Origin of the sequence: Desulfovibrio sp. TomC (assembly GCF_000801335.2) — a bacterium.
In the GTDB taxonomy this organism is placed as follows: Bacteria; Desulfobacterota; Desulfovibrionia; order Desulfovibrionales; family Desulfovibrionaceae; genus Solidesulfovibrio.
Genome location: NZ_JSEH01000017.1, coordinates 1 through 57,671, shown reverse-complemented (window position 1 = coordinate 57,671; position 57,671 = coordinate 1). Strand labels below are relative to the sequence as shown.

The 57,671-nt window shown below is 65.2% G+C and carries 50 protein-coding genes and 1 tRNA gene (1 of these 51 running past the window's edge); 28 read left to right on the top strand and 23 right to left on the bottom strand.

The window, feature by feature from the left end; translation table 11 throughout:
• Positions 1–1,453: the 5' end (the start) of an efflux RND transporter permease subunit gene (locus tag NY78_RS15760; protein WP_043637932.1), read on the bottom strand. It extends 1,688 nt beyond the left edge of the window; only the first 1,453 of its 3,141 coding nucleotides appear in the window; its start codon is at positions 1,451–1,453; its stop codon lies off the left edge, out of view.
• A gap of 10 nt (positions 1,454–1,463) precedes the next feature.
• Positions 1,464–2,687, bottom strand: a complete 1,224-nt coding sequence (locus tag NY78_RS15755; RefSeq protein WP_043637929.1) for an efflux RND transporter periplasmic adaptor subunit — start codon at positions 2,685–2,687, stop codon at positions 1,464–1,466.
• Between the two features lie 611 nt (positions 2,688–3,298).
• On the opposite strand from NY78_RS15755, the gene NY78_RS15750 reads away from it, so the two are divergent.
• The 3 genes from NY78_RS15750 to NY78_RS15740 all read left to right on the top strand — a co-directional run bounded on the left by NY78_RS15750 (position 3,299) and on the right by NY78_RS15740 (position 6,253).
• Positions 3,299–3,973, top strand: a complete 675-nt coding sequence (locus NY78_RS15750) for a DUF47 domain-containing protein (protein WP_043637927.1) — start codon at positions 3,299–3,301, stop codon at positions 3,971–3,973.
• Positions 3,974–4,078: 105 nt separating this feature from the next.
• Positions 4,079–4,585 carry a Fur family transcriptional regulator gene (locus NY78_RS15745; protein ID WP_082140064.1) on the top strand — a complete coding sequence of 169 codons (507 nt, stop codon included), beginning with the start codon at positions 4,079–4,081 and terminating at the stop codon, positions 4,583–4,585.
• 159 nt (positions 4,586–4,744) lie between these two features.
• Positions 4,745–6,253: a catalase gene (locus tag NY78_RS15740; protein WP_043637926.1), complete on the top strand. Its 1,509-nt coding sequence runs from the start codon at positions 4,745–4,747 to the stop codon at positions 6,251–6,253.
• A gap of 351 nt (positions 6,254–6,604) precedes the next feature.
• Here the strand turns inward: NY78_RS15740 and NY78_RS15735 are convergent, their stop codons facing one another.
• The 4 genes from NY78_RS15735 to NY78_RS15720 form a co-directional block, all read right to left on the bottom strand.
• Positions 6,605–7,615, bottom strand: coding sequence for an inorganic phosphate transporter (locus tag NY78_RS15735; RefSeq protein ID WP_043637923.1), 1,011 nt, complete (start codon positions 7,613–7,615; stop codon positions 6,605–6,607).
• A complete protein-coding gene (locus tag NY78_RS15730) occupies positions 7,608–8,243 on the bottom strand; it encodes a DUF47 domain-containing protein (protein WP_043637920.1) in 636 nt (211 codons plus the stop codon). The genes NY78_RS15735 and NY78_RS15730 overlap by 8 nt, the downstream gene beginning before the upstream one ends.
• Positions 8,244–8,423: 180 nt before the next feature.
• Positions 8,424–10,094, bottom strand: a complete 1,671-nt coding sequence (locus NY78_RS15725) for a HAMP domain-containing protein (protein WP_043637917.1) — start codon at positions 10,092–10,094, stop codon at positions 8,424–8,426.
• A gap of 135 nt (positions 10,095–10,229) precedes the next feature.
• A complete protein-coding gene (locus NY78_RS15720) occupies positions 10,230–12,116 on the bottom strand; it encodes an esterase/lipase family protein (RefSeq protein ID WP_043637916.1) in 1,887 nt (628 codons plus the stop codon).
• A gap of 243 nt (positions 12,117–12,359) precedes the next feature.
• Between NY78_RS15720 and NY78_RS15715 the strand changes: the two genes are divergently transcribed.
• The 5 genes from NY78_RS15715 to NY78_RS15695 all read left to right on the top strand — a co-directional run bounded on the left by NY78_RS15715 (position 12,360) and on the right by NY78_RS15695 (position 15,724).
• Positions 12,360–12,779 carry a hypothetical protein gene (locus NY78_RS15715; protein ID WP_053062243.1) on the top strand — a complete coding sequence of 140 codons (420 nt, stop codon included), beginning with the start codon at positions 12,360–12,362 and terminating at the stop codon, positions 12,777–12,779.
• A gap of 90 nt (positions 12,780–12,869) precedes the next feature.
• The gene (locus tag NY78_RS15710; protein WP_043637915.1) at positions 12,870–14,411 is read left to right on the top strand and encodes a methyl-accepting chemotaxis protein; all 1,542 of its coding nucleotides are present in this window, start codon (positions 12,870–12,872) and stop codon (positions 14,409–14,411) included.
• A 40-nt stretch (positions 14,412–14,451) separates the two neighbouring features.
• Positions 14,452–14,637: a hypothetical protein gene (locus tag NY78_RS15705; RefSeq protein WP_231584015.1), complete on the top strand. Its 186-nt coding sequence runs from the start codon at positions 14,452–14,454 to the stop codon at positions 14,635–14,637.
• A 63-nt stretch (positions 14,638–14,700) separates the two neighbouring features.
• Positions 14,701–15,312: a hypothetical protein gene (locus tag NY78_RS15700; protein ID WP_043637911.1), complete on the top strand. Its 612-nt coding sequence runs from the start codon at positions 14,701–14,703 to the stop codon at positions 15,310–15,312.
• A 13-nt stretch (positions 15,313–15,325) separates the two neighbouring features.
• Positions 15,326–15,724 (top strand): bacteriohemerythrin, encoded by a 399-nt coding sequence (locus NY78_RS15695; protein WP_043637910.1) that lies wholly within the window; start codon positions 15,326–15,328, stop codon positions 15,722–15,724.
• A gap of 117 nt (positions 15,725–15,841) precedes the next feature.
• On the opposite strand, the gene NY78_RS15690 is transcribed toward NY78_RS15695, so the two are convergent.
• The 7 genes from NY78_RS15690 to NY78_RS15660 form a co-directional block, all read right to left on the bottom strand.
• Positions 15,842–16,162, bottom strand: coding sequence for a hypothetical protein (locus tag NY78_RS15690; RefSeq protein WP_043637908.1), 321 nt, complete (start codon positions 16,160–16,162; stop codon positions 15,842–15,844).
• A 532-nt stretch (positions 16,163–16,694) separates the two neighbouring features.
• Complete coding sequence (locus NY78_RS15685) at positions 16,695–17,831, bottom strand: alginate O-acetyltransferase AlgX-related protein (protein WP_043637906.1); 1,137 nt, start codon at positions 17,829–17,831, stop codon at positions 16,695–16,697.
• Between the two features lie 4 nt (positions 17,832–17,835).
• Entirely contained in the window at positions 17,836–19,188 is a 1,353-nt protein-coding gene (locus tag NY78_RS15680; protein ID WP_043637903.1) for an MBOAT family O-acyltransferase, read from the bottom strand.
• 47 nt (positions 19,189–19,235) lie between these two features.
• Positions 19,236–20,543, bottom strand: coding sequence for a membrane protein (locus NY78_RS15675; protein ID WP_043637901.1), 1,308 nt, complete (start codon positions 20,541–20,543; stop codon positions 19,236–19,238).
• Between the two features lie 3 nt (positions 20,544–20,546).
• Positions 20,547–21,479 carry a hydroxymethylbilane synthase gene (gene hemC / locus NY78_RS15670; protein WP_043637900.1) on the bottom strand — a complete coding sequence of 311 codons (933 nt, stop codon included), beginning with the start codon at positions 21,477–21,479 and terminating at the stop codon, positions 20,547–20,549.
• A 104-nt stretch (positions 21,480–21,583) separates the two neighbouring features.
• Positions 21,584–21,817, bottom strand: a complete 234-nt coding sequence (locus tag NY78_RS15665) for an FmdB family zinc ribbon protein (protein ID WP_043637898.1) — start codon at positions 21,815–21,817, stop codon at positions 21,584–21,586.
• A 46-nt stretch (positions 21,818–21,863) separates the two neighbouring features.
• Complete coding sequence (locus NY78_RS15660) at positions 21,864–22,478, bottom strand: D-sedoheptulose 7-phosphate isomerase (protein WP_043637894.1); 615 nt, start codon at positions 22,476–22,478, stop codon at positions 21,864–21,866.
• A gap of 150 nt (positions 22,479–22,628) precedes the next feature.
• On the opposite strand from NY78_RS15660, the gene thrB reads away from it, so the two are divergent.
• From thrB to NY78_RS15630, 6 genes are all read left to right on the top strand, one after another.
• Entirely contained in the window at positions 22,629–23,159 is a 531-nt protein-coding gene (gene thrB / locus NY78_RS15655) for a homoserine kinase (protein ID WP_043637893.1), read from the top strand.
• The gene (locus NY78_RS15650) at positions 23,156–23,752 is read left to right on the top strand and encodes a hypothetical protein (RefSeq protein WP_043637891.1); all 597 of its coding nucleotides are present in this window, start codon (positions 23,156–23,158) and stop codon (positions 23,750–23,752) included. The genes thrB and NY78_RS15650 overlap by 4 nt, the downstream gene beginning before the upstream one ends.
• A gap of 121 nt (positions 23,753–23,873) precedes the next feature.
• The gene (locus NY78_RS15645) at positions 23,874–24,407 is read left to right on the top strand and encodes a hypothetical protein (protein ID WP_043637890.1); all 534 of its coding nucleotides are present in this window, start codon (positions 23,874–23,876) and stop codon (positions 24,405–24,407) included.
• A 376-nt stretch (positions 24,408–24,783) separates the two neighbouring features.
• On the top strand, positions 24,784–25,914 hold the full coding sequence (locus NY78_RS15640; protein WP_043637888.1) for an FtsX-like permease family protein: 1,131 nt from the start codon (positions 24,784–24,786) through the stop codon (positions 25,912–25,914).
• A gap of 3 nt (positions 25,915–25,917) precedes the next feature.
• A complete protein-coding gene (locus NY78_RS15635; RefSeq protein WP_043637887.1) occupies positions 25,918–26,619 on the top strand; it encodes an ABC transporter ATP-binding protein in 702 nt (233 codons plus the stop codon).
• Entirely contained in the window at positions 26,616–27,710 is a 1,095-nt protein-coding gene (locus tag NY78_RS15630) for an HlyD family secretion protein (RefSeq protein WP_043637886.1), read from the top strand. Before NY78_RS15635 ends, NY78_RS15630 begins: the two co-directional genes overlap by 4 nt.
• Before the next feature lie 260 nt (positions 27,711–27,970).
• On the opposite strand, the gene NY78_RS15625 is transcribed toward NY78_RS15630, so the two are convergent.
• The 3 genes from NY78_RS15625 to ricT all read right to left on the bottom strand — a co-directional run bounded on the left by NY78_RS15625 (position 27,971) and on the right by ricT (position 33,286).
• Entirely contained in the window at positions 27,971–29,785 is a 1,815-nt protein-coding gene (locus NY78_RS15625) for a methyl-accepting chemotaxis protein (protein ID WP_043637885.1), read from the bottom strand.
• Positions 29,786–29,963: 178 nt separating this feature from the next.
• The gene (gene metG / locus NY78_RS15620) at positions 29,964–31,916 is read right to left on the bottom strand and encodes a methionine--tRNA ligase (protein ID WP_043637883.1); all 1,953 of its coding nucleotides are present in this window, start codon (positions 31,914–31,916) and stop codon (positions 29,964–29,966) included.
• Positions 31,913–33,286 (bottom strand): PSP1 domain-containing protein, encoded by a 1,374-nt coding sequence (gene ricT, locus NY78_RS15615; protein WP_043637882.1) that lies wholly within the window; start codon positions 33,284–33,286, stop codon positions 31,913–31,915. Before ricT ends, metG begins: the two co-directional genes overlap by 4 nt.
• Positions 33,287–33,462: 176 nt before the next feature.
• Between ricT and NY78_RS15610 the strand changes: the two genes are divergently transcribed.
• The 4 genes from NY78_RS15610 to NY78_RS15600 all read left to right on the top strand — a co-directional run bounded on the left by NY78_RS15610 (position 33,463) and on the right by NY78_RS15600 (position 36,671).
• Positions 33,463–33,538 (top strand) — tRNA-Lys (locus tag NY78_RS15610).
• A gap of 217 nt (positions 33,539–33,755) precedes the next feature.
• Positions 33,756–35,216, top strand: coding sequence for a methyltransferase domain-containing protein (locus NY78_RS23195; protein WP_053062242.1), 1,461 nt, complete (start codon positions 33,756–33,758; stop codon positions 35,214–35,216).
• Between the two features lie 791 nt (positions 35,217–36,007).
• Complete coding sequence (locus NY78_RS25275; protein WP_197084264.1) at positions 36,008–36,178, top strand: hypothetical protein; 171 nt, start codon at positions 36,008–36,010, stop codon at positions 36,176–36,178.
• 250 nt (positions 36,179–36,428) lie between these two features.
• A complete protein-coding gene (locus NY78_RS15600) occupies positions 36,429–36,671 on the top strand; it encodes a hypothetical protein (protein WP_043637881.1) in 243 nt (80 codons plus the stop codon).
• A gap of 93 nt (positions 36,672–36,764) precedes the next feature.
• On the opposite strand, the gene NY78_RS15595 is transcribed toward NY78_RS15600, so the two are convergent.
• Positions 36,765–37,355 carry a tRNA (mnm(5)s(2)U34)-methyltransferase gene (locus NY78_RS15595; protein ID WP_043637879.1) on the bottom strand — a complete coding sequence of 197 codons (591 nt, stop codon included), beginning with the start codon at positions 37,353–37,355 and terminating at the stop codon, positions 36,765–36,767.
• Position 37,356: 1 nt separating this feature from the next.
• Complete coding sequence (locus NY78_RS15590; protein ID WP_043637877.1) at positions 37,357–37,863, bottom strand: YchJ family protein; 507 nt, start codon at positions 37,861–37,863, stop codon at positions 37,357–37,359.
• 270 nt (positions 37,864–38,133) lie between these two features.
• On the opposite strand from NY78_RS15590, the gene NY78_RS15585 reads away from it, so the two are divergent.
• The 10 genes from NY78_RS15585 (at position 38,134) to NY78_RS15540 (ending at position 50,726) form a co-directional block, all read left to right on the top strand.
• Positions 38,134–38,313, top strand: a complete 180-nt coding sequence (locus NY78_RS15585) for a hypothetical protein (RefSeq protein WP_043637875.1) — start codon at positions 38,134–38,136, stop codon at positions 38,311–38,313.
• A gap of 132 nt (positions 38,314–38,445) precedes the next feature.
• The gene (locus tag NY78_RS15580) at positions 38,446–40,827 is read left to right on the top strand and encodes a methyltransferase domain-containing protein (RefSeq protein WP_043638022.1); all 2,382 of its coding nucleotides are present in this window, start codon (positions 38,446–38,448) and stop codon (positions 40,825–40,827) included.
• A 287-nt stretch (positions 40,828–41,114) separates the two neighbouring features.
• Positions 41,115–42,653, top strand: a complete 1,539-nt coding sequence (locus NY78_RS15575) for a methyl-accepting chemotaxis protein (protein WP_043637873.1) — start codon at positions 41,115–41,117, stop codon at positions 42,651–42,653.
• A gap of 122 nt (positions 42,654–42,775) precedes the next feature.
• Complete coding sequence (locus NY78_RS15570; RefSeq protein WP_043637870.1) at positions 42,776–44,770, top strand: proton-conducting transporter transmembrane domain-containing protein; 1,995 nt, start codon at positions 42,776–42,778, stop codon at positions 44,768–44,770.
• 4 nt (positions 44,771–44,774) lie between these two features.
• The gene (locus NY78_RS15565; protein ID WP_043637868.1) at positions 44,775–45,674 is read left to right on the top strand and encodes a respiratory chain complex I subunit 1 family protein; all 900 of its coding nucleotides are present in this window, start codon (positions 44,775–44,777) and stop codon (positions 45,672–45,674) included.
• Positions 45,675–45,697: 23 nt separating this feature from the next.
• Complete coding sequence (locus NY78_RS15560) at positions 45,698–46,318, top strand: hydrogenase-4 component E (RefSeq protein ID WP_043638020.1); 621 nt, start codon at positions 45,698–45,700, stop codon at positions 46,316–46,318.
• 6 nt (positions 46,319–46,324) lie between these two features.
• On the top strand, positions 46,325–47,800 hold the full coding sequence (locus tag NY78_RS15555; RefSeq protein ID WP_043637866.1) for a proton-conducting transporter transmembrane domain-containing protein: 1,476 nt from the start codon (positions 46,325–46,327) through the stop codon (positions 47,798–47,800).
• A 3-nt stretch (positions 47,801–47,803) separates the two neighbouring features.
• Positions 47,804–49,288, top strand: a complete 1,485-nt coding sequence (locus NY78_RS15550; protein WP_043637864.1) for a hydrogenase large subunit — start codon at positions 47,804–47,806, stop codon at positions 49,286–49,288.
• A gap of 11 nt (positions 49,289–49,299) precedes the next feature.
• On the top strand, positions 49,300–50,061 hold the full coding sequence (locus NY78_RS15545; RefSeq protein WP_043637862.1) for a 4Fe-4S binding protein: 762 nt from the start codon (positions 49,300–49,302) through the stop codon (positions 50,059–50,061).
• Between the two features lie 113 nt (positions 50,062–50,174).
• Positions 50,175–50,726, top strand: a complete 552-nt coding sequence (locus NY78_RS15540; protein WP_043637860.1) for a hypothetical protein — start codon at positions 50,175–50,177, stop codon at positions 50,724–50,726.
• 158 nt (positions 50,727–50,884) lie between these two features.
• Here the strand turns inward: NY78_RS15540 and NY78_RS15535 are convergent, their stop codons facing one another.
• The 5 genes from NY78_RS15535 to NY78_RS15515 form a co-directional block, all read right to left on the bottom strand.
• Complete coding sequence (locus tag NY78_RS15535) at positions 50,885–51,718, bottom strand: nucleotide-binding protein (protein WP_043637858.1); 834 nt, start codon at positions 51,716–51,718, stop codon at positions 50,885–50,887.
• 24 nt (positions 51,719–51,742) lie between these two features.
• On the bottom strand, positions 51,743–52,867 hold the full coding sequence (locus tag NY78_RS15530) for an aminotransferase class V-fold PLP-dependent enzyme (RefSeq protein WP_043637856.1): 1,125 nt from the start codon (positions 52,865–52,867) through the stop codon (positions 51,743–51,745).
• An 85-nt stretch (positions 52,868–52,952) separates the two neighbouring features.
• Positions 52,953–54,176: an MFS transporter gene (locus NY78_RS15525; protein ID WP_043637854.1), complete on the bottom strand. Its 1,224-nt coding sequence runs from the start codon at positions 54,174–54,176 to the stop codon at positions 52,953–52,955.
• 47 nt (positions 54,177–54,223) lie between these two features.
• Entirely contained in the window at positions 54,224–55,792 is a 1,569-nt protein-coding gene (locus NY78_RS15520; RefSeq protein WP_231584014.1) for an O-antigen ligase family protein, read from the bottom strand.
• Positions 55,793–55,810: 18 nt separating this feature from the next.
• A partial coding sequence (locus NY78_RS15515) for a beta-galactosidase (RefSeq protein WP_043637852.1) occupies positions 55,811–57,671 on the bottom strand: 1,861 nt, incomplete at its 5' end.

Below are 57,671 nucleotides of genomic sequence, written 5' to 3'. Positions count from 1 at the left end.
AGATGGCGGACAGGGCCACGGACACGGCCAACGTCAGCGCGAACTGCTGATAGAGCCGCCCGGTGACCCCGCCCATGAACGCCACCGGCACAAAGACGGAAATGAGCACCAAGGATATGGCAATGACCGGCCCGGCCACCTCGGCCATGGCCGCCCGGGTGGCCTCGCGGGGGTTCATTTTCTCATGGTCGATCTTGTGCTGCACCGCCTCGACCACCACAATGGCGTCGTCGACCACGATGCCGATGGCCAGGACCAGCCCGAAAAGCGTCAGCGTATTGATGGAGAAGCCAAAGGCCTGCATGAAGGCAAAGGCCCCGACCAGGGACACCGGCACGGTGAGCATGGGAATAAGCGTGGCCCGACCGTTTTGCAGGAAAATATAGACCACGATCAGGACCAGGGCCACGGCCTCAAAGAGCGTCTTTAAGACTTCGTGAATGGAGGCGGTGACGAACTTGGTGGTGTCGTAGGGAATGGTGTAGCTGACGCCGGACGGGAAATAACCGGCCTGTTCGGCCATGATCGCCCGGATCTTGGCCACCACGTCCAGGGCGTTGGCTCCGGGCAGCTGGTAGACCTGGATGGTGCAGGTGGGGCTTTGGTTGAGCCGGGTAAAGGCGTTGTAGCTCTGGCTGCCCAGTTCCACCCGGCCCACGTCGCGGATGCGCACGATCTCGGCGGCCTTGCCGGTGCGCACGATGATGTCGGCGAATTCCTCGGGATCGGTCAGCCGGCCCTTGACCTGCACGGTCAACTGGAACTCCTGGCCCGGGGGAGCCGGCGGCATGCCGATCTGGCCTGCCGGGGCCTGGACGTTCTGGTCCTTGATGGCCTGGGACACGTCGGAAGAGGTCAGGCCCAGCCGGGCCAGCTTGTCCGGATCGAGCCAGACGCGCATGCCGTAGTCGCGCTCGCCAAACACAGCCACGTTGCCGACGCCGGGCACGCGGGCCAGGGCGTCGGTGATGTTGATTTTGGCGTAGTTGTTGAGAAAAAGGGTATCCCGGCTGGCATCCGGGGAATTTAAGTTGATGACCAACAGCATGTCCGGGGACTGTTTCTTGACCGAGATGCCGCGCCGCACAACTTCCGAGGGCAGGCGCGAATTGGCCAGGGCCACGCGGTTTTGCACGTCCACGGTGGCCAGATCCAGGTCGCGGGAGATGTCGAAGGTGACGTTTAGGACCATGCGCCCGTCGTTGGAGCTGACGGAATTCATGTAGAGCATGTCCTGGGCCCCGTTGACTTCCTGCTCGATGGGCGTGGCCACGGACTCTTCCACCACCTGGGCGCTGGCCCCGTCGTAGGTGGCGGTCACCTGGACGGTCGGCGGCACGATCTGCGGATACTGGGCAATGGGCAGGGTCAGGATGCAGATGGCCCCGACCAGGGTGATGATGATGGACAGGACCGAGGCGAAAACCGGCCGGTCGATGAAGAAATTGACCATGGCCGGCCCCCTAGGGTTTGGCCGGCGCGGCGGCGGGCGGCGTCGGCGTTGCAGCCTGGGCGGCCGGAGCGGCCGGAGCGTCAGGGGCGGGCACGATCTTGACCAGCGCGCCGGGGCGAACCTTGGAGAGGCCTTCCACCACCACCATGTCCGTCGGCGTAAGCCCGGCGTCGATGACGTAAGAGCCGTCCTTGCTGCCGCCAAGGGTCACGGCCTTGGCCTCGATGCGATTGTCTTTGCCGACCACGTACACCGACTTGGTGCCCTGGACGTCCACGATGGCCCGCTGAGGCACGAGCATGGCCCCTTGGCGTTGCTCCAGCAGCGCCCGGATCTTGGCGAACTGGCCGGGCTTGAGCAGCCCTTGCGGATTGGGGAAAATGCCGCGCACAGCCAGGGTGCCGGTCTTGGCGTCCAGCGCCCGGTCGGCCATGTCGGCCTGCCCTTGGTGGGGATAAACGGAGTCGTCGGCCAAAAGCAGGGTCAGGGGAAATTCCCGATCCTTGTCGCCATTGGCGTGTCTGGCCTTGGAGAACTCCAGGTAGTCCCGTTCGCTGATGGCAAAGTCCGCGTACATGGGGTCGGTGGTGGAGATTTCGGCCAGAAGCGTGTTGTCGCCCTTGCCGACGAGGTTGCCGACATTGACGTAGGTCTTGCCGATGCGACCGGTAATGGGGGCAATGATGCGGGTATAGCCGAGATCGCGTTCTGCGGCGTCCACGGCGGCTTTGGCGTGATCGACGTTGGCCGAAAGTTCGCGCTGGTTGGTGAGCCGCGTGTCGTATTCGTCGCGGCTGACCGCCTGCTGTTTATACAGCTGCTCAAACCGGGACAGATCGACCTTGGCCTTGGCGAAAAGGGCGTTCTGGCGTTCCAGCTCGGCCTTGGCCTTTTGCAGATTTTCCTGATACTGGCGCGGTTCGATAACAAAGAGCAGGTCGCCTTTCTTGACGATGGACCCTTCGGTGAAGTTGCGCTCCTTGAGATAGCCTTCCAATCTGGCCCGAACCTCCACATTCTCCTTGGCCGCCAAACGTCCCACGTATTCGCCGTACACCGGCACATCGGCCACGACCGGGGCCTTGGCCTGCACCATGACGGCTGCCGGCTCGGCAGCCTTGGCGGCCGGCTTTTTCTCCGCATCCTGTCCGCTGCAACCGGACAGGGACATGACCGCGGCAAGCGTGGCCAGGATGACATACATGAGCAGTGGACGCGGCAGGAATGGACGCATGAGGGTTCTCCTTGAAAGGGTGCGCATCGTCTGCATCCATATTCAATAACCCACTCAACCGCAACACTATTCTCAAGAAACGGCAAAGCATGCCCGCGACAGCTGCCCAGCCCGCAGCAAGGCAATTGCTGCTATTTTCCCTGTCTGCAGCCACAGTTGTCGCAAACTGGCAAATATCGCAACCAAATCAGGTTCAGGCCGTCCTTAAGGTGTATTGCCCCTTCCACCGCCCCCCTTCGCCATCTGTCCCTCCAGTACAATGAAACGTCCAGTGCGTTTTGCTCCCCAGCCAGACGCCGCGCCCCAGCATTTCCAGTGCGTTGGCACAGATGCCGACAAGCCAGTCGTCCAGCCGTTGCCTGTCCCGGCCGTCCAGAGCGCTTCTTTCCAAAGAACGAAATGACGATCAGACCTCTTCCCGTTGTGTGAAGCAGTCCGGCCCGCTGCGTCCCGCAGACCCGGCGCGGCAAACCGGACGACCATGGCCCCGGCGGAAAAACGCCCTGCAAACGGCCAGGCCCGCGATCACCGGTTGACAGCCCCGCCCCCTTTGCCGCATCCCTTGGCCTCGGTTGCAGCACGGACCGCATCCACGCCAAGGAGACCGCCTCATGCTCTGCCCCGCCCTGCGCTTTCTCGGCCCGCGTCGCCAAGACTATCTGCCTGGCCTGCTCGACCACTACCAGCCTATCGGCCGGGGCATGGCCCTTTTGGACGAAGCCCTCAAACGCAGTCTGGCCGACGGCCAGGACCTGGGTTTCAAAGTGCTGGTCGGGGAAATCGACATCCTCGAAGCCGAGGCCGACAAAATCAAACGACGCATCCGCAACCACCTGCCGGCCGGGTTTCTCATGGTCGTGGACAAGACCCTGTTCCTCAACTACACGCGCAGCCAGGACAATATCCTGGACGCCGTGCAGGAGGCCGTGGCCTGGCTCGGACTTGGCAGCTTCGACATCCCCCCCGCCCTGGCCCAGGCCATGTCCGAGAGCGTGGAACAGGCGGGAATCACGGTGGCCATGCTGCGCCCGGCCCTGGCCGACACCATTGATCTCATCCTCACCGGCCGCAACACCCGGGGCGACGTCAAATCGCGCATGCACGAGATCCGGCTGCAACACCTCAAGGTGGTGCGGGCCAAACGCGGCCTGATCAGCGCCGCCTACGCCTCGGGCCTGGATTTTTCCCGGGTGTACCAGATCATCCGCTTTGTGGAATATGTCTACCGGGCCAGCCACAGCGCCGAAGGCTGCGCCGATCTGTTGCGGGCCATGCTGGCGCGCTAGCCGCCTTGGCCCTTTGCCCGTGTTGCAACGACAACCGTTTCCCCGGCCCTCCGTCCCGCGCCGCGTCCGGCGGACCGGCCCAGGCCGCATGAGGCGGCGTTTCCTATGACCAATCCCGACACCTCACGACTTGCCGTCATCACCGAACGACTGCGCGGCTGCGGCTACCGCATCACCCCCCAGCGACTGGCCATCCTCACGGTGCTGGCCCAAAGTCCGGACCATCCCTCGGCCGAGACCGTGCATCGCCGGCTCCTGCCCGACATCGCCGACCTCAGTCTGGCCACGGTCTACAAGACCATCGCGGCCCTCAAGGCCTGCGGCGAGGTTCTGGAACTGCAATTTAGCGACCGCGACAACCGCTACGACGCGGCCCGACCGAACCCGCATCCCCATCTCATCTGCCAGGGTTGCGGCGCGGTGGTCGACCCGGAACTTCCCGGCGTCGAGGCCATGGCCGCAGCCCTGGCCCAGGCCACCGGCTACAGCATCCTCACCCACCGCCTGGATTTTTTTGGCCTGTGCCCGGCCTGCCAAGCCCGACGGAGCACCACGGACGGGGCGGACAATGCGGAAGAGGGGAACGGCGAAGACCTTCCCGACAAGAAATAAACGCCATGATCCTGGCTTCTTGCAGCCCCTGTCCAGCGGACGGGGGCTTTTTTTTGCGGGCTGCCGTTGCCACTCCCTGGGAACTCATTTAAGAGAATGATTATCCATAACGGCCTGGCCCCACTCCCGCGGGGCAGGTCTCGGACAGGAGACGTACGAATGCCTGACAACAAAACAATGACCACCGGTTTTGGCGCACCCATCGGCAACGATCTCAATACGCAAACGGCCGGCCCACGTGGCCCGGCGCTCATGCAAGACGTGCATCTGCTGGAAAAAATGTCCCATTTCGACCGGGAACGCATTCCCGAGCGGGTGGTGCATGCCAAGGGAGCCGGCGCGCACGGCTTCTTCGAGGTCACGGCCGACGTGACCCGTTACACCCGGGCCGCCTTCCTTTCCCAGATCGGCAAGCGTACCGAGGCGTTCGCCCGCTTCTCCACGGTCGGCGGCGAACGCGGTTCGGCCGACTCGGCCCGCGACCCCCGCGGCTTTGCCCTCAAGTTTTACACCGAGGAAGGCAACTACGACCTCGTCGGCAACAACACCCCGGTCTTTTTCATCCGCGATCCGCTCAAATTCCCCGATTTCATCCACACCCAGAAGCGCAACCCCCAGACCAACCTCAAAGACGCCAACATGTTCTGGGACTTCCTGTCGCTCACCCCGGAGTCCCTGCATCAGGTGCTGATCCTGTTCTCCGACCGGGGCACCCCGGCCACCTACCGGACCATGAACGGCTACAGCAGCCACACCTACAAGTGGTACAACGCCGCCGGTGAATACTTCTGGGTGAAGTACCATTTCAAGACCGACCAGAAGATCAAAAACCTCACCCGGGCCGAGTCCGACGCCCTGGCCAGCAGCGATCCCGACCACGCCACCCGCGACCTGTTTGAAGCCATCGCCTCGGGCAATCCGCCGTCCTGGACGCTGGAAATGCAGATCATGACCCCCAAGCAGGCCAAGGACTACCGCTACGACATCTTCGACGTCACCAAGGTCTGGCCCCACGCCGACGTGCCGCCCCAGGTCATCGGCAAACTGACCCTTGATCGCAACCCGGTGAACTACTTCGCCGAAGTGGAACAGGCGGCCTTCAATCCGAGCAACTTCGTGCCCGGCATCGCCGCCTCCCCGGACAAGATGCTCCAGGGCCGGCTGTTCTCCTACCACGACACCCACCTGCACCGCCTGGGGCCCAACTACCAGCTCATCCCGGTCAACGCGCCCAGACACGCCGCTGTGGCCAATTACCAGCGCGACGGAGCCATGCGCACCGACGACGGCGGCGGAGCCGGACCCAACTACTGGCCCAACAGCTTCGGCGCGCCCGCGCCCGATCCCTCGGTGCTGGAACCGCACGTCCCCCTGGAAGGCGAGGCCGGCCGGTTCGCCTACGCCCACCCCAACGACGACTTCATCCAGCCCGGCGAACTCTACCGCAAAGCCATGAACGACATGGACCGCGAGCATCTCATCGGCAACCTCCTCGGCCACCTTTCGGCCGCCCTGCCCCGCATCCAAAAACGCCAGTGCGCCCTGTTCATGAAGGCCGACGCCGACTTCGGCGAACGCATGGCCGCCGGCCTTGGCCTCGACGCGGCCGAGATCAAGCGGCTGGCCGCCATGACCGCCGACGAACGCGCTGCCGCCACGGCGGCGTAGGGGAGGGAGAAGAAAGAAAGAGAGAAGAGTGCCTCCGGCGGCCGGGAGGGGGTAACCCCCTCCCGGACCCTCCCTGACAGGGGCCAAGGGGGAGGAGCGAGATGTCGCGGGTGGGCCGGACTCGCTCCAGGCTTTGACGACTGCCAGCCGGACACCGCAGCGTGACGGGAAGCACCGTTGCTGCGGCACGCCAGTGGAGAGGCGAGGCTGAAGAGGGCCGTAGGCCAAACGTTTCGCCGGGGAAACCGGCAACAAGGACAAAGGCCGGCGGCCATGGTGTATGGCGGCCGGCCTTTGGGCCGGGCCGGGGGAGCAGTCCCCCGGCTTTTTTGCGGGTCAAAAAACGAGCGGCTAGACGGCCAGCCCCGTGACGGACAGCAGCCAGTAGCAGGCCGCCGCAACCAGGGCTGCGGCCGGGATGGTCAGCACCCAGGCCACCACCAGCTGGCCGGCCACGCCCCAGCGCACGGCCGACAGCCGTTTGGACGCGCCCACGCCGATGACCGTGGTGGAAATGATGTGGGTGGTGGAAATGGGCGCGCCGAAAAACGAGGCGCTGCTGATGACGGCGGCGGCGGCGGTTTCGGCGGCAAAGCCGTGAATGGGTTCGAGCTTGAAGATCTTGTGCCCCATGGTCTTGACGATCTTCCAGCCGCCCGAGGCCGTGCCCAGGCCCATAGCCAGGGCGCAGGCCAGCTTCACCCAAAACGGCACGGCCATCTCCGGAATCTCATGGAAGCTGAACAGGGCCAGGGTGATGATGCCCATGGTCTTCTGGGCGTCGTTTAAGCCGTGGCTGGTGGCCATGAAGGCGGAAGAAACGATCTGGAGCTTTTTAAACAGGGCATTGACCCGTCCGGGCGTGCTTTTGACCACCAGCCAGGACAGAAGCACCATGAGCAGATAGCCCGAAAGAAACCCGGCCAGGGGTGAAAGAAGCAGCGGCACGATCACCTTGATCCCGATGGAGCCGTACAGCGGCGCATCCCAACCGCCATAGGCCACGGCCGCGCCGATCAACCCGCCAATCAGGGCATGGGACGAAGACGAGGGAATGCCGAGATACCAGGTGAGCAGGTTCCAGCAGATCGCGCCCAACAGCGCGGCCAACACCAGGCCCTGGCTGCCGGCGACCATCTCCGGCTGGACGATGCCGCTGCCGATGGTGTGGGCCACCGACTCGCCCAGAAATGCGCCAAGGAGGTTCAGCGCCCCGGCCATCAAAACCGCCGTCAAGGGCGAGAGCACCTTGGTGGAGACAATGGTGGCGATGGCGTTGGCGCTGTCGTGGGCCCCGTTGGTGAAGTCAAAGAGCAGGGCAATGCCCACCACGACAACGAGCAGGAGGGGCAGGTCAGGCATTTTTGAGCACCACCCCTTCCAGGATGTCGGACAGGGCCTCGGCCCGCTCAACGGCCGCCTCGATGCGGTCGAAGATATGCTTCCATTTGACGATGTTTAAGATGGCTGCATAGTCCTTGGTCTCGTCGCCGCCGTCGTAGAGTTCGCCGATGCCGACCATGACCAGGGTTTCGCACTCATGCTTGAGATTCTCGATCTTATGGAAGCTTTCCTCGCTCTTCTTGTTGGCGCTCATCTGGCCAAGCACCACCCCGAGTTCCTCGATCATGGCCCGCAGGTTGGCCACAATGCGCCGGGCCGGATAGCGGATGCGGTCGAAGCCAAAAAGCCCGATGCGCGAGGCAATGGCCTTGATGAGATTGAGCAGGTCTTCCTGAGTGAGGTTGATCTGGTGAATGTCCTCACGGTCGATGGGCGTGATGAAGGTCTGGGAAAGTTCTTTGGCGATGCGCCGGCTGATGGCGTTGCCTTCGGACTCAATGATGTTGATGCGTTTGCAGCGTTCCTCGACATCGTCAAACGTCGTAAAGAGTTCATCAAGGATGCCCACGGCCTTGACCAGCTTGCGGTGTTGCTCCTTGAACAGGTCGTAGAACTTAACGGATCGGGGAAAGAGGCTGAAACCCATGCGCGTCTCCGCAGATTAAAAAGGATTGGAAGAACCGTTCAATACGACCGAACTCGCCGCGCACCATGCGGGCCGCCTGCGCCGTGACAAACACATGCTACCGCCCGGCTGGTGAAGAGAACACCGTCCGCAAGGCTCAAAAATCCGCACAACTCCCTGCCGCAGCTGGAAAAATAGCGCCTAGGCCGCGACCAGCCGCACCACCCGGGTTGCGCCGTCGAGAAAGGCCTCGCCCCCGGCCGCAAGCAGCTCTGCCCCAGGCAGGAGCACATCCAGCCGGGCCGGACCCTGAAACCGGATCATGACGTCCTCCCCCTCGCAGGCCACGACAATGGCCGTGGAGGCCGCATCCGGAGTCTGGGCCAGGATGGCCCCAAAGGCCTGCACCAGGACGTCATAGGGCGCAGCCACCGGGACCGGGCCGTCCGGCGCGTCGAGGATGCGGGCCGTAACGCCCTTGGCCCGCAGCACGGGGTCGGCCGCCGCCAGGGCCTGCTTAAGGGCGGCCAGGGCATCGGTGGCCGGAGCCTTGGCCTTGGCCGCGGCAAAGCGGTCCCGGGCGGCGGCCAGCAGATCGTCGATGACGGTCTTCATGGCTCCGGCCGAGGCCACCACCACCGCCAGGGCGCTTCCCGCCCCGCCGACGTCGGCCGGCTCGGCCGCCAGCATATCCTGGGCCGTCTCGCCATAGCCCAGCACCTTGGTCAGAGGGGTGCGCAGGTTGTGGGAGGCGTCGATGACGAAATCGCGGAAAATACGGTCCATGGTGGCCGCTTCGGTGACGTCGTGAAAGGTGACGATGCGCCCGCTGTCCTGCCCGGCCAAGCGTGTGGATGCGGCCGTGACATCCACCACCCGGCCGCTTGGCAGCTCGAACCGGCCAACCCGACAGACTGCGGCTGTCTCGTCGGCCTTGCCGGCCAGGGCGCGGTCCACGCAAAGGGGCACGCCGGCTTCCAGGGGAATCCGGCCCACCGGCTCGGCCAGTTTGGGGAACATGTCGCGAAAAGCCCGGTTGGCGGCCACGATCCGCCCGGCTGCATCAAGGATGGCCAGCCCTTCGGCCATGCCCTCGAAAATGGTTTCCTGACGCTGGCGACGCTCTTCGATCTCGCCCACGTGGGAGCCGATGCGCGCGGCCAGGGTATTGATGGCTTCGGCCAGGGGGGCGAAATCCGTGGCCGACACGATATGGATGCGACGGTCGTAGTGGCCGTCGCCGATGGCCGCCACCACGCCTGAAATCTCCCGGATGGAACCGGACATGCGCCGGGCCAGGACATAGACGGCCACCCCGCCGGCGACAAAGACCAGGACCAGAACGGCGAGCAGCGTTTCGCGCCCCCGGCCAAGCTCGCCGCGAAGCGCCGACACCGGCAGGGCCAGGCGCACGATGCCCGGCGCGATACTGTCCGTACCGGAAAATTGTTGGGCCACATACAGCATATCCCGGCCAAGGGTGTGGCTTAAGCGCAAATCCTGGCCAAAGCCGCCAGCCTGGGCCTGCCGCACCTCGGGCCGGTCGGCGTGATTCTCCATCTCGCCCACCCCGGACGCGCCGACGTCGGAATCCGCCACCACCCGGCCAGCCACGATATAGCTCAGGCGAAAGCCCAGGTGCGGCCCCAGGCTGTCGACATAGCCGGCCAGATCGGCGTCGCCGGGAAAGGGCGGATGGGAACGCAGGAGATATTGGGCCAGTTCCAGGGAATGCCGGGCCCGGTCTTCGGCCTCGGCCAGCACGGCCCGTTCGGCCTTGCCCGTGGCAAAGACAAAGACGCCGCTTAGGACCAGCAGGAAAAATCCCCAGGTCCAGAGTAGAAAATTCAATGTTATGGAACGTCTGGCCATCAACCCTCCCGACATGACGAAATTGTGGCGGCGAAGCGACGATTTCGTGACGCGCAAGGTATAGGCGGCAAGCGTCCCGGGAGCAAGAGCAGAGTGCGTGCGCCGGGTCAAAAGCGCCTGGGCGGTTGGCGCGACTCAGTTGGCGGGATGGTCCTTGGCGTGCTCAAGCAGGATGCGCCGCACCTCGCGGATAGCCAGGGGATGGTCCTGGGCGCTGTGCCCGGAGTGGACGATTTTTTCCGACACCGCACCGTCGAGATGCGAACTCCAGTAGGGCACGATGCCGTCGGTGCCGCCCGGGACGTCGGCTTTTTTCTCGTTGCCGATGATCGAATGGTAGGGAACGGTCATGGGCAGTTCGACCAGGGTCTTGAGGCTGGGATTCTTGGGCGAAAGGCTGTCGATGCCCGTGGGCAGGCGTCCGCCTTCGACGACGGGATTGCCGCCGGCATGGGCGGTATGGACCAGGGCGGCGGCGACCGCTCCCAGCGGCTTGAGCACGTTGAGCGGCAGGCTGATCAGCGCCCGGCCGATGTTGCCGACAACCCCGAGGGCCAGCTCCGACCCCCGGTGGGGCGTGGAAATAAAAACCACCCGCGACACATAAGGGCGATGCGTGAAATACAAGGCGTTTTGCAGCACCGTGCGGTCATCCGGCGCAAGCGGCAGGTCATCGAGCTTCTTTTTCGAAACATTGGCCCACAAGGCGTCGCCGCTGTCCAGAACCAGGGTCTTGGTCAGCAGGCCGCCCATGCTGTGCCCGACCACCACCATGGCGTTGAAATTGGGGTTGTTGCCGGCGGGATCGAAGACGTGGCGCACCTCATCCAGGGAAGCGCGCAGAATGGAAGCGGAGAAAAGCATGGGATTGCCGGTCGGGTAGCGAAAAAACCAGAACTGGTAGCGGGCGCGCAGTTCGGGATCGCCCATGAGGCCGTTAAGCATCGGCGCCCAGGTGGTTGGAGCCGACAGCAGCCCATGGACAAAAACCACCGGAATCTTGTCCGGGTCGTAGGGCTGGAGCATGTACAGCTGGGTGACCTTTTCCCAGGCCGCCGGATTCATCATGCCTTCCAGGCCGCTTGGCTCGGGCGTATTCTGCATCATGAAGGCCAGCGGCGTGGTCAGGTCGATTTCCATGGGTACCCGCGCCCTGCCCACGTCCAGAAAATCCGTCTTCATGGGATCGTGGATTTCCAGGTCCGCGTCGTAGACCAGAGTCCCGTACTTGTTTTTCCGGGCGGTTGGATCAAAGCGCAGAAACAGCGAGGCGGCATACGTCTGGCGCACCTTGGGAATGAAGCGTTCCGCCTTCGAGCCGCCCTCGCCCTCGCTTGGGCGACGCACCACGGCGATGGGCACGCCGATGCCCAGGCGCACCTGCTGGGGCGAAAGTCCTTTGACTTCAAACTCATAGGCCAGATGAAAGCTCTCCACCTCTTCTGGCGAAAAGGTCAGCTCCGAGCGTCGCTCGGCCAGCCGGACCCGGCCCATAAGCCAGGGCAGTTCCCGTCCCTTGGCATAGGAAATTCCGGCTGTGCGCGCATATAAAAAGTAATTGGCCAGGGAACGGTTGTAAAACTCCATGGCCTGTCTGGAATAAGGATGATAAATATCAAGATCCGGCTTGAAGGCGGCGTCGAACAGATACAGGTAGGCGTAGACGGCGCTGGAAAGATAATACATGGCCGCTTGTTGTGGATCGCTCTTGCTGCGGGTTGCCTGAACATAGCAGAGTTCGGCCAGGGTGAACACCGCTTCCCGGTCGAGTTCCGTCCGGGCTTCGCCGTCAAGGCCGCGCAACATGGTTTCCGGATCGGCCGCCAGGGCCGTTTCCAGGTCACGCTGGCGCAAAAAGCGCAGGGTGCGCTCCGAGGGCCGGTCGGAATTGAGCGCGTTGCGGTCGAGCTGGCCGGCCCGGTCGTTGAGGGAGACCGGGCGCACCCCGATACGGGCGCAACCGGCCAGAACGGTCAGCAGCAGCAGGCACAGCAGACAAAGAAGAAACAGGCGACGCGGCATGAGTGGGGTCCTTAAAGCGAAGTGTCCGATAAAATCTTCAAAGCACCTTCTGATGGTGCGAGGCAACCCGGGCTGCTCTCTCTACGACAGGTTGCGGCCGGTGGTAAAGCGTCTTGCCGCAGGCCGGTCCCGCCTTTCCCGACAAGCGCCGCCGGTCCTGCAGATGCCGGGCATTTGTTGCCAGGGCATCGGAAAAGGCCTAAAAGAAAATACCCATAGTGTCTTTTACCCAAGGAGGCCCCCATGTACCCCATGGCCCTGTACAGCCTGATTGTTGCCCTTGTCCTGTCCCTTTTCGGATGCAACGGACTCGACGCCGTCAGCAAACAGGATATCTCCGGCACCCCGACCAGCTATGCCCAGGTCAACAAGGAACCAAACCCGGCCCTGGTCGGCTGTTATATGCGAAGCCGGCCCAGTGAGTACAACCGGCCAAACAAATACGAATTCTGTCTTGTAAAAAGTGGCCAGGGCTACGCCTTGTATTACTACATGATGGATGGAAAGACACTCAACACGTTCAAGGGCTGGACTTCTGCCGTCATCAACGGCGACTGCCTGACGGCGGACTATGACGGCGCGACCTACTGCGCCAAGAACGGCGAAGTCCTGCAAACAACCACCGGCAGCTCCGATGAGCACCGCATGTTGCCCATGAACTAGTATCGCGTTCGCAAAACAACGGCACCCGGAAGAACCCGTGAGACACCGCCGACCAAAACGGCCGGGCGAGAGCAAGCAAGGAGAGTGAGCATGGCCGGGCATCGGCTCTGGTGGTTTGCGGCAGTGGCGGTTTCTCTGGCGGCGGCAGCAACGACCGGCTGGGCGTCAGGCGTCTCCGGAGCCTTGCCCGGCCTGCTTTGCGGTCTGTTCCCGGCGGTGGTCGCGGTGGCTGCCGTGGTTGCGGCCGAGGCGCGCCGAGGCCGGGAAGGAGACGCACTGGCGCGCCTGCTTAGCGACCTGGAGGCCGGCAAGACGCCAGCCATCCCGACCTTGCCCGAGGCCTTGGCCCAGGCCCTGGCCCGGCTTGGCGAGAGCGTTCGCACCACACGCGGTTTTCTCTCAGGCATCACCAAGGGCCTGCCCATTCCCTATTTGCTGGTCGACGCCAAGGAACGCGTGCTCTTTACCAACGCCGCCACCCTGGCCATGCTGGAAATCGACGGCCCGCCCGAGCGCCAGCTCGGCCGCACCCTGGCCGAAGTCTTCTACAACGACGCCACGCGGGCCACGGCGGTCGGCAAGGCCATGAACCAGGGCCAGGTCTTTGCCAACCTGGAAGTGACCATCACCGGCCATCGGGGCGGACGGCGCGACGTGCTGGCCAATGTCTTCGCCCTGCGCGACACGGCCGGAGAGACCATCGGCGGCCTGTGCCTCTACCTCGACATGACCGAACTCAAGGCCAAGGAAGCCGCCATCTGCCAGCAAAACGACCAGACCGCGACCCTGGCCCGACAAGCCGGCGGCTTGGCCGCCGATCTGGCCGATGCCGCCTCAATCCTGGCCGATCAGGTGGGACAGGCCAGCCACGCCGCCAGCGACCAGCAGAGCCGCATGGGACAGGTGGCCGATTCCGTCACCCACCTGGGGCACGCCGCCCGCAACATCGCCGAGACGGCCCGGGAAACCGACGGCGTGGCCAGCAAAACCCGCGATCAGGCCGCCGGCGCCGCCGACACCATGAACCGCGTGCTCTCCGGCATGGCCGACCTCTCCACCAAGGCCGCGGCGCTGGGCGGGCACATGGAGATTCTGTCCGGCCAGGCCACGGAAGTCGGCAGCATCCTGGGGGTCATCTCCGACATCGCCGACCAGACCAATCTCCTGGCCTTGAATGCCGCCATCGAGGCGGCCCGGGCCGGCGAATCGGGTCGGGGCTTTGCCGTGGTGGCCGATGAGGTCCGCAAGCTGGCCGAAAAGACCATGGCCGCCACCCGTGAGGTGGAGCGCAACGTCACCGCCATTCGCAACAGCGCCGAAACCAACCGCCAGGCCACCGGCGAGGCTGTCGCCCTGGTCGAACAGACCACCCGTATCGCGGGCGAGGCCGGGGCAGCCCTGGACGCCATCCTGACCCTGGCCCGGGAAACCTCGGCCCATGTGCGCACCATCGCCGAGACCGCAGCCGAGCAGACCAAGGCCGGGGAGCAGGCGGCCAAGGCCGGCACCGATGTTGCCCAGGCCGTGTCCGAGACCTCCCAGGCCATGGCCGAATCCGCCCTGGCCGTGGAGGAACTCTCCCGGGTGGCCGACGCGCTCAATGCCCTGTTTGCCGGCTCCGCCGCCGGATGACAGCAACGGCCTTTGCGGCTATAGAGCGCGCATGTGGGAAATGTTCATCATTGTCGCGGTGGTCTTCATCAGCGTCAGCGCAGGCCTGTGGCTGGTCATCCGCAAAACCGTCCGTCGTCGCCATGATGTCATCACCCCTGGCAGATTCGATTTCGATGCCTTCAAATCCCGTGAAATCTCCGGGCGGGGCGTACACGACACCACCCGCCTCGGCAAAAAACGCTGACCCGCCAAGCCGCCGCGCCTCCCGGCCAACTTTGGCGCGACGTGTTCGCAAGAGGAGTGCCCTATGCCGACCCTACGCATCCTGTGCCTTGCCGCCCTGCTGCTGACCTTTTGCGCCGCTGCCGCCCTGGCTGAAACGCCGACCGAACTGGCCGGCATCGGCCTTGGCGAACCCGTGGCCAAGGCCAAGGGACGCATCCACACCCAAAAGGCGCGCACCATGGACGACTCCCCCTGGGTGCAAAAGATACCGGTTGCAGGCGACAAGTTCTTCTCCGGCGGCTACGTCCTGGTCGGCGTCTGTGCCGCTCCCGGAACCGTGGCCCGCATCAAGATGCGCTACCGCGACGACGGCCTGGATTTCTTTCGCACCATAAGCGGCGAAATGCTCAAGCGCTACGGGGATCCGACCCAATACAAGGGCGACTTCGAAGGCCGCACCATGGGCAACAAGTGGGGCTTTTCCGATTCCCGGCTGCGGCCGATCAGTCTGATTCTGCAACGCACCGAGGGCGAGGACCCGGAACTCGGGGCAGGCACCACGCTCAAACTCACCAACTGGGGCCTGCTTGAGGCTGAACGGGCCTGCTGGCAGGAACGCCACGGCGCGCCCAAGGCCCCGGCAGCCGCCCCGGCCAAGAAAGCCGCCCCGGACCACGGCTACCTCCCCCGCTAGCGAGGAGCATCCCATGCAGCAACCCCAGTTCGACGACACTCTGCTCACCGGCTTTGACTCCATTGACGAGCAGCACCGCCTGTTCCTGGAGATGCTGACGGAACTCAGCAGCCAGATTGAGACCGGGCAGCACCGCCAGGGCGTCCTGGACGCTTTCCAGGGAATGCGCCTGTACGCGGACGGGCATTTTGCTGACGAGGAAGCACTGATGCTGGGGCACAACTATCCAGAGGTTGCCGCGCACCAACGCCTGCACGAGACGTTTCGGGCCATGGCGGCGCAACTGGAAGCGCGCATCGGCGAGGGACCGGGCCTTGTGTCCCTGGAGACCCTGGAATTTCTCGGGGCCTGGTTCATCGGGCATATCCGCAACGAAGACCTGCGATTTGCGGCTTTTGCCCACGGGAAATAACCACGCCCAAAAACGGGGCCGGCCAGTCCTTGCGGCCCTAGGGCAGGGGCGGGGAAAATGACAAGAGCTTGGCAACCGGTGGTTGCCAAGCTCTTATCGCACCAAAAAACTGGAGTGCTAGGAGAAGAAGTTGAAGGTCGTGCCGCCGCTGCCGAACAGCGAGGAGAAATCCAGGCCGCCGCCGCCAAAGGAGCCGAACAGGCTGCCCGAGGTGCCGCCAAGGCCGCTGAAGTCCAACGAAAAGCCGGTTCCGCTAAACAAAGAGGTGAAGTCAAGACCAGTACCACCCGTTCCGAACAGATTGGTACCCAGGGAGAACCCCGTTCCGCCGGTCAGATCAAGTCCGAAACCGGTGGAGCCTAACGTCCCGCCAAGGTTGAGGTTCTGAAAAAGCGAACTGAAATCAAACAGTCCGCCGCTACCGGATAATGTTGCCATGTTGCCCTCCCAAATCGATCTCTTGTGGCAATTCCCTCACCACTTTTTCTAAAAATCCCCTGCCCCGCAACCCACTTGCCAAAAGTATCCCGCAGGTCTGCACAACTGAGGATAGCACCATTTATCCCCCACGCGCCGTGATGTCAACACCGGACGCGCGCGCTCCGTATCTTCTTTCCCTCAGTCCCGTGCAAGCAACGCACTGCCAGTCTCCATGACAACTGAGATACACCAGCAACACTGTCAAAATCTGCAACAAAAAGACTATTGTTCCTCTTATACACCAAAAATTTGGCTAGCCTTTTCCCCAATATTTCCGAAAAGCGGCCGAATATTACCGTAATAATATTTTTGAAAGACGACGTTTTCCGAACAACAGGCCAACAAAATTCCAGAATACGAGTGCCCGGCCAAGCGACACTCCACGAGGGCGCACCAATCGTCCACTCAGTATAAATCCTCAGCAACTACAGTACGGGAATTTCGAACAGACAAGGCCAGAGAGGCTATCCGCCTCTCCAACCAGCCTAATTTAATGAGCATTTCTAACTGGCTCCCGATCCACCAGCAGCGCAAAAACATAGCGCTCGACCACTTCCAAAACAACCACATCCGGCCGTTCGGCCTCGATAATGTCGGGCCAAAACGCATGGGTCCACAAGAAGACTGACCGGGAAAACCGCTCCGCCGCAAACGGCTGCATGGCCCGGGCAAAGGAATCATGGAAGAAAACCGCCCGGGGCCAATCCGCCCGGCCTGTTTCATAGGCCGCCCGCTCCCGCTCGGGGTGATCGGCCGGATCGGGATAGTTCCCGGGCGAGGCCGGCCGGGCCAGGGCAGGGGTCCGCTTTCGCGGCACAATATCGTGCTCCTGCCAGATGTCCGGCAACAGCAGCATCTCGGCCAGATCCCCGCCGGGACGGTCCTTGGCCAAAAGCTCGTAGTCTCGGATGTCCAGGGCTTCCATGGCCGGGAACTGCCGCCCCAGAGCCGCAACCAGGGTCGAGGCCCCGACCAGGCCGCCAAAGCCGTTCCAATGCGTGTCGGTCTGCAGGTAGGTCCGCTGGATCGTCCTGGCCTGGGTCAGGGGTTCGCGCAGATCAAGGACCGCAATCCCGGCAGCCCGCAGACGCGGCACGATCTGGCCCAGACGCGAGGTCGGGGCCAGGGGATGCAGGCCCGCCGGCAGGAAATCCGGATAGACCCGCTCTTTGTTGGGCGCAAACACGATGCAGTAGGCCACTCCCCGGGCTTGCAGCCAATCCCGGCGCTCGGTCTGGACGCGCACCATCTCGTCCATGTCGTGTTCGGACAGGGGGACAACATTGAGATAATCGTCCAGGGCCTGTTCGAGGTTGTAATACAGCCAGCCCTCCCGGCCGACGATGACTCCGGGAACCGGCGATTCGTCAAAAAGAGCCAGCCGGACCCGGCTGCCAAGCCGGATCAGATGATCCCGAAACGGCGCGGCATCGCGCACATGGGCGGCCAGGGCCGGACCGTATCCGGCCGGATTGCTCCAGGCCTGGGCCAGGGACGGCAACGCGGCCAGCGGCCTGTTCTCCACCGCCAGCCGACCGCCGGAAATCCCGACAAGCGGCAACGCCAGGGGCGAAGCCAGAAAAACGACAAACACTGCGATCTGAAGGAAACCGGCAATACGGACCATAGGACTAGAACCTGGCATAGATAAAAGGGGCATAGCCGCCGGCGGCCATGATCATGGCCGAGGCGGCCAGCAATCCGGCCATGGCCACCAGCTGGCCAGTGGCTGCAACCGACGCGGCGCGGTCGCCGAAGCGTCCGCACACCCCTGTCCACAGCCGGTCCAGGGGCATGGCAAAAAGCACGGCCACGGCCAGGGCAGTCAGCCGCTGCCGGGTGGCATCCACCATCCAGGTGTAGGCGAACCCCTCAGTGGAAAAGGAAAACAGCGCCGAAAAATAGCGCGCCGATACGGCAAAATCAGTGGCCCGAAACAGCACCCAGCCAAGCATCACGGACAGCAGGAGATAGGCATGGCGCAAGGCCGCCGGCCGGGCATCGAGCCAGCGGCCAAAGGCCGTGCGCTCCAGGGACAAAAAAACGCCGTGCCACAGGCCCCAGATGAGAAAATTGAGCGTCGCCCCGTGCCACACGCCGCACAGGGCAAAGACGATGAGCAGATTGGCCTGCACCCGCCACGGCGCACACCGGCCGCCGCCCAGGGGAATATAGAGGTAGTCGCGAAACCAGGAGGACAGGGAGATATGCCAGCGCCGCCAGAATTCACGCACCGAGCGCGAGACATACGGATGCTCGAAGTTCTCCGGCAGGTGGACCCCGAACAGGCGGCCAAGGCCCACGGCCATGTCTGTATAGCCGGAGAAATCATAATAAATCTGGGCTGTGTAGCAGGCCAGCCCCAGCCAGGCCGTGCCCATGTCAAGCCCGCTGGAACGGCCAAAGGCGGCATCGGCCAGCGGGGCCAGCGTCCCGGCGACGAGCGTCTTTTTGGCCAGCCCCACCGCCACCCGCCAGGCGCCCTGCCGCACATCCTCAAAAGTGGGCCGGGGCCGGACGAGTTCCGGGAAAAGCGGCCCGAACCGGGCGATGGGACCGGCGGTGATCTTCGGGAAAAAGGCCATGGCCGCGGCAAAACGTGAAAGGCTCCTCTCCGGGGCCAGCCCGCCGCGGGAGACGTCTATAAGATAGGCGATGGCCCCGAAGGTGAAAAACGAGATGCCCAGGGGCGAAGCGCCGCCGCCGTACTTGTAGCCGGCCAAGAGGCCGAGGTTGGCGGCCACGCCGACGGCCGTCAAGCACTCCCGGGCCTTCCCCTGCCCCCGGCCGATCAGCCGGCCCAGCAGATAATTGCCGAGGATGGCCGCGGCCAGGACCGGCAGTCCGGCGGCATCGGCCAAGGCAAAATAGACCGCACTGGCCCCAAGCAGCACAAGGCCCCGCGCCCCAGGCGGCGACAGGTAAAACACCGCCAGCACAATCGGCAGGAAATAATACAGGAAAATCGGTGAATCCAGCAGCATGCGCACTCCTTGCGCCACGTCTCCAGACCGGCAGTCCGGCCCTCGCTCTATTTTGGAATCTGCGCCAGCCCGACCCAGAGAAACGAATAGAGCGACAGCGCCAGCATGGCGGCGGCCAGGACGCCGGTAACGGGCAAGGTCCGGTTTACGGCCTTGGCAAAGCGGGCCAGGGTCATGCCGGCCATGGCCCCGATGGGAAAGAGATAGCGCCCCTGGGCCTGAAAATCATTGACCCAGGAATGCCAGGTGGACTGGAAAATGGTCAGCCCGGCGAACGTGAGAAACACCAGCAGCGCGGCAATGCCGCCGGACCCGCCGTGCAGGGCCAGGGCCACGGCCAGGGCCCCGGTCAAGGCCCAGAAGACGTAGCCGACGTAGCGGTAGTAGATGAAGGGGGCGTAAATTTTCATGTAGTCGTAGACGCCAAACGAGGTGCGAAACGTCCAGATATGCCAAGTCCAGATGGAGAAGAGTTGCGGGTAGGTCAGGCCCTGTTCGCGCATCCGCAGGCCCCAGAATTGGGTGCCTGCTTCCTGGGAGGAGGGCTTGTAGTCTTTGATGGCGTATTTTTCGGCGTTTAGGGTGGGCACTTCGGGGCGTACGGTGCGATTGACGTAGACGTTATAGCCCCAACGCGCGCCAAAAAGGGTGGCGGCCACGAGGAAGACCAGAGCGGCGTTTTTGGCCGCGGCTTTGAGGTTGTGGGCGGCCAGGCCGCAGACGCCGAAGAAGGCCAAAGTGAAACCGGCCAGGACATAGTAGTTCTGTTTGGAGATGCATATAAATCCAAGCAAAATGCCCAGTATGAGGAGAAGCCGGGTCTTTGCGGCCGGCTGCCCCGTTGGCGTCGGAAGGACCGGCGGATCAAGGCGGGCCACGGCGTAGACCATGCAAAAAGACAGGAACAGGGGGAAGGCGTCGCCATTGAAATAGCTGAAGACGTACCAGACTTGCGGCGTGATGAACAGCGGCAGAAAGGCAATCTTGCGGTTATCCGGCAGCCGGAGAAACAGGCCCATGAGGACGGCAAAGAGAAAGATGTTAAAAAAACGCAGGGCAATGTAGTCCGGCCCAATAAACGGGCTGACGAGCTTGGCAAACTTTCCGGCAAAAAAATAGACGACGTCTAGCTGTTGCAGATAGGTGACGCCATAGTTGCTGAAGGTATTGGAGAGCCTGGGGTCGTCCAGGGCCGGGAAATCCCAGTAGGAAATGAAATAGCGGCCGGCGTTGACGTGATCCAGTTCGTCGGGGTGGACGTTGAGCCGGCTCTCGAGCGCCATGGTGCTCATGGCCGCCAGGATGCCGACGGCCACGAGTCCCAAGAGCAGATTTTTGAGGACGGATTTGAGCATGCGTCAGGAACTGCTCGTATAGACGGCATCCAGGACTGTTTTCGCGCCCATGGCCAGGACAATGTCGGCCAGGGCCTGGCCCAGGGCCACGGCCTGGGAGCGCGGACCGGTGACGGCGTCGCGGAAGGTCTTGCCGGTTTCCGGGTCGGCCACCAGGCCCTCAAGGTGCAGGGCGCCGCCGCAGAGGGTGGCGTAGGCGGCAATGGGCACCTGGCAGCCGCCTTCCAGGCGGGCGAGGAACCCCCGTTCGGCCGCCACTGTATCGTGACTTTCAGGATGGTCGAAAAAGGCCAGCATGGCGGCGGTTTCCGGGTCGTCCAGGCGGTATTCCAGGCCAAGCGCCCCCTGGGCGGCGGCGGGCAGGAACTGCGGCGGCCCCAGGCGCATAGACTTGGGCGCGGACAATTCCAGGCGGTTGAGGCCGGCGGCGGCCACGATGATGGCGTCAAACCGGCCGTCCAGAAGCTTGCCCACCCGGGTGTCCAGGTTGCCGCGCAGGTCGACAATGGACAGGTCCGGGCGAAGGGCCAACAGCTGGGCCTTGCGGCGCAGGCTGCTGGTGCCGACCGTGGCCCCGGCCGGCAGGGCGGCCAGGGAATCGTAGGCCACCGACAACAGGCGGTCGCAGGGGTCCTGGCGTTCGGGGATGATGCCGACCACGAGGCCTTCGGGCTGCTCGGCCGGCACGTCCTTCATGGAATGGACAGCCAGATCGGCCCGGCCGTCGAGGAGGGCTTCCTCGATTTCCTTGACGAACAAGCCCTTGCCGCCAACCTTGGCCAGGGGCACGTCCAGGATGATGTCGCCCTTGGTCTTGATGGGCAGTAGATCGACAATAAGCCCCGGGTAGGTTTCGCGCAGCCGGGCGGCCACGTGGTTGGCCTGCCACAGGGCGAGCTTGCTGCCGCGGGTGGCGATGACGAGTTTTTCACGCATGTGTGTATCCAGGCGCTTCGTACGCGGGTTTGGCGTGGACCGGCCAGCGCCGTTGGCAACAGACCGGGCGCGGGCCGGCTTCAGGAGTCGTCGTTGGCCCGCCTTTAATGGCAGGAGGCGCAGTTGCCGCCGGCACAGCCGGAACAGCCGCCGCCCGAGGATGTGGCCGTGCGCGCCCCGGTCTGGCCGCCGCCGGTGCGGGTGCGACAGGCGGACATGAGTTTCTTTGTGTCGCCGGACGCGCATTTGGGACAGATCGGCGTAGTCGTGGCCGAACTGGAAACGATCTCTTCAAACTGGGCGCCGCATTTGTTGCAGCAATATTCGTACATGGGCATGGACAGATGCTCCTTGGCATGACCGGCCGGGGCCGGGGGTGTCGTCTTATCGGTCTTCGAGATAGGGGCCAAGCTCCATGACCGCCTCGAAAAGATAATAATCCACAAGCTTGCACAGCAGGTGGCCGATGGTGATGTGCACTTCCTGAATGAGCGCCGTGCGTTCATGAGGCACGAGCAGTGCATAGTCGCAAAGCGGCACGATGCCCCCGTTGCGTCCGGCCAGTCCCACGGTTGCGCACCCTTTGTCGCGGGCGGCGCGCAGGGCGGCCAGAACATTGGGGCTGTTGCCCGAGGTGGAGATGCCGACCACCACATCGCCCGGCGCAGCCAGGGCCTGCACCTGCTTGGCGAACACCCGGTCGTAGCCGTAATCGTTGCCGATGGCGGTCAGGACGGAGGAGTCGGTGGTGAGCGCCAGGGCCGGCAGGGGCGGACGTTCCAGTTCGAAACGGTTGACGAACTCGGCGGCCAGATGCTGGGCGTCGGCAGCCGAACCGCCGTTGCCGCAAAAAAGGATCTTGCCGCCCCGGGCCAGGGACACGGCCATGGTGCGGGCCGTCTTGTCGACAAGCTCCGCGTTCTCGGCGAAAAACCGGGAGCGCAGGGCGCTGGCGTCCTCGACGTAGGCGGTGATGATGTGGAGCGAATTTTCCGACATGGCCTTCCTCGTCCCGACGCCGAAGTGCGCCGTCGGGAGCATCCTTGTAGCCAAAGGCCGCCCCGCTGACAACGTCGGAGGTTGTGTGTTTGAATTCCGCCGAAAATAGGCTAGCATGCGCAAACAACAGGGCAATGGGACGCGGCAGGCATGGAACCCACACTTCTTGGCCGGGTATCGGATGAACGGTGCGTGAGCCTGATCGGCATGGCCGGGGCCGGGAAATCAACCCTGGCGACCCTGCTGGCCCGGCGTCTGGGCTGGGCCTGCCTGGACACCGACCGTCTCATCGAAGCCCAGTGCCGGGAGCGCCTGCCCGACATCCTCGACCGCTACGGCCTGCCCGGGTTTCTCGGCATCGAAGAAGACGTGGTGGCCGGGCTTGGCCTCAAGCGCTGCGTGGTGGCCACGGGCGGGTCCGTGATCTACGGGGCGCGGGCCATGGAGCGGCTCAAAGCCATGGGGCCGGTGGTCCATCTGTCCATTGATCTGCCCACGTTTCTGGCCCGGGTGGGCGATCCCGGCGAGCGCGCCTTTGTCATGCCCCGGGGCATGACCCTTTCCGATGTCTATGCCGAGCGCCAACCCCTTTACGCCGCCGCCGCCGATATCACGGTGGTGAGCTGCGGGGTGACGCCTGAGGCCTGCCTCGAACACATTTTGCAAGGAATCCAGTCGTGACTGCATCGTTTCCGGCCTCGCGCACCCGTGGAGTGCTTAAAAAACTGGCGTCGCTGTATGCCGACATGGACGCGGCCTATACGGCGGCCGCCGCTGCCGCCGGGCTTTCCTGCGCCGGCTGCGCAGACAACTGCTGCGTGAGCTTTTTCCAGCACCATACCCATGCCGAGTGGCTGTATCTGCACGAGGGGCTGGCCAAACTACCGCCCGAGCGCCGGGAAGCCTACGAGGCCCGGGCCAGGGCCTATGTTGCGGCGGTGCGCGAGAGCCTCGCCCTTGGCCAGACGCCGACAGCCATGTGCCCGGTCAACGACGACGGCCTGTGCGGCCTCTACGAACACCGTCTCATGATCTGCCGGCTCCACGGCGTGCCCAACATCCTGCTTGCCGGCATGCACATCCGTGAATTCCCGGGCTGCGGCCCCTGCCAGACCCTGACCGCCGGCGGCGGGGCCAAGGCCATGGACCGCACCCCGCTGTTGCGCCGGCTGGCGGCCTTGGAGATGGAATTATGGGGCAGCCGGCCCGGTCGGCCGCCCAAGGTGGACCTGACCCTGGCCGAAATGATCCTGGCCGGCCCGCCCGGGAAATAGCGGCGCGTTCGCAAAAACTTTTTTGGGAACAGAGCGCATCTCTTTTCCGTGTTGCTTCCGAGCAGGGAGCCAGGGAAAGGACCGGACGCAACACGAGGCCGAACCGCAACGAGGGGGAGACATGGACGTCGCGCGATTGTTTGGTGGCCGCCCGCTTCTGGTCCTGGCCGTACTGGCGTTGGGGCTGCTGGCGGGCTGCGCCCGCACCACGGTGTCGCACCTGGAGTCCCGGCCGGTGGTGGCGGCCACGCCCACGACCCTGCCCATGAAATATTTCCGGTTTGAATTCACCGGCAAGCCGGCCGGCGACGGCTACAGGATTCAGGGCCGGGCCGTGCCGGTTTCCGACGATCTGCCCCCCTGGGTGGACCGCCTGGAAGAACTGACCCTGGCCGCCTATCTGCGCAGTCCGGCCGGCGAGGTCATCGCCGAGAGCGAGAAGCCCTACAAGGGCATGGCCCTGGGCCAGGGCGCGGCCGTGCCCTTTGAATTCGACCTGTCCCCGGCCGGCGACGCCGCCGGCAACTACGCCGTTTCCTTTGGCTACAAGGCGATCTTCGGCTCCCAGAAGGCGCGAAACGCCGTGGCTCCCAAGGGACCGCCCCCGGCCGGCGCCGTCTTTTTCGCCGGCGAGGGCGCGGTGCGGATGCAGTAGCCGTCGCCGGTCCGGCCTACAAAATTGTCGCGCGCCCTACACAATCGTCGGGCGCGTTGGCATTTTGGCGGTCGGGCTTGTATGGCCAAACGGCCTGCCGGGCCGTTGGCGACATTTTTTCGCATTTGGCACGGCCTTTGTATAAGACCAGATGACCCCGGTGCCCGGGGGGCAGACGCCAGGGAATCCTCCACCCGACCGGCTGCCGCCCGAAACCTCCTTGGATGGCTGATGGTTTGGCGTTCCGCGTTTTCGCGAAAGCGGCGTTGCAGCGATGCAGCGCCGCTTTCGTTTCGGCGCTTTCCCCTTTACCGCCGCGCCGGGATACGGTAGCGCCAAGGAGCCGGCAAAGCGTTGGAAACGCCGGCGCTTTGCCATGATCATCCGCATTGCCCTGCGCAATCTCCTGCACGACCGCGTGCGCCTGGCCGTCACGCTGACCGGCGTGGTCTTTGCCGTGGTGCTCATCGCCGTCCAGGGCGGCCTCTTTGTCGGCTTCACCCGGGCCACCTCCTGCGTCATCGACAACACCGAGGCCGAGATCTGGGTGGCCTCGCGCGGGGTGCGCAACTTTGACGTCACCCACCCCCTGCCCGACCAGAAATTCCATCAGGTCCTGGGCATTCCCGGCGTGGCCAAGGCCGAACGGTTCATCGTGCGCTTTGCCAACTGGAAAAAGCCGGCCGGCGGCCAGGAATCGATCGAGGTGGTGGGCTTTGATCCGGCCTCGGGCCTGGGCCGGCCCTGGGCCCTGACCGCCGGCAGCCAAAACGCCCTGCGCCTGCCCGACGCCGTGGCCGTGGACGAACTCTACCTGACCAAGCTCGGCGTCACGGGCCTTGGCGACCGGGCCGAAATCAACGACCGCCGGGCCAGGATCGTGGCGCTGACTCGCGGCATCCGGTCGTTTACCACCTCCCCCTACATCTTCACGTCGTTTGAAAACGGTCTCAAATACGCCGGCTTTGCCCGGGGCCAGAGCACCTATCTGCTGGTGCGCCCGGTTGCCGGCCTTTCAACCGAGGCCCTGCGCGACGCCATCCGGGCCGGCGTTCCGGACGTGGACGTCTTTACGCGCGAGGAATTTTCCGGAAAAACCCAGTATTACTGGATGTTCACCACCGGAGCCGGCATGGCGCTTTTAATCGCCGCCTCGCTTGGGCTGGTGGTCGGCGGCGTGGTGGTGGCCCAGACCCTCTACGCCACCACCGTGGACCATCTGCCGGAATTCGGCACGCTTCGGGCCATGGGCGCACCCGGCGGCTACATCCACCGCATCATCGTGGCCCAGGCCGTGGCCGCCGCCCTGGTCGGCTATACCTTTGGCATTGCCATCAGCTATTTCCTGGTCTCCCTGGCCGAACGCGGCGGGGCCTCCATCCTGCTGCCGCCGGGCATGGCCGTGGGCCTGTTTTTCCTCACCGTCACCATGTGCGTGACCGCCGGGCTGGTGTCGATCCGCAAGGTGACCCACATCGACCCGGCCATGGTCTTCCGGGGGGCCTGAGCCATGATGCCGGGAAAACCGCTCCTTGAGGCCCGCCGGGTGGCCAAGACCTTTACCCTGGGCAAAGTGGCCGTGCCGGCCCTTCGCGGCGTGGATATGGCCGTGGCGGCCGGCGAGGTCGTGCTCCTTATGGGACCCTCGGGCAGCGGCAAGACCACGCTCCTTTCCATCCTCGGCTGCATCCTGGCCCCGACCAGCGGCAGCGTGGCGGTCATGGGCCGCGAAACCGCCGGCCTGCCCGAGGCCGAGCTGGCCCGGGTGCGTCTGGCCCATTTCGGCTTTATTTTCCAGGGGTACAACCTCTTCCCCACGCTTTATGCCGAGGAAAACGTCCGCGTGTCCCTTGATTTGCGCGGGGTGGGCAAGGCCGATGCCGTGGCCCGGTCCCGGGCCGCCCTGGAATCCGTCGGCCTTGGCGACAAATTTCGGGTGCTGCCCCGGGACTTAAGCGGCGGCCAGAAGCAGCGCGTGGCCATTGCCCGGGCCTTGGTGGCCGAACCGGAAATTTTGCTGGCCGACGAACCGACCGCGGCGCTGGACTCCGAAACCGGCAAATCAGTCATCGGCCTGTTGCGCGAGCTGGCCGTCACCCACGGCCGTTCCGTAGTCATCGTCACCCACGACGCCCGCATCGCCGCCTTTGCCGACCGGGTGATCCGCATCGAAGACGGCCGCATCGCCGGCCAGGGGCAGGAATTCGTATGATGCAGCGCGGGGCCGTTCTGCTTGTGGCCGTCCTCATGATCGTTGGCGGAGCGCTGTGGCTGCGCGTCAATACCCAGCCCCGCAAGGCAGTGCCCGTAACGGCCGCGACCCCGGCCGCCGCCCCCTCCACGGCCATGCCCCCGACTCCGGCCTGGGTGGCCGCGCCCGGCCGGGTGGAGCCGGTCTCGGAGGAAATGCGCCTGGGCTTTGATATTGCAGGCAAACTGGCCGAAGTGAGCGCCGAGGAAGGCGACGTGATCAAACAGGGCCAGATCCTGGCCCGGCTGGCTGCCGACGAATTTGCCGCCCGCATCGACGCGGCCGAACAGGTCCTGGCCGCCCGCGAAGCCGCCCTGGCCAAGGTACTGGCCGGAGCCCGGGACATGGAGCGCCGGGAAGCCAAAGCCGCCCTTCAGGAGGCCCGCACCGTCTCGGAGGTGGCCCGCATCGAACACCAGCGCCGCCGCCAACTTCTGGCCAAGGAAGTGCTTTCCCAGGAAGAGGCCGACCGGGCCGAACGTGAATACAAGGTCGCAACCGACCGCATGGACGCCGCCCGGCAACGCTTCCGCCTCGTGGACGATCCGGCCCGCGAGGAAGACGTCAAGCGGGCCATGGCCGAGGCGGCCGAAGCCCGCGCCCGTCTGGCCGAAGCGCAAGCCCTGGCTGCCAAGGCCGTCATCCGTTCGCCGATCGACGGCGTGGTGCTGCGCAAACACCGCCGGGCCGGCGAGATGGTGTCCGTGTCCTTCGACACCCCGGTGGTCACGGTGGGCGACATCAGCCGGCTGCGCGTGCGGGCCGACGTTGACGAACGCGATATCTCCCGGGTCAACCCCGGCCAGAAAGCCGTCTTCATGGCCGAGGCCTACGGGGAGCGCCGCTTCACCGGAACCGTGGTCCGGGTGGCCAAAATACTCGGCAAGAAAAATATCCGCACCGACGAACCGGCCGAAAAAAACGATACCCGCATTCTCGAAACGCTCATCGACGTGGACGCCCCGGCCGAGCTGCCCGTTGGCCTTCGCCTGGACGTCTTCATCCTCACCGCCCCGGACGCAGAAAAAACCCTGCCAGCCTACACGCCCTAAGCCGCTGCTGGGGCGCTGCCCCAGACCCCGCCGGGGGGGGATCATCCCCCCCGGACCCCCTGGACGGGAAGACCGGGGCGGATGGGGGAAGGCTTGGCGGCCCCGGCCCGCTCTCGTCTTTTCTTGCCCAACGTTCGCTTCCCGGCTCGGCAATGCACTCGGCCACATCGAACCAACCCCAGGTGGGTTTCCAAAGGGCTCAGCCCTTTGGCCGCCGGAGGCACTCTTCGCCTTCGCCTTTCCGTCCCTGCCCCCGCTCCCTACCCGAACACCTTGATATCGGCTCCGAGCACGCCGACGATGCGGTCGTTGATGCGGATGGGGGTGGAGATGGTCAGGCAGTATTCGTTGGAGGCTTCGGACATGTAGATGGGGGAAATGGCGGTATCCTGGTTGGCGATGACGCCGGTGAACCAGGGACGGCCGGACCAGTTCTTGCCGCGAACGGACCCGGTGGAGGCGGCGTGAAACCCTGCTGGCGCGATATTTTCCGTGATTTGAATCCCTTTGGCGTCGGTGGCGTAGAGGAGTTCCAGAAAGGTGTTTTGGGCCAGGGCCTGACGCATGAGGCGTTCCATGGCGGAACGGTCGAGGGCGGCCATTTCGGACGCCCCGGCCAGCTCTTCGACGGCATCCTGGGCGGCTCCCTGGCCGATCAATTTGAAGACGCCGTTTAGCTTGATGAGTTCTTCGATTTCCCCGCCAAGCGCTTCGATGGTGGCGGCGGAGCGGACCATGCCGTCGGTGGTGCGGCCGGACAGGTCGCGGATGCGTTCGATGGCGGCCTGGATGCGTTCGCTGGCCGCCACCTGCTCATCGGAGGCCTTGGCGATGGACACTACCTGGGCAGAGGCGTCGCCGGACAGGGTGACGATCTGGCCAAGGGCGGCCCGGGACTGGCCGGCCAGGGTGGTGGCGTCGTCCACGGCAGTGGCGGCCTCGTCCATGTGGCGGATGTTTTCAAAGGTGCCGCTTTGGATGGCCTGGATGACCTTGCCGACTTCGGCGGTGGCGGTCATGGTTTTTTCGGCCAGTTTGCGCACTTCGTCGGCCACGACGGCAAAGCCGCGTCCGGCCTCGCCGGCCCGGGCGGCCTCGATGGCGGCATTTAAGGCCAGCAAATTGGTCTGATCGGCAATATCGGAAATGACGGTCATGACCTGGCCGATGGATTCGGCCTGCCGGCCGAGGTCGGCCATATTGGATTTGAGCGACGCGGCCAGGGTGGAAACCCTGCCGATGGCGGCCACCGAGTCGTCCACGACCGAGGCTCCTTCGGCGGCCCGGCGACGGGCTTCCTCGGCGGCCGAGGCGGCCTGCTCGGCGCTTTTGGCCACGGCGACCGTGGCGTCCACCATGACGGCCACGGAGTCGGCGGTTTCGTCGATGCAGGTTTTCTGCTCTTCCGCGCCGGACGAGACGTCGCGCGCTTCCTGGCGCAGCGAACGTGTGGCCTCCTTGATGGAATCGGCCACGCTTTCCAGGGTTTCGCCGGCTCCAAGCATCCCCAGGCGTCTGGCTTCATCCTTTTTCACGGCCCGGCTGGCCTCGCGGGAGGCTTTTTCGGCGGCAGCGGCATGTTCCTCGATTTCGGCGGCGCGGGTTTTGGCCAGATGCAGCTGGCTGTCCAGGGTCGCCACCATGGTTTCCAGGCTCTGGCGCAAAAGGCCCAGGCGGCCAATGAAGCGGGGATCGTCCGGGAGCCGCTCCATGCGGCCCTCGCCCACCCGGGTGGCATAGGCGGCCAGCAGTTCCAGGGGGCGCATGAGATTGCGGCCAAGCAGCAGCAAAAACAGGGTCACGAGAACAGCGGCACACACCACAGAGGTGACGGATGAGGCGGTCAGGACCTCGCCGGGCGCGGCGTCGAGCAGTTTGGACAGCGCGGCCAGATCGGCCCGGGCCGTGCTTTGATCCGTGCTCCCCAGGTCGCGTTCAACCCGGGCCAACGATGCCTTGGCGGTGTCGATGGCGCTGGAAAGCCGCCAGTTGGCCGCGACATTGGCGGCCAGGACGACGAGGGCAAAACCGAAGATGGTGGTCAGGGTCAACCGCAATTGCAGGGATACACGCATACGCCCCCCGTGACACAAATGGGAATGGAAAGAGGTGGCGGCCGATCAGACCCACCCCACGTGGTCCGACCGGCCGACACACAAGAACCGGAACAGTTTCGACGATTCGCATCACACGGCAGTAGCAAGTCAACTTCCTGGAACTAATCGCGTTTTTTGAAAAAACCGGAATCCTTGCCTATGAAACCCGGTCCCCCGGGGCGACCGGGACCGAGGCCCCGACCAGGGCCATGCCGCCGGCATGGCGCACGGCCAGGATCATGCCGTGGGAGACGACCCCGCGCAATTTTCGGGGCTTGAGGTTGGCCACCAGGGTGACCTGCCGGCCGACCAGCTCTTCGGGTTTGAAGTGTTCGGCCAGCCCGGCCACCACCTGCCGGGGCGCGTCCTCGCCAATGTCCACGGACACGGCGTAGAGCCGGTCGGCTCCGGGCACCGGGGCCACGGACAGGACATTGCCCAGGCGCAGATCGAGTTTGGCAAAGTCTTCGTAGTCCACTTCCGCCGCCGGCCCGGGCTTGGCGGCCGGGGCCTTGTCCTTGGCCTTGCCGGCCTCTTTGGCCGCTTTGGCCTTGGGGGCCGGGGCAGGTTCGTCCTTGGCCGCGACTTCCAGGCGGGGAAAGAGATTGGAAGTGAGCGCCACCTGGGTCCCGGCCGCAAGCGGGGCAAAGGCCACGGCCTCGTCAGTCAGTTTGACGGCGGCCGGGTCCTGGCCGAGCTGGGTTAACAGCGTGGCGGCCGCTTCGGGCATGACCGGCAGCAGGCAGACGGCGACCTGGCGCAGACCGCCAAGGACGTTTCGCATGACGGTGGCCAGCCGGTCGGTGCGGCCTTCCTTGAAAAGCGTCCAGGGCGCCATGGCGTCGACGTATTTATTGAGTCCCCGCACGAGTTCCCACAGGGCGTCAAGCGCCCGGGAGAATTGGGCCGAGGCAAAAAGCGTCAGGTAATTGGCCACGGCCGCTTCGGCCAGCTGGGCCAGATCGTCATCGGCGCAGTCGGCGGCCGCCTCGGCCGGCATGACGCTGCCGAAATACTTGGCGGCCATGGCCAGGGTGCGATTGGCCAGATTGCCCAGGTCATTGGCCAGATCGGCGTTGAACCGGCCGACAAAGGCCTCGTCGGTAAAGCTCGCATCCGCCCCGAAAACCATCTCCCGCAGCAGAAAATAACGCATCCCGGACAGGCCGGCCCGGGCAGCCATGGCGGCCGGTTCGACGACGTTGCCCAGGGACTTGGACATCTTGGTGTCGCGCACCAGCCAGTAACCGTGGACATTTAAGCGCTTGTACAGCGGCAGGCCCATGGCCAACAGCATGGTGGGCCAGAACACGGCATGGGGTTTTAAAATATCCTTGGCCACCAGATGCTCGGCCGCGCCCCACCAGGCCGGGAAATCCGGGGCGTCGGGCCAGCCGGCGGCGGTCAGGTAGTTTATGAGGGCATCGAACCAGACATAGGTGACGAAATTGGCGTCAAAGGGCAGCTCCACGCCCCAGGTCAGACGCGACTTGGGCCGGGAGATGCACAGGTCGTCGAGCGCCCCGGATTCGAGCAGGCTGACCACCTCGTTGCGGTACTGGCGCGGGCGGATGAAATCCGGGTTGGCCTTGATGTGGTCGAGCAGCTGGCCCTGGTACTTGGACATGCGAAAGAAGTAGTTCTTCTCGGCGATATAGTCCGGCTTGACCTTGTGGTCCGGGCACAGGCCGTCGACCAGTTCCTTTTCGGTCAAAAACCGCTCGCAGCCCTTGCAGTAGTGGCCGCCGTATTCGCCGAAGTAGATGTCGCCCTTGTCGTAGACCAGCTGCAAGGCGCGTTTGACAGCGGCGATGTGGTCGGCGTCGGTGGTGCGGATAAAACGGGTCGGCGTGATGCCAAGGGCCGGCCACAGGCTGGAAAACAGGCCGCTTATGACGTCGGCGTATTCCTTGGGCGTCTGTCCGGCCTTGGCGGCCGCCTCGGCGATTTTGTCGCCGTGTTCATCGGTGCCGGTCAGGAAAAAGACGTCCTCGCCGCGCAGGGCATGGAACCGGGCCATGGCATCGGCCACGATGGTCGTGTAGGCGTGGCCAAGGTGCGGCTTGGCATTGACGTAGTATATGGGCGTGGTGATGAAAAAACGATTCACGATCCGCTCTCCGGTTCACGAGAAGGTTTGCCGCCTTGGCGGGCGTCCGGGCGTTTGGGCCTCGAACGGGGTTGTGGCTGTTGCTCGGGAGCGGCCTCGCCGCCGGGGAGCGGGGGGCGGCGGCCGGGACGACGGCCCCGGCGCGAGGAGCGGCCGGCTCCGACGCGGCCTTCGCCCTGGGGCGGGTTGGCCCCGGCCGGAACGGCGTCCTTTGCGGCAGCGGCGGCGTCGGGGCCTGTGCCCTCGGGAGCGCCAGGAGCGGCGGCTGCCCGGGGCGCGGCCGGGGCGCCGGCTTCGCGGCCACGGCGGCGCTCCTGGTCGCGGCCCTGGTCGCCACGGCCTTGCTGGTCGCGGCCCTGGTCACGGCTTTGCTGGTCGCGGCCGGCCCCACGCCGTTCGCCGGCTGGTCCCTCGCTGCGCCGGGATTCGCCCCGGGGGGCGGAGCGGCCGGATTCGGGGCGCGGCGACGGGGCCCGGGGGGCGTCCGGCCGGGGGGGCTCAAAACGCGGGATGTCGGGGCGGGAGCCGTCGGCCGCTTCGATGACGCCTTCCGGGGCAACCGGACGGTTTTCCACGGCCTGGGTCCATTCCTCCACCGTCATCTCGCGTTCGTCGCCGGCCTCGTCAAGGACGGTGACGGTTTCCCGAAAGAGGTTGGTGCGCAGCACCTTGGCCATGCCAAAGGCCGTGGCGAACTTCTTGCCGACCCGGGGGCATTTCTTCTGGAACTGCTCGTAGTTCTCCTGCTCAAACGACAGGCAGCACAGGAGCCGGCCGCAGATGCCGGAAATCTTGGTGGGATTGAGGAACAGGTTCTGTTCCTTGGCCATCTTGATGGTGACCGGGGCGAACTTGCGCATGAACCGGCGGCAGCAGCAGATCTGGCCGCAATTGCCGATGGCCCCGAGCATCTGCGTCTCGTGGCGCACGCCGATCTGGCGCAGTTCGATGCGGGTGTGGTAGGCCTTGACCAGATCCTTGACCAGTTCGCGGAAATCGACACGGCCGGGCGCGGTGAAATAGAAAACGATCTTGGTGCGGTCGTGGAGTACTTCCACGTCCACGAGCTTCATCTCCAGATTCCTGGTTTCGATGCAGCGGCGACACCAGGTATGGGCTTCGCGGGCGAGCTGGTCGTTCTCGCGGCGGGTGTCGACGTCTTCCTGGGTGGGCAACCGGAAAATGGGTTTGAGTTCCTGTTCCAGGGCGGCTTCGGGCGGATCGTCGCGCACGACGACAACCCGTCCCATGCCGAGGCCCTGCTCGGTCTGGACGAGCACGTCGTCGCCCATGGCCACCACAAAGGGGCCGGATTCGAAATAGTAAACCTGTCCGTGGTCACGGAACTTGATGCCGAGGATATGGCTCATGTACGCCCTATGTATGCGCCGCGTCGCGGCGGTAATCATCACCGAAACGTGGTTTATACTCCATATCTAGGCAAACGGCAAATGGCGTCACCGGGCCGTCATATTTTTTCACAAAGTCGTTGACAAACTCCCCCCACCTGCGTAGACCCCGTCTTCGCCGCGCATGAGTGCAGCGCGGGCCATTAGCTCAATTGGTAGAGCAGCGGACTCTTAATCCGTTGGTTCAAGGTTCGAGTCCTTGATGGCCCACCAGAGATTTCAAGGGGTTCCGGTTTATCACCGGAACCCCTTTTGCGTTGCCCCGGCCGATGTCCGTCCCGACCATTCCCCGGCTGTGCCGCCGCAAGACCAAAATTCCTCATCGACTGGCAGTGGCCTCTTTGCTATTTTACAAGGAAAAATCGCTTAGTATCGATGGGGACCACTGTCGCTCGTACGACTTCGAACACCTTTGGCGCAAGGGATTGCCATGGATTTCAGCATTGCTATTCTTGCACAACCCAATGACGTCTATTGGAGGGCGGCTGAGGACGTCGTCTATCCTTTGCGAGACGCCCTTTCCGGCATGGGCTACGCCGTCGAAATCCTGACACGAGACCTCTCCGACAAGTCCGTCAACATCATCTTTGGGTTGCAGGATGTCCCGGACTTTCCTCTCAACGACATTCCACCAAATTCTATAATTTATAATATCGAGCAAATCACCAAAGGGAGCAAAGCACTTCAACCGCACTACATTGAATCACTGTGCAATTTTACGGTTTGGGATTACAGCGAAAGGAATATAGACATATTGAAAAGAAATTTCAAAGCAACATCCATTCGCCACATACCGCTTGGATATGTTCCTGAAATGGTCTGCTTGCGGGATGATTATCCAAAGGACATCGATGTCCTCTTCTACGGATCGATGAACAAACGACGGCAGTCGATCATCGACGCATTACTTGAGCGTGGCCTAAACGCGGTCGCGGTTGGAAAAATATTTGGGCACGAACGTAATTTTCTGATCGCGCGGTCCAAAATAGTCTTAAATATGCACTATTATACGCCAGGCATATTCGAAGAGGTCCGCATGGGCTTTCTTCTCGCCAACAAGAAAACGATTGTTTGCGAACGCAACGCAGACACCACGGTGCCGCCCGCATTCGAAGACACATGCGCTTTTGCGCCGTATGAAGCGCTTGTGGAGACTATCACCCGATTGCTGGCACACCCCGAGCATTGCGCCGAGCAGGGGGCGCGCGGCCAGAGCTGTTTCACCAAACGCCCCTATGCCGACATCCTGGCGGACGCCGCCCGCGAGGCAGCCCCCCGCCCGAGCGGCCGGCGAAGTCTGCCGACGCGGTTAAACGCCGGTTCGGGAAAGGATTTCAAAGAGACAGACCTGAATATCGACATCAACCCCCAATGGCGGCCGGACATTCTGCTCGACCTTTCCGCACCCCTCTCCCAGGGAATCGTTTACGCGACGAGGCGATTTGGCGACGTCACCCTGCCCGCCGGGCACTTCAGGGAAATCATCGCCAACGACGTGTTGGAACATGTGCCCGACGCCATCGCGACAATGACCAATTTCCTGACGCTGCTTCGCGTCGGAGGAGTGTTGTCCCTGCAAGTACCCTACGACCTGTCCTACGGGGCCTGGCAAGACCCCACGCATGTCCGGGCCTTCAACGAAATGAGCCTTAAATACTATACCGACTGGGCCTGGTATGTAGGATGGCGGGACTATCGTTTCTCGGTGACCGGCATTTTATACTCTTTCAGCGAATCCGGGAAAGCCCTTTACGCCCAAAACAAAGACATTGCGCTTCTGTTGCGTACGCCGCGGGCGGTTGACAGCATGCAGGTTACTCTTGAAAAAAGGGCGTGTACTGACGCGGAAAAGCGCGAATTTGATCGTCACCATCGAACGTTCTACAAATAAGGCTTCAATATTATTACAAATACATGAATTACACGCCCTCTAGAAACAACATGAACCCGTACCCCAGCAACGCATTCTGTTATTAGCTGGCAACAATATTGGTTCGTAAAAATATCCCCCGAGGGATGCGCCTGCCCTGCAAGGAGAAATCCCTGCAACAGTCCAAAACCCCGGGCTTCGGAAACGTACCCCGATCCATTTTGTTTTATTAGAAAAGTTGGACAATTCCCGCTGTCCAGGCCGGACACGCGCAGCAGCCTCCTGTCCGACGATCCCCGGGCGACCGCCTGCCCGTCCTTGCCGAGGCCCCTGGGCCCAACCTCGACCACGCCGCCCCACTGGAGCGCCATAAGCCGGCCGCTGTTGCGCGTCATCGGCTTTGGCGTTGTCCGGGGCCGGGACTCTGACGGCAAAAAGCCTGACCCGCCCGACCTCGCCGTCCGGTTTGGCAATGTCCCCAGGCGCGCCGTCCACTACCGCAGTCACCTTTCCCGACCAGAAGCCGGCCCGTAGACAACCCAAGGCCAAAGGCTCCGCAGCGCTGCCACATGCAAAAAAGTCCCAATACATTGGTACAACGGATATTCTCACTTGTATCTATTTTAGAGGAGCTGTGCTTCAGACAAATAACTCCCGGCCACGCCAGGATAATGCTCCGCAGTGGCGACTACCGCCAAAAAGAGTACCACGAATTATCCCAACATATTATTCGGTTGCACTATTCCACCAGCAGACGGCCGGCTCCTCCCAAGAAGCATGACAAGCGCCCGCCTCCCTGATAGAGGTCAACTATGGAATGGATTTTTATCTGCATCGCCATGGGTATTGCCGCCCTGGTCGGCCTGTTTGCCATGGCCGGCCACGGCCACGACGGCGAGTCGGTCAAGGGACACTTCGATTTCGACCGCTACAAGCAAAACGAGCTTTCCAAGCGTGGACTTTTCGACAAAACCAAATGGTGACCACGACCGGACTGCAGGCCCGCGCAGCCGGACGGCCCATTGCCTCCTGCCGCGCGGCTGGGAGCAATGGCCGCGCCGCGCCTGGGGATTCGTTTCCGTGACCACGCCGGACAACGCCCGGGAAGCGTTCTTTCTTTCGTAACGATATGCCCGTATTGATGCCGGAGCCGGCCCGAGGTCCGGCCTGGGTCGGACCTCGGGCCGGCCCCCCGACCCAAACCACGGCGACACGCCCCAGAAGGATTTGGACATGAAGATTGCCGGCACGAAGCTGCCAAGCCGCGAGGCCAAGATGGCCGATGCCAGGGAAATGTGCCTGTCCCGTCTGCGGGCCGTGCCCCGGGACAAACGCGAGGCCGTGGCCGACGCCATCCTGGCCCTGGCCGATCCTGATTGGTGGGAAAGCCGGCCCAAAGGGACCGACGTGTTTCTGCTTATCCTGGAGGCGCGTCAGAAAGAGGCCATGCGGATCATTGCCGCGGCCACGCCGTAGTTTGTCGGGCCGGTCTGGATCGGCCCGCGCGGCTGCGACGGAAACGGGATGCGCCGGGCAAACTCCGGCCATGGCGATGCGCTGTCGGCCGGCTCAGCCGGCCTGGGCGGCCTTTTCGACGCAATAGACGATGATCGGGCTGCCGGGTTTGTTGACCAGTTCGTAGCGCGCCGCCCGCCAAGCCGCAAAATCAAGCTCCCGGCACCAGTTCCCCACGCGCCGGGCTTCCTCCTCTCCGCCCGGATGCCCGGTATAGCACACCACCGAAATCACCCCGCCCCCGGCCAGGACATCGCGGCTGGCGTCCAAGGCCGCCAGGGTCGTTTCGGCCCGGGTGGTCACGGTCTCGTCCCCGCCCGGCTGGAAGCCCAGGTTAAACAGCACCGCCGCCACCCGGCCACGATGCTCTGCCGGCAGGACCTCGGCCAGATGTTCGTGGCCTGTGCCGTGCAAACGCGCCGCGCCGGCCAGGGCGGCCCGTTTGAGCAACGCTTCGGTCGCAGCCAGGGCCGCCGGCTGGATGTCAAAGCAATGGACCACCCCGCCCAAACCCACCAGCCGGGCCAGGAAAACCGCATCGTGGCCGTTGCCGGCCGTGGCGTCCACGGTGATGTCGCCGGGCCGCGCCACCTTGGCCACGAGCGTCTGGGCAAAGGTGAGGGCGGCCGTGGCCAGAAAACGCATATCAGCCGCAGCAGCGCTTGAATTTTTTGCCGCTGCCGCAGGGGCACAAGGCGTTTCGTCCGGGACGCGGCGAACCGTCGGCGGCCACTGCCGGCGCGGCAGGTTCCGGCTCGTCGTCGAGCCGGCCGTCGACATAGAACCAGACGCCGCCTTTTTTGCGAAACCGGCTGACTTCGTGCACTTCCTCCGGCGTTTGTTCCCGGACATAGGAAGCGACAAATTCCACCACCCCGGTCTCGTCCGCCGCCCCGCCCTGGCTCGTGGCCAGGATGCGAAGGCCGGTCCAGTTCGTTTGCGCATTCCAGGTCAGCAGGGCCGCGGCATCAAAGCCCACGCGCTTTCGCGGCCAAAGCGTGCGTTCAAGGTAGACGGCGTCGCCTCGAACGTAGGCCGTGTAGCGCGAGCGCATGAGCGCCTCGGCCGTTTCAGCCCGGCGCTTGCCGGCCAGCAGGGGACCGCAGCACGCCGCATACGAAGCGCCGCTTAAGCAGGGGCACGGTTCGGTCATGGAGTATCCTTTACGAAAAAGTGGAAGGCTCTGGGCCGGGAATACTTTCACAGCCGCCGGGCCGGGTCAACGCCCTGGACCGTCCCTGGCCGGGCAAAGACGCCCGGGGCGGGGCAGGACGGCCGACATTCGCTGCGCCGCAAAGAGTGCCGTATGCGATACAGGTTCTCCCCACTTCGTGGCCTCGGCGCTGCTGTTGCATTCCCCCAACTCCGGCTGCGCGCTCCGGGTTGGGATGGACGGCGCGCGTCCAGACTGCTAGAACGTGCCATGCACTGGATTACCATCACTGTTACCGGGCTCCTTGCGGCCGGCTCCCTGGCCGCCCTGCTTGCCCTGTGCGCCAAGACCCGCGGCCACGGCATCGTCCCCGGCGGTTTTGATTTCGACCGCTATAAAGCCAGCGAACTGTCAAAGCGCGGCCTTTTTAACAAGGCCCGGTGGCACTGACCGCGCCCTCGCCCCTGCTCAATCTTTCCTGAAGCCTTGTCAGATTCCGCCCCTCGGGGTAGGGGAACAATGCCCGGCCGGGCCGTCCGCCCGTCGGACGCCGTCATCGCACCCGAGCAAGGGGACTTTGCCATGTCGTTCGATTCTGCCCGTTGGACCCGTGTGCCTGTTGGCGAAAGCGCCGTCTATCTCTATCCCCAAGGCCCGGACTGGTTCGTGCCCAATGCGGCGGCCGACGCGGTCTTACGCCGGGCGGCGGCCGGCACTGCAGCCGGCTGCGAGGACACGCTGTTTCTATCGCGCCTGCCAACGGCCGAGGCCACGCCCTATGCCGGCCGTCAGGCCGCCCTGGCCCTGGACAGCCTGGGCGAGTTGTGGCTGCACCTGACGGATCGCTGCAATCTGGCCTGCCGCCATTGCCTGTTCTGCTCCGGCCCGGCCGCCGCCCTGGAACTTTCGGCCCAAACAGCCCTGCGCCGCATACGGGAGGCGGCCGTTCTGGGCTGCCGCGTCTTCGCCTTGACCGGCGGCGAACCGTTCTGCCACCCGGATCTTGGCCGCATCGTGGACGCGGCCCTGGCCGTCCCGGACAGCCATGTGGTCATCCTCACCAACGGCACGGGCTTTACCGGCCAGGCCGACCTGCTCGCCGGCTGGCCCCGGGACCGGGTCCATTTCCAGGCGAGTTGCGACGGGCTGGCCCCACGCCATGACGCCATGCGCGGCCAGGGGGCCTTTGCCCGCCTGAAGGCTGATCTGGCTGCCGCCCGGGACCTCGGTTTCGGCCTCACCCTGTCCTTTTGCCCCACCACGGCCAATGTCGGCGACCTGCCGGCCATGGTCGATCTGGCGGCTGCCGTCGGCGCGGCCGGACTGCATCTCATGTGGCATTTTGCGGCCGGACGCGGCCGGGACAACGACCGGCCAAGCGACGACGCCCTGTTTGCCGCCGTCACCGAGACGGCGCTGCGGGCCGAAACAGCTGGCCTGAGCATCGACAATCTGGCCGCCCTGGCCAGCCAGGTTTTTTCCCCGGCCGCAACCCGCCACGACGGCGCCACGGCCGGCTGGGAATCGGTGGCCGTCGGCCCCGACGGCCGGCTCTATCCCAGCCCGGCGCTCATTGGCGAAGCCGCCCTGGCCACCCCCATCGACGACGCGGCCGGCGGCTTGCAGGCGGCCTGGAAAACCAGCCCGGTCCTCGACAGCCTGCGCCGCACCACCAGCGCCACGGCCGACTCGCCCTGGCGGCTGGTCCTTGGCGGCGGCGACCCGGACCATGCCTGGCGGCACTCCGGCCGCTTCGACGGCGCCGATCCCTATCTGCCCCTGCGCGAACGCCTGGCCGCCTGGATGATCCGCCGCGAGGCCGAGGCCGTGCCCGACGCCCGCCCCAACCGGCCGGGACTGCGGCTGAAAATGGGCGAAACCCACGAAAGCTGCCACGCCCACGGCGAAGTGGCCCTGGCCCATACCAACTGCCTGCTGTCTATTGCCGGCCAGTCGAGTCTTGGCCACATCAAGGATTTTTACACCGAGGCGGCGGCCGTGGAAAAAGGCGACATCGTCAATCCCGTGCGCTATCCGCTGGAGATGGTCGAACACATCCCGGAATTTTTCCGGGTGCGCGGCTACGGCTGCGGCTCGCCCATTGCCGACGCCGGCCTCGTTGCCGGTGAGACCGTGGTGGATCTTGGCTGCGGGGCCGGGGTGGAATGCCTGATCGCCGCCCGGCAGGTGGGTCCGGACGGCCGGGCCATCGGCATCGACATGCTGCCGGCCATGCTGGCCCGGGCCACCCGGGCCGCAGCAGCCACGGCCGAGGTGCTCGGCTATGCCAATGCCGTCTTTTTCCAGGGTTATCTCGAAGCCCTGCCCCTGGCCGAGGGCACAGCCGACTGCATCACCTCCAACTGCGTGCTAAACCTCTCCACCAGAAAGCGCCGCCTCTACGCCGAAATTTTTCGAATTTTAAAACCCGGCGGCCGCATCGTCTTTTCCGACGTAGCCACCGAAACTCCGGCCACGGCCGCCATCTGCAACGACCCGACCCTGCGCGGCGAGTGCATCTCCGGCACGCTGACCCAGCGCGACCTTTTCGCCATCCTGGAAGAATCGGGCTTTACCGCCATGCGTATCATCCGGCGCTTTCCCTACCGGGTGGTGGGCGGCCACGATTTTTATTCCGTCACCGTGGAGGCCAGAAAACCGCTGGCCCTGCCGCCCAGGCGCAAGGTCCTCTACCGGGGACCGTTTCGGGCCGTGGTCACGGCCTCGGGCGAGGTCCTGCGGGCCGGCGAAGTGCGCACCATTGTGCTCCACGAAGAGGATCTGACCGGACACGCCTTGCTGGTCCTGGACGAGCAGGGCCATATCGCCAATCCGGATTTCGATGCCGGCGGCACATCGTGTTGCTGCGGCCCGGCCGCCGGACAGGAGATCGCCGCCCTGCTGCAAAAACTGCCGAAGCACGATGCACTCACGCCGCTGGCCCTGACGCCCCCGACGCCGTAACAGCCCGCGCGGCGCAGGTTCGATAAAACACAGGCCCCCGCGCCGATCTGCCCCCGACCAGCAACAAGGCCCGGCGACGCGCCATGGCGCGTCGCCGGGGCCTTCGATTGTCCCATCCCAACAAGAACATTTCCGTTGTCCGCTTCCGCCACCCGCTCCATTCCCTCTGAATCGACACCCTGTTGGCGGACAGACGCTACGGGATGTGTTGCGCTTTGGGGGGCATTGCGTTACGCACTCCCCATTCATTCGAGTCGGGGAATCACCGGATGGTGTTGGAGGAACTTATGAAGCCGTTTCCGTTGACAGTCCTTATCATTGGCAACGCCCTGCTGCTGGCGGGCAGTGCCCTGGTCGGCGACGGGCCGGTTGCATATTGCCTGTTGGCCGTGTCGTTTCTGTGCACCACCGGCTTTCTCCTGTGGACCAAAAATAGCGTGGAAACGACCTGCGCCCAGGTCTCAGAGACCTTTGCCGCCATGACGTCGAACAAATTCGACTGTTTCCTGACCGACAACGCCCTGCTCCAGGTCGCAGCCCTGCGGGAGACCATCCTTCCCCACGAAGTTGCGCTCAAGACGCGTCTGAGCCGGGACGAGGCCATGCTGGCCAATATCATCACGCCCATGGCTATCATCGACGAGAAGGGCAATATCAGCTGGCTCAATGAATATATGGTGCGCCTGACGGAAAACGACGGCACGCCACAGCAATATATCGGCAAGCATTTCTCCCAGTTTTTCTATGGCGATTCCCGAGAGACCATCGGTGAAACGGCCATTCGTAGCCGTCAGAAGCAGTCCTCCAAGACCGAATTTGATACCCGTAAAGGCCATCACAAGTTCATCAGCATGTTTGCCACGCCCATAATGGATTTTGACAACAAGCTCATCGGCGGCTTTATCTCCGTGGCCGACTTTACCGGCGTCGTGCTCAAAGAACGGACCATTACCGAGCAGAATCACCGCATTGCCAACGGCGTCAAGGAAGCCACGGCCGTGGCCGAAAGTCTGGCCGAGGCGGCCGAACACATGACCGCCCAGATCAGCCAGTCCACCCAGGGCATGGAAGAACAGCGCGCCCGCACCACCGAGGTGGCCGCCGCAATCGAGGAAATGAACGCCACCATCCTTGAAGTGGCCCGAAATGCCGGCGACGCCGCCGCCACGGCCGGACAGGCCAATTCCATGGCTTCCACCGGGGCCAATCTGGTGGATCAGGTCATAAACGTCATGGAATCGGTCAATACCAAGGCCACGAGCCTCAAATCGGAAATGCGCGACCTGGGCGAACAGGCCCAGGGCATCGGCCAGATCATGCAGGTCATCTCCGACATCGCCGACCAGACCAACCTGCTGGCCCTCAATGCCGCCATCGAGGCCGCCCGGGCCGGCGAGGCCGGACGCGGCTTTGCCGTCGTGGCCGACGAAGTCCGCAAACTGGCCGAGAAGACCATGACCGCCACCAAAGAGGTCAGCAGCTTCATCCGGGCCATCCAGGACAGCGCCGGACGCAACATTGCCGCCACCGACGAGACCACCCACGTCATCGAACAGGCCGACACCCTGGCCCACGACGCCGGCGACGCCTTGCGCCAGATCTTAAATTTCGTGGAACGGACCTCGGATCAGGTGCGCGGCATTGCCACGGCTGCCGAGCAGCAGTCCGCCACCTCCGAGGAGATCAACCGCTCCACCGACCACATCAACACCATTGCCGAATCCACGGCCGGGGCCATGGCTGTAGCGTCCTCCGCCGTGTCCAATCTGGCCCATCTGGCTTCGGATCTGCGCACGTCCATGACCCGGATGCACCTGGACGAGTAGCCCGGGGCAAAGGGGCGGCATTGACACGGCCCAGTTGGAGGCTTACGCCTCTTTTTTAAGGATTACGCGGCAATGGGACCGACCGAATAGATGCGGCGGCCCCCAAGAAAGGGTTGTCGACCATGGAATTGTTCGGGCTCTCGCTCACCTGCTATCTGCTTGGCGCGCTGTGCGCCCTGGTGTTCGGGGGACGCGAAGCAGCCAATCGCCTGGCCCCTGCCGCCGCAGTCGCCGGCTCCCTGGCCGGACTGGCCGGGGTGCTCAGCGCGCCGGTCAGCGCGGTCAGCACCGTCACCCTGCCCTGGGGCCTGCCCCTTGGCGCATTTTCCCTGGGGCTCGACCCGGCCACCCGCCTGTTTCTCCTGCCCGTGTATATCCTGGGCGCGGCCGCAGCCGTGTCCGGCAGCCTGCATCTGGCCGGCCACGACGCCGCCCATGCCGGAAGCGACCGGCGTGGCCCCCACTGGTTCTGCTTTCACATCCTGCTCCTTGGCCTGTCCCTGGTCATGGCCGCCCGCGACGGGGTCCTGTTTCTCATTGCCTGGGAAGCCATGTCCCTGGCCCCGTTTTTCCTCATCAGCCTCAATGACGACGAAGCCGAGGTGCGCGAGGCCGCCTGGGTCTACCTCGTGGCCGCCCACATCGGCGCGGTCTGCCTCATCGCCTTTTTCACCCTGGCCATGGGCCAGGCCGGCGGCAGCAGCTTCGAGGCCATCGCCGCCGCGGCCCGCTCGGGCCAGCTGACCGCGCCGTCCCTCCTGTTCTTTCTGGCCCTCATTGGTTTTGCCGCCAAAGTCGGCCTGATCCCCTTCCATGTCTGGCTGCCCGACGTCTACGCCGCCGCCCCGAGCCACGTCACCGCGCTTATGGCCGGGGGCATGATCAACGTCGGCATATACGGTCTGTGGCGCACCCTCGAACTGCTTGGACCGTCCGCCCTCTGGCAGGGCTGGCTGCTGGTCGCCCTGGGACTGGCAAGCGCCCTGTATGGTATCCTGCGCGCCCTGGCCCAGGGCAATCTCAAACGGCTTTTGGCCTATTCCAGCGTGGAAAACATGGGCCTGGTCTGCCTGGGCCTGGGCCTGGGGCTTATCGGACGGACCAGCGGCAACACCGCCATGGCCGTCCTTGGCTTTTCCGGGGCGGTGTTCCACATGTTGTGCCATGCCGGTTTCAAGGGACTGCTCTTCCTGTGCGTCGGCGAGGTCCTGGCTGCCGTTGGCAGCATGCGCATCGCCCACCTGGGCGGGCTGGCCAACCGGCTGCCCGTCGTTGGCGGAGCGTTTTTCCTGGCTGCCGCCGGGATTGTCGGCCTGCCGCCCCTGCCCGGCTTTCTCGGCGAGCTGGTCCTGGCCCTGGCCATCCTGACCGGCCTTGATCTGCCGGGGCTGCTGCCCCGGGTCGGGCTGGCCGCATCCCTGGCCGCCCTGGCCGCTGTCGGCGGCTTTGCCCTGGCCGCCTTTGCCAAAGCCGGCGGGCTGGCCTTTCTGGGCCAGCCCCGCACCCCGGCTGCGGCCAAGGCTACCTCCCCGGCCCGGCCGGGCCTGGTCCCCATCGCCTTTCTGGCCGGTTGCCTGCTCCTGGCCGCCGTTTTCGCTCCGGGCCTGCTGGCCCTGGCCGGACAGGCCGCCCTGGCCTTCCCCGGCATGGACCCGGCCCCGGCCCGGGCCGCCCTGGCCAAAGCCTGGAGCATAGCCCGCATCGTGAGCCTTTTTTCCGCCGGCATCGTGGCCCTGAGTCTTCTCCTGTTGGGGCTGCGCCGGAGGCTGACCGCCGCCCACGGCCGGCGTCGCGGCCCGACCTGGGGCTGCGGCTACACCGCCGGCACCTCCCGGGTGCAGTACGGGGCCGCATCCTTTGTCGAACCGACAACCCAAATCCTGGGCCAGCCCATGGGACTCGCCCGACGCCTGGACATGGACCCGGGGCTTTTTCCCAAGCGGGCCACGCTGTTTGTCGCCAGCCCGGACCTCATCCGCGGCCGTTTGTACACACCGCTGTTCGAGGCCATCGCCCGGGGCTGCGATGCGCTTAAAGTGGTGCAGCACGGCCGGGTGCACCTCTACATCCTTTACGTGCTGGCCACGGTCGTCCTGCTGTTGGCCTGGAAGCTGTAACAGTATGGATGCCCTCGCCCATTTCCTCGCCGCCCTCATCCTGGCCCCGCTGCTGCCCGGAATCATCAACCGCGTCAAAGCCCGCCTGTCCGGCCGGGTCGGCCGCCCCCTGCTGCAGACCTATTTCGATCTGGCCCGGCTGGTGCGCAAGGGCGTGGTGGAAAGCGAAACGTCAAGCTGGATGCTGCCCCTTGGCCCGGTCGTTTCCCTGGCCACGGCCGCCATTGCCCTGACGCTCTTGCCCGGACCGGCCGGAGCCTCGCCGGCCGCCTTTACCGGCGACTTCATCCTGGCCGCCTACTGCCTGGGCCTGGGCCGGCTGGCCCTGATCCTGGCCGCCTTGGACAGCGGATCGAGCTTTGAGGGCATGGGGGCCAGCCGCGAGGCCGCCTTTTCCGCCCTGGCCGAACCGGTGCTGTTTCTGTGCCTGCTGGCCCTGGCCGCCGGTGCGCCGGACATCTCCCTGTCCGGGATGCTCGGCCAGGGGCTGACCGGGGATCTGGCCCCGGAACGCCTGTTCGTGCCGGTGATCCTCTTTATTTTGCTTTTGACCGAAAACTGCCGCATCCCGGTGGACGATCCCAACACCCACCTGGAACTGACCATGATCCACGAGGTCATGGTCCTTGACCACAGCGGCCCGGACATGGCCGCCATTGTCTACGGCTCCTGCCTCAAACTCTGGTTTTTCGCCGCCGCAACGGCCCTGAGCGTCCTGCCGGTGCGGGCCATGGAGCCGCTGGCCGGCTGGGCCGTCTTTCTGGCCGGCATGGTGGTCGTGGCCGGGGCCGTGGGGTTGGTGGAATCGTCCATGGCCCGGCTGCGGCTTATCCGCGTGCCGCGCCTGCTCGGAGCTGCCGGGACCCTGGCCGCCCTGTCCCTGGTGCTGACGGTGTGGAGGTAGCCGTGGACCCGACCCAAACGCTGATGGTGGCCCTTGTGTGCGTCAATCTGGCCTATCTGGCCGTGACCCGCCTGCGTTCGCTCACCCGCATCACCGCGGTCCAGGGCGTCCTGCTGGCCGCCGCCCCCCTGGCCGTCCTGGGTCCCTCCCCCCACGGCCACGCCGTCATCCTGGCGCTTGGCGTCCTGGCCATCAAGGGCATCGGCTTCCCCTGGCTGCTGGCCCGGACCCTGGCCCGCCTGGAAGTCAACCCGGTGGTGGAGCCGTATCTGGGCTTTAACGTGTCACTTTTGGCCGGCGTGGCCGGACTGCTCTTTTCCCTGTGGCTGGAGACCCGGCTGCCGTTTCCGCCGGAACTGTTCCCGCCGCTGCTCTTCCCGGCCGCCCTGACCTCGATTTTTTCCGGGCTGGCCCTGGTGGTGGCCCGGCGCAAGGCGCTCACCCAGGTCATCGGTTATCTGGCCGCCGAAAACGGCATTTTCCTGCTGGGCGTGCCCCTGTCCGCCCAAGGCTCGGTCTGGCTGGAACTGTCGGTGCTCCTCGACGTGTTCGTGGCCGTCTTTGTCATGGGCATCGCCCTGCACCATATCAATAAAACCTTCGAGTCCATCGACGTCGGACGGTTTTGCTCGTTGCGGGACTAGACCCCTATGCTCGTTGCTCTCCCCCTCGTCCCCCTGCTGGCCGGCCTCTTGGCCCTGGCCCTTCGCGCCGACGCCCCCCGCCGGCTGCTGCTGGTGCTGACCGGCCTGATCCATGCCGCCCTGACCGGGGCCACCTACCTCTTTCCGCCAAGCCCGGCCTACGGCGGCCTGCTCGAACTCGACGCCCCGGGCCAGCTCTTTTTGTCCCTGGCCAGCCTGCTCTTCGTGGCCGCGTCCATCTACGCCGCCGGCTACTTAAGCCATGAAGACGCCGGTCCCAAACGCGATTTCCAGGACGGCGCAGCCTTTTCCAACGCCCCGGAGCGGGTTTTTTCCATGTGCCTGTGCCTGTTCCTGTCGGCCATGACCGTGGTGTGCGCCACCCGCAATCTCTCGGTCCTGTGGGTGGGCATCGAGGCCACCACGCTGTCCAGCGCCCCGCTCATCTATTTCCACCGCCACCGCCGCTCCCTGGAAGCCACCTGGAAATACCTGCTCATCTGCTCCGTGGGCATCGCCCTGGCCCTGCTTGGCAACATCCTGGTTTCCGTGGCCTTTTTCGATCCGGTCAGTCCCCTGACGTCCATGGGCTTAACCGAGATACTCCCCCGGGCCGGGATGGCGGCCAAGCCCTGGCTGCGGGCGGCCTTTATTTTCCTGCTGGTCGGCTACGGCTCGAAGATGGGCCTGGCCCCCATGCACAACTGGCTGCCCGACGCGCACAGCCAGTCGCCGTCCCTGGTTTCGGCCCTGCTCTCCGGCGCGCTTTTAAACTGCGCCTTCCTCGGCATCCTGCGGGCCGGGCAGGTGCTGACCGGGGCCGGCATGGGTGAGTTTTGCGGCGAGTTGCTCGTCATGTTCGGGCTGGTGTCCATGGTCACGGCCGCCGTCTTCATTGTCGGCCAGGGCGACTACAAGCGAATGCTGGCCTATTCCAGCGTCGAACACATGGGCATCCTGGCGCTGGGTGTCGGCATTGGCGGCGGTGCGACCTTTGGAGCCATGCTCCACGCCGTCAACCACTCCCTGACCAAGGGCGCGTTGTTTCTCATTTCCGGCAACATCCTGGCCGCCTACCACACCCGCTCCTGCCACGACGCCCGGGGCGTCTCCCGGGCCTTGCCCATCACCGCCGCCCTGTGGATGGCCGGATTTCTGGCCATTGTCGGCTCGCCGCCCTTTGGCATTTTTGTGAGCGAACTGACCATCCTGACGGCCATGCTGGAAAGCGGCCGCATCCTCGCCCCGGTTCTTTATCTGGCCGCCCTGACCGTCATCTTCGTCGGCATGGCCACCTCGGTGTGCCGCATGGTCCAGGGGCCGCTGCCCCCGGCCGTGCCCCAGCCCGGCCCGGAGCGGCTGCTGGCCGTTGGCCCCCCCCTGGCCCTGCTGGCCGCCACCCTGGTCTTTGGCCTGTATCTGCCCCGCGGCCTCGTCTCGCTTCTGACCCGGGCGGCCGCCGCCATTTCCCTGGGAGGCTAGGCCATGGAATTTCCCTACAACACATCCATTGCCCTGGCCGACGCGCCCCGGCTGCCGGTGGCCGAATTTCGCCAGGAAACGCTCACCCGGGCGGCCGCCGGCTGGCGGGTCCTGGCCCTCTTTGCCCTGCCTGGCGACTCCGGCCCGGGGCTGGCCTGCCTGCTTGGCCGCGACCGCGACGGCCGGCTGGCCTTTTTGCGCGCCCAGCCGACCACGGCCTATCCGTCGCTCACACCCCAGTGCCCCCAGTGCCACCTCTTTGAACGCGAGCTCTATGAGCAATGGGGCATCATGCCCGAAGGCCATCCCTGGCTCAAACCGGTGCGTTTTACCGGCACGCCGGCCCGGCCCGACCTGCCCCGCCCGGGTCCGGGCGTGACCGACTATTTCCAGGTGCGCGGCGAAGAGGTCCACGAGGTGGCCGTGGGACCGGTCCACGCGGGCATCATCGAACCCGGCCATTTCCGGTTCCAGTGTTTCGGCGAAGAAGTCCTGCACCTGGAGATCAGCCTGGGTTTCCAGCATCGGGGCATCGAGGCGGCGCTCGCCGGCGGCCCGGACCGGCGCACCGTGCATTTCATGGAAACGGCCGCCGGCGACACCACCATTGGCCACTCCCTGGCCCATGCCGCCCTGATCGAGACCCTGACCGGCCTGACCGCGCCCCCCCGGGGCCGGGCCATCGGCCGGGTGGCCCTGGAACTGGAGCGTCTGGCCAACCATACCGGCGACCTCGGCGCTCTGGCCGGCGATGTGGGCTACCAGCCGACCATGGCCTTTTGCGGCCGCATCCGGGGCGATTTTTTGAATCTGACGGCGCTTTTGTGCGGCAATCGCTTCGGCCGGGGCCTGGTGCGTCCCGGCGGCACGGCCTTTGATCTCGACGACGCCGTGATCCGGCTGCTCGACGCCCGTCTGGAAGCCACCCGCCGGGCCGCGTTTGGCGCGGCCGAGCTGCTTTTTTCCTCGTCCTCGGCCCTGGCCCGGTTCGAGGGCACGGGGCGGCTGGCCGCGGAGACCGCCCGGGACATCGGGCTGGTCGGTCCGCCGGCCCGGGCCTGCGGCCTGCCCCGCGACGCCCGCCACTCCTTTCCCCTGTCCGGGGCCGGAGCCAAGGACATCCCCATGCAGATCCACGATTTCGGCGGGGTCTACGCCCGCGCCCTGGTGCGCCGCCTGGAGATGGAGGCGTCGCTGGAATTTATCGACGCCGCCCTGGCCGATCTGCCCGCCGGTCCGGTGCGGCAGGCCCTGCCGTCCAACCTGCCCCCGGACTCGCTGGCCGTGGGGCTGGCCGAGGGCTGGCGCGGCGAGATCTGCCACGTGGCCGCAACCGACGCGAACGGGCAGTTTGCCGCCTACAAGATCGTCGATCCGTCCTTTCACAACTGGTTCGGACTGGCCCTGGCCCTTCGCGGCCAGCAGATTTCCGATTTCCCCATGTGCAACAAGAGTTTCAACCTGTCGTACTGCGGCCATGACCTCTAGGACGCCGAAGCATGCTTCATATCCTGCTTGAACGCCTGCGCCAGGGGCATCGCACCGTGGCCTTCCCCCGGGAAATGCCGGCCCTGCCGCCGCGCTTCCGGGGACTGCCGGTCCTGTCCGACGCGCCCTGCGCCGCGGGCTGTCCGTCCTGCGCCGGAGTATGCCCGACCGGGGCGCTTGGGGCCGACGCGGCCGGCCTCTTTCTCGACCTTGGCCGCTGCATCCTGTGCGGGGCCTGCGCTGGGGCCTGTCCGGCCGGGCGGGTGACCTTTTCCCGGGACCACCGGCTGGCGTCGAGCACCCGGGAGGGACTGGTGCTGCGTCCGGGCCTGCGCCCGACCGTTGCCCCGCTGGAGCCGGCCCGGCTGCAACTCTTTTCCCGGTCCTTGCGCTTGCGCCAGGTCAGCGCCGGCGGCTGCAACGCCTGCGAGGCCGACACCAACGTGCTGACCACCGTGGTCTTTGACCTCGGCCGTTTCGGCATCGATTTCGTGGCCTCGCCGCGCCACGCCGACGGCGTGGCCGTGACCGGCCCGATGCCGCGCAACATGCTGGCCGCCGCCCTGGCCACCTTCGAGGCCGTGCCCGATCCCCGGGTGGCCGTGGCCATCGGGACCTGCGCCATTTCCGGCGGGCTCTTTGCGGGAAACCCGGAAACCACCGGCGGGGCCACGCCCCATCTGCCGGTCGACCTGTTTATCCCGGGCTGTCCGCCCCATCCCCTGACCATCCTCGACGGCCTGCTGCGGCTGCTTGGCCAAAAAACGCCCTGATTCCAGCGGGCGTGCCCTTGGCTGGTGTTGCGAAAGAGCGGGCAAAGGTGCAAAAGGAAGGATCGGCGAACCCACACGGCCTTGATCCGCAACCCATCTGCCAAGGAGTCGAAATGCCCAACGCCACGAATTTCACGCTCTTTAGCGGCGGCGCCCAGGGCGCTGAAGCCGAATTCGGACGCCAGGCCGAACGCTACGGCGTCCAGGAGGTCAATTTCACCTTCGAGGGCCACCGCATCGAGCGCACCCGCGGCATCCGCGTGCTGACAAACGAAGAGCTGGTCAAAAAAGACGTGAGCCTGACCTACGTGTCCAAGCTCCTGGACCGCAAATTCAGCAACGGCCCCCAGATCCGCATGGTGCTGCGCACCATCATGCACCAGGTGGACGCCGGACTTGAAGTGTTTGTCGTCGGGGTCATCCACGAAGACGGCACGGTAACCGGCGGCACGGGTTGGGGCGCGGAATTCGCCAAGATCTGCAACAAGCCCCTCTATGTCTTCTGCCAGGAAAAAGAGGGTTGGTTCACCTGGAAAAGCGGTGCCTGGGAACCGTCCGCCGCCCCGGTCATCAGCCAGACCCATTTCACCGGCACCGGAACACGCTTCCCCAACGAGGCCGGTATCGCGGCCATTGCCGATCTGTTCGCCCGCTCGTTCGTCTGATTTACCTGACGACCTGACTGCCATGCAAAAGGCCGGGGAACCATCTGGTCCCCCGGCCTTTTGTTGTGCGGACGCGCCCCTTGTGCCGCGTCCGCGCAACGCATTGATTCTTTACGAATAAAGACTCTAAATACAGTCTCTTGTCGCGCCAAACGGTTTCACGGCCTTGTCTCAACGCGAGGTGAACCAGCGACGGGACGGTCCGGGACATCGCCGAAAAGCGGTGCGGTCCGGTCGGCCTCTTGGCCGAAGTCCTGCATAAAGACGGCCAGGGTTGCCCGCTCGCTGCGCCGCAGCGCCCGGTAGCTGGCGGCTTCGGTAAAGCCCAGGCTGTAAAGGTCGCACAGGGCGTATTCCCGGCCGGGCAGGGCCGGCAGGGCAAAAACCACGCCGCCGCGCCGGGCCAGCGCCTCCCGGGCCTGCCCGCCGTAGGCCAAGCCGTCGGCCCCGGTGAAGCCGTCGAAAAAGAGGAAATCCTCAGGCTGGCCGTAAAAGCAGTTCTTCACCACCACATAGTCCACCCGGTCGCCAAAGGCCTCCATGGCGGCCAGCACGTTGTGGGTCGAGGCCTGGACATTGGAGATGACCACCACCACGGTCAGGCGCACCCCCTCGGCCTCGAAGGCGTCCAGGAGCGGGGCCATGCCCCGGCCGCCGCCCACCACCCGGCCCAGATCCCCCAGGCAGCCGGCCGGGAAATCGAACAGCAGGATCGGGGCGGGCACGTCCAGGGCGTCGAGCACCATCCCCCGCTGGGCGGCCTGGCGCAAATCGAAGCTGGCTACGCCAAACAGCGGATCCTGAGGGGCAAGGAGTCCCCCCCGGGCGTCGCGCGCGCCATAGTGCTGGAGGAGTTGCCCCACCTGCCCGTCAGCATCATAGGCGGCAACGGGAAGCCCCCGCACACGCCGCAGATGATCGAGCAAGGCCCGGGAAAAGGTCGATTTGCCCGACCCGCCTTTTTGGCTGAGAATGAAAATCGCCCGCCGCATAAACGCTCCCGCCCGTCCGTCCGGTCAACGCCGGTCAAAGGTATCAAGGATGGTGAAAAACCGGGCCACATCGCTGGCGTCGTTATAAAAATGCGGCGACAGCCGGATGCGCCCGCCCCGGGGCGAGGCGGCCACGCCGGCCGCGTCGAGGTGGGCAAAGAGCCCCGACGGATCAGGATGGGCAAAGGACAGGATGCCCGAACATTCCCCGGCCCCCCGGGGCGAGACCACGGTGAGCCCGCGCTCGGCCAGTCCCTCGGCCAGCCCCCGGGTGACGGCAAAAATCCGCTGGGCCACGCCGGCCATCCCGACCTCTTCCAACAGGGACAGCGACTCGCCGTAAGCCGCAATGGCCGTTATGTCCTGGGTGCCCGGCTCGAAGCGCCCGGCTCCTTCTTTCAAGCAAAATTCCTCGCCCAGGCGCTCCTCGTCGCGCATGCTGCGCCAGCCGGCCAGGACCGTGGCCAGGGCCGGGGCGGCGGCCGGGGAGACGTAAAAAATGCCCAGTCCCATGGGTCCAAGCTGCCATTTGTGGCAGCCGGCGGCCACAAAATCGACGCCCAGGGCTGTGGCGTCAAAGGGCAGCGCTCCCAGGCTCTGGATGGCGTCAAAGCAGCACAGCGCCCCGGCCTCATGGCACAGCCGGATAAACTCGGCTGCCGGCAGGGCCGCGCCGGTCATCCAGTCCACGGTGGAGGCCACCGCCAGCCGGCAACCCGGAAGAAGCCGGGCGGCCGCTGCCATATCCACCACGCCTTCATGCCGGGGAATCTCGACCACGGTGACGCCGAGGCGAGCCAGATTGTCAAAGGGAAAGCGCACGGAGGGAAAATCTGGCCAGGTGACGGCCACCTTGTCGCCGGGCTTCCAGTCAAGGCCGGCCGCGACCAGGGACAGGCCGCAGGAGGTGTTGCCGGTAAAGGCCACGTGCTCGGGCGTTGTGCCAAGCAGCCGGGCGGCCCGTTCCCTGGCTTCGGCCACCAGGGCGATCCAGCGCATGTAATCCTTGGATGCCCGCCGCCAGCGTTCGGCAAAGACCTCATGCCCGGCCAGACAGGCCCGGCGCGGCAGGGGGGACACTGCTGCGTGGTTGAAAAACACCGTATCGGCCGTCACCGCGAATTCCCCGCGCCAGGACTCTTCGTTCATGCCCCCTCCCCTCTTTGCGTCTTGCGGCCGGCTGCCGCGCCCTCTGCATACGGAGGATGCGGCCTCGGGGCAAGGCCCTGGGGCCTCACAACGATGGGTCGGCCTCGGGCACCAGCCGGTCGCGCCGGGCCAGTTCCGGGAAAAAGCGCATCCACAAGGCGACCACGGCCAGAGTGCCGACCCCGCCGAAGACCACGGCCCCGGTGGCTCCCAATAGTGCCGCCAACACGCCGGACTCGAAATCGCCGAGCTGGTTGGAGGTGCCGATAAAGACGGCGTTGACGGCGCTGACCCGGCCGCGCAGGGCATCCGGGGTGTCGATCTGAATGAGCGTGGCCCGGATGACCACGCTGACCATGTCGCTGGCCCCAAGGAGGATCAGGGCCGCCAGGGACAGGGAAAAGGAGCGCGACAGGCCAAAAACGATGGTGGCCAGCCCAAAGACCGCCACTGCCCCGAACATGGTCGGCCCCACCCGCCGGGCCAGGGGAAAACGGGTGAGATAAAGCGACATGGCCAGGGCTCCAAGGCTCGGCGCGGCCCGAAGCGCCCCCAGGCCTCCCGGGCCAACGACCAGGATGTCCCGGGCAAAGACCGGCATCAGCCCGACGGCCCCGCCAAGCAGCACGGAAAAGAGGTCCAGCGAGATGGCCCCGAAAATGACCGGGCGGCTGCGAATGAAGTGCAGCCCGTCCAGGGCCGTATGCCAAAGGCTGCCCGGCGGCGCACTCGGGCGGGGAACCGGGGGGATGGACAGCACGGTGGCGCAGGCCACGGCGTAGACCACCGCGCCCAGGCCATAGACCACCCCCGGCCCCAGGGCAAAGAGCAGGCCGCCGGCCGCCGGTCCGAGGATCATGGCCGTTTTCCAGACCGACCCGCTCCAGGCCAGCATCCGGGGCAGGGATTCCTTGCTGACCAGGCCCGGCAGCAAGGCCTGGAGCGAAGGCGTCTCAAAGGCCCGGGCCGCGCCAATAAGCCCCACGCAGGCAAAAATGCCGCCAAGGCCAAGAAACCCGCCCATGGTTTCGGCCAACAGCACGCAAAGGGCCAGGGCCACCACCGCCTGGCATACCCCGGCGATGCGGCGGCGGTCGAAGCGGTCGGCCACCTGCCCGACAACCAGGGTGAGCAGGAACTGGGGGGCAAATTCCACCAGCCCGACCAGCCCGAGCATAAAGGCGCTGCCGGTTCGGTCATAGACCTGCCAGCCGATGGCCACGGCGGTCATGTGGTAGGCGAATCCCGAAGCGCTGCGGGCGGTCCAGAACCGGGTAAACGACGCATTGCCGAAAATTTCAGAGGCCATGGTGCATCCAGTCGGGAATACGGGTGGGAATCAGGCTGGGCAGCGGGCTAGCATGCCGAGCCGGCGGCGTCGAGAGGAACGGCCGCCGGCCCGGCGGTCGAGATGGCGGACGAGGTAGTGGCCAGGGCGGCAACCCGGGCCTGGGCCAGCCGCAGGGCCACGTCGTAGAGGGCCAGATAGAAAAAGGCGTAGCGCGAGACAAACGAGGTCAGGTCGTAATCCACGATGCCGTGGACAGCCACCTCGGCCACCAGCGCGGTCAGCACGGCGTAAAACATCACCAGGGCAAAGTCGGCCGAGGCCGCCCCGGCCGGCCCGCCCCCCCCGTCGCCCCCTGGCGGCCGGGCCAGACGGGCCTGGAAGGCCAGATAGGTCGGGATGGTGCGCCCCAAGGCAATAAAGCCCAGAAGCGCCAGCAAAAACAGCCCGACCAGCCCCATGTCGTAATAAAAGGCCAGATAGACGTTGTGTACTTCAAAAACCTTGACGTTGTAGGTAAAGCCCCCGGCCCCCATGCCGGCCAGGACCGTGCCCGGACGCTCGCCCAGGCTGCGAAAGCCATGGGCCCAGATTTTAAACCGGGTGGACAGGCCGGTGGCGTCGCTGTCGCTTGAGGTGGAGGCCTTTTTCTTGCTGAACAGGAGTTCGCCGGTGTAGCCGAAGCCGACCAAAAGACGGTCGATGTAACCCGGCGTGGTGATGAGCATCCCGGCAATGAGTACTACGACAAAAAGCGTGGTCTTGCGGAGAAATACCCGCCGCGTGGCCGGCAGGGCCAGAATCAGGAGCACGGCCGCGCCGAGAAACCCGAGCAGCGCCCCCCGGCTGGCCGGCAGAAGCATGGTGCAGAAAAAATACATGGCGCAAAGGCCCCAACCCACCCGCCGCCACGCGGTTCGGGCCAGCACGGCATAGCCGGCGGCCACGAACGAGGCCACGCTGAGAAGCCCGGCACTCTGGTTCCAGGACTCGATGCCGCCGGCCCGGATGGTGTAGAGATGGAGCTCCAAGGCCCATCTCGAAGTCAGATAGCGGTGGATGTCCAACTCATAGTACATGGCGGCGATGACCCCGATTGAGGTCATAAACGCACTGGCCAGCACGGTTTTAAGCAGCACATCCAGCCGACGCCGGGTGTCGCACAGCACCAGCACGGCCCAGTAGAGCAGGATATTGAGGAGCAGGCGGACAATATTGGCCGCGCCCCAGGCCGGATGCGGGGTCCACAGGAGGGTTACGGTCTCGGCCACAAAGACCAAGAGCAGCACCGGCATAAAGGCCGAGCGGGAGGCCAGCGGCAGCCGCCCCTGCCCGGAGCGGGCCAGCATCCCCAGGCAGGTGAAGCACAGCGGGAAGTAGTAGGGGTAGATGTGGAACTGGAGCGTGCCGGACACCAGATAGAAGAGGTTGGCGCAGGCAATAATGAGGGTAAAGGCCGTGGCGCACAGCCCGAAAAACGGGCTGACCAGACAGGCGAGAAACAGGACGGCCAGAGACACGCCGGCCAGGGAAGCCCACCAGGGGAGGCCATACGCCGCAGTCGCGGCGCCCAGCAGGCCGACGGCGGCGAGGAGGCCGACAAGGCAGGGGCCAAGGCGAAAAGGGGTCACAGGCACGGGACGCAGCGGGCCGGGTTAGAATTTCCCCGGCGAGGCCGGAGACGTTGTTGTGGCCGGACAATCCTGGGGACACACCCCGTGCGACCGCTCAAAGGCGTCGCATACGCCGTCGCCGCATTTGCCGGCCGGAGCGGCCGTGGAAGCAGCTCCCGGCGTGGCCGGGGTTGAAGCTGCCGGGGCCGGGCCGGCGGTGCTGACAGTACCTGGCGCGCCGCCGCAGTCGGCCGGGCACACCCCGCGCGACCGCTCGAAATCGTCGCATACCCCGTCGCCGCACTTGCCGGCCGGGGCGGCTCCCGGCGCAGCTCCCGGCGTGGCCGGAGCCGGGGTGGCCGGGGCCATGGCCGGACCGGCCGCGCCGCCGCAGTCGGCCGGGCACACGCCGCGCGACCGCTCGAAATCATCGCAGATGCCGTCGCCGCATTTGCCGGCCGGGGCGGCTGTGGGCGCGGCTCCAGGCGTCACCGTGGCCGGGGTGCCCGGGGTGGCCGGGGCGGCCGGGACCGGCTGACTGGCCGGGCGGCAGGCCGCGAACTCGGCATCGCTCACCCGACCGTCGTGGTTGGCGTCGCAACCCAAGTCCATGCGGCAATAATTGATAAAGGCCAGCTCGGTCAGGCCGCAGCCCAGGGGAGCCCCAGCGCCGGCGTCGCAACGGTTGTCCCGGCGAAGCTGCCGGAGCACCTCGCACGGTCCCTTCCCAGGCCCCGGACGGGTGGCCTCGATGGTCCGCATGGCCGCCCGGGCATCCCCGGAAAACCAGGTGGGCAGCCAGTGGTTGTCCGTGCCGACATCGAGCAGGTCCACGGCATAGCCCATGATCCCGCCCAGGAACCGCACACCCCGGCCCAGGGCCACCAGATAATTGATCTGCTCCGGGGACTCGTAGCGCCCGCCAATCGGGGTCCGCTCGGCCCCGTTTTCCGAGGCCACCAGGGCCAGCTTGCCGGCGGCGGTGATGCCTTCCACCGACCGAAAAATCGTATCGAGTTGGTTGGCTTCAAAAAACAGCGGCTGGCCGAACCGGGGGTGGGGATTGAAAAAGATCCCGTCGATGGACGGGTGCGCGCGCAACGACGCCCTGGCCCGGCCATTGAAAAAAAGCACATGGCCCGGGTCCAGGGCCTTGATGCGCCGGGCGTAATAGTCGGTGTCCGACTCCCGGGCCTCGACACGGAAGGCATAAAAATCCAGACCCTTGGCAGTCAACACCGCCGGCAGGTCCATGTCGCGTTCCATGGCCGGGTCCGGGAAGGGCTCCCGGGAAAAGGCGGCCGGATGGAGCACCAGCTCGGCCGGCGGCGGCGTGCGAAACGTGGCCAGGGACACGGCCGGATCATTCCAGGCCCGGCGCAAGGCTGCTTCGGAGCCGTATTTGGCCGCCAGCCAGTCCCGGAAACGGGCGGTGAAATCCGGGGAATAGTCGGTAAACATCATGGGCCGCCGGCCCAGGCCCTTGCCGCCGCCCGGGGCGTCCACCACGATGTAGTTGGGACCGTAGGCGTCCTCGCCCGTGGGACCAAGGCCAAAGGCCCAGCCGGCCAGGGCCGGGTGGCTGCGGTAGCGGGTCACCAGCGCCTCGACAAAGGCCCCGTAGTCGCGGCGAACGGCGAGGCTGCCCATGCTCGGATTGCCGTAGGCCGTGCCGTAGGCGTCGGTCTCGCAGGTCGGACAGGCGGATTTCTCCTGATAGCCGACGCCCGGGGGAAAGCCGTTCTCGGTCAGCCACCAGCGAGGCAGGAAATGGTTGGCCGAGGTCTTGAGCACCACCGCCACCCCGCGTTTGCGGGCATAGTCCATGAAGGCGTCAAGCGGCGCGAAATCATAGCTGGCCGCCTCGGGCCGGGCCGGCCGGGCCAACGACACGTCCAGGTCG

Coding starts and splice junctions, on each gene's coding strand:
- NY78_RS15755 (WP_043637929.1), bottom strand. CDS start 2,687: ATGCGTCCATTCCTGCCGCGTCCACTGCTCATGTATGTCATCCTGGCC.
- NY78_RS15750 (WP_043637927.1), top strand. CDS start 3,299: ATGCTCTGCCCCGCCCTGCGCTTTCTCGGCCCGCGTCGCCAAGACTAT.
- NY78_RS15745 (WP_082140064.1), top strand. CDS start 4,079: ATGACCAATCCCGACACCTCACGACTTGCCGTCATCACCGAACGACTG.
- NY78_RS15740 (WP_043637926.1), top strand. CDS start 4,745: ATGCCTGACAACAAAACAATGACCACCGGTTTTGGCGCACCCATCGGC.
- NY78_RS15735 (WP_043637923.1), bottom strand. CDS start 7,615: ATGCCTGACCTGCCCCTCCTGCTCGTTGTCGTGGTGGGCATTGCCCTG.
- NY78_RS15730 (WP_043637920.1), bottom strand. CDS start 8,243: ATGGGTTTCAGCCTCTTTCCCCGATCCGTTAAGTTCTACGACCTGTTC.
- NY78_RS15725 (WP_043637917.1), bottom strand. CDS start 10,094: ATGGCCAGACGTTCCATAACATTGAATTTTCTACTCTGGACCTGGGGA.
- NY78_RS15720 (WP_043637916.1), bottom strand. CDS start 12,116: ATGCCGCGTCGCCTGTTTCTTCTTTGTCTGCTGTGCCTGCTGCTGCTG.
- NY78_RS15715 (WP_053062243.1), top strand. CDS start 12,360: ATGTACCCCATGGCCCTGTACAGCCTGATTGTTGCCCTTGTCCTGTCC.
- NY78_RS15710 (WP_043637915.1), top strand. CDS start 12,870: ATGGCCGGGCATCGGCTCTGGTGGTTTGCGGCAGTGGCGGTTTCTCTG.
- NY78_RS15705 (WP_231584015.1), top strand. CDS start 14,452: ATGTTCATCATTGTCGCGGTGGTCTTCATCAGCGTCAGCGCAGGCCTG.
- NY78_RS15700 (WP_043637911.1), top strand. CDS start 14,701: ATGCCGACCCTACGCATCCTGTGCCTTGCCGCCCTGCTGCTGACCTTT.
- NY78_RS15695 (WP_043637910.1), top strand. CDS start 15,326: ATGCAGCAACCCCAGTTCGACGACACTCTGCTCACCGGCTTTGACTCC.
- NY78_RS15690 (WP_043637908.1), bottom strand. CDS start 16,162: ATGGCAACATTATCCGGTAGCGGCGGACTGTTTGATTTCAGTTCGCTT.
- NY78_RS15685 (WP_043637906.1), bottom strand. CDS start 17,831: ATGGTCCGTATTGCCGGTTTCCTTCAGATCGCAGTGTTTGTCGTTTTT.
- NY78_RS15680 (WP_043637903.1), bottom strand. CDS start 19,188: ATGCTGCTGGATTCACCGATTTTCCTGTATTATTTCCTGCCGATTGTG.
- NY78_RS15675 (WP_043637901.1), bottom strand. CDS start 20,543: ATGCTCAAATCCGTCCTCAAAAATCTGCTCTTGGGACTCGTGGCCGTC.
- hemC (WP_043637900.1), bottom strand. CDS start 21,479: ATGCGTGAAAAACTCGTCATCGCCACCCGCGGCAGCAAGCTCGCCCTG.
- NY78_RS15665 (WP_043637898.1), bottom strand. CDS start 21,817: ATGCCCATGTACGAATATTGCTGCAACAAATGCGGCGCCCAGTTTGAA.
- NY78_RS15660 (WP_043637894.1), bottom strand. CDS start 22,478: ATGTCGGAAAATTCGCTCCACATCATCACCGCCTACGTCGAGGACGCC.
- thrB (WP_043637893.1), top strand. CDS start 22,629: ATGGAACCCACACTTCTTGGCCGGGTATCGGATGAACGGTGCGTGAGC.
- NY78_RS15645 (WP_043637890.1), top strand. CDS start 23,874: ATGGACGTCGCGCGATTGTTTGGTGGCCGCCCGCTTCTGGTCCTGGCC.
- NY78_RS15640 (WP_043637888.1), top strand. CDS start 24,784: ATGATCATCCGCATTGCCCTGCGCAATCTCCTGCACGACCGCGTGCGC.
- NY78_RS15635 (WP_043637887.1), top strand. CDS start 25,918: ATGATGCCGGGAAAACCGCTCCTTGAGGCCCGCCGGGTGGCCAAGACC.
- NY78_RS15630 (WP_043637886.1), top strand. CDS start 26,616: ATGATGCAGCGCGGGGCCGTTCTGCTTGTGGCCGTCCTCATGATCGTT.
- NY78_RS15625 (WP_043637885.1), bottom strand. CDS start 29,785: ATGCGTGTATCCCTGCAATTGCGGTTGACCCTGACCACCATCTTCGGT.
- ricT (WP_043637882.1), bottom strand. CDS start 33,286: ATGAGCCATATCCTCGGCATCAAGTTCCGTGACCACGGACAGGTTTAC.
- NY78_RS23195 (WP_053062242.1), top strand. CDS start 33,756: ATGGATTTCAGCATTGCTATTCTTGCACAACCCAATGACGTCTATTGG.
- NY78_RS25275 (WP_197084264.1), top strand. CDS start 36,008: ATGGAATGGATTTTTATCTGCATCGCCATGGGTATTGCCGCCCTGGTC.
- NY78_RS15600 (WP_043637881.1), top strand. CDS start 36,429: ATGAAGATTGCCGGCACGAAGCTGCCAAGCCGCGAGGCCAAGATGGCC.
- NY78_RS15595 (WP_043637879.1), bottom strand. CDS start 37,355: ATGCGTTTTCTGGCCACGGCCGCCCTCACCTTTGCCCAGACGCTCGTG.
- NY78_RS15590 (WP_043637877.1), bottom strand. CDS start 37,863: ATGACCGAACCGTGCCCCTGCTTAAGCGGCGCTTCGTATGCGGCGTGC.
- NY78_RS15585 (WP_043637875.1), top strand. CDS start 38,134: ATGCACTGGATTACCATCACTGTTACCGGGCTCCTTGCGGCCGGCTCC.
- NY78_RS15580 (WP_043638022.1), top strand. CDS start 38,446: ATGTCGTTCGATTCTGCCCGTTGGACCCGTGTGCCTGTTGGCGAAAGC.
- NY78_RS15575 (WP_043637873.1), top strand. CDS start 41,115: ATGAAGCCGTTTCCGTTGACAGTCCTTATCATTGGCAACGCCCTGCTG.
- NY78_RS15570 (WP_043637870.1), top strand. CDS start 42,776: ATGGAATTGTTCGGGCTCTCGCTCACCTGCTATCTGCTTGGCGCGCTG.
- NY78_RS15565 (WP_043637868.1), top strand. CDS start 44,775: ATGGATGCCCTCGCCCATTTCCTCGCCGCCCTCATCCTGGCCCCGCTG.
- NY78_RS15560 (WP_043638020.1), top strand. CDS start 45,698: ATGGTGGCCCTTGTGTGCGTCAATCTGGCCTATCTGGCCGTGACCCGC.
- NY78_RS15555 (WP_043637866.1), top strand. CDS start 46,325: ATGCTCGTTGCTCTCCCCCTCGTCCCCCTGCTGGCCGGCCTCTTGGCC.
- NY78_RS15550 (WP_043637864.1), top strand. CDS start 47,804: ATGGAATTTCCCTACAACACATCCATTGCCCTGGCCGACGCGCCCCGG.
- NY78_RS15545 (WP_043637862.1), top strand. CDS start 49,300: ATGCTTCATATCCTGCTTGAACGCCTGCGCCAGGGGCATCGCACCGTG.
- NY78_RS15540 (WP_043637860.1), top strand. CDS start 50,175: ATGCCCAACGCCACGAATTTCACGCTCTTTAGCGGCGGCGCCCAGGGC.
- NY78_RS15535 (WP_043637858.1), bottom strand. CDS start 51,718: ATGCGGCGGGCGATTTTCATTCTCAGCCAAAAAGGCGGGTCGGGCAAA.
- NY78_RS15530 (WP_043637856.1), bottom strand. CDS start 52,867: ATGAACGAAGAGTCCTGGCGCGGGGAATTCGCGGTGACGGCCGATACG.
- NY78_RS15525 (WP_043637854.1), bottom strand. CDS start 54,176: ATGGCCTCTGAAATTTTCGGCAATGCGTCGTTTACCCGGTTCTGGACC.